This window comes from Candidatus Dormiibacterota bacterium (assembly GCA_036495095.1).
Taxonomy (GTDB): domain Bacteria; phylum Chloroflexota; class Dormibacteria; order Aeolococcales; family Aeolococcaceae; genus CF-96.
Genome location: DASXNK010000117.1, coordinates 1 through 43,717 on the forward strand (window position 1 = coordinate 1; position 43,717 = coordinate 43,717).

Annotated in this window: 37 protein-coding genes; 15 read left to right on the forward strand and 22 right to left on the reverse strand. The window is 74.8% G+C overall.

Annotated features, from left to right (window positions below; translation table 11 throughout):
• From VGL20_12670 to VGL20_12685, 4 genes are all read right to left on the reverse strand, one after another.
• On the reverse strand, positions 1–583 hold a 583-nt coding region (locus VGL20_12670), incomplete at its 3' end, for a hypothetical protein (protein HEY2704535.1).
• Complete coding sequence (locus tag VGL20_12675) at positions 580–4,302, reverse strand: ATP-binding cassette domain-containing protein (protein ID HEY2704536.1); 3,723 nt, start codon at positions 4,300–4,302, stop codon at positions 580–582. The genes VGL20_12675 and VGL20_12670, both read right to left, overlap by 4 nt.
• Positions 4,303–4,304: 2 nt before the next feature.
• The gene (locus VGL20_12680; protein ID HEY2704537.1) at positions 4,305–5,966 is read right to left on the reverse strand and encodes a hypothetical protein; all 1,662 of its coding nucleotides are present in this window, start codon (positions 5,964–5,966) and stop codon (positions 4,305–4,307) included.
• A gap of 101 nt (positions 5,967–6,067) precedes the next feature.
• Positions 6,068–6,838 (reverse strand): G1 family glutamic endopeptidase, encoded by a 771-nt coding sequence (locus tag VGL20_12685; GenBank protein HEY2704538.1) that lies wholly within the window; start codon positions 6,836–6,838, stop codon positions 6,068–6,070.
• 183 nt (positions 6,839–7,021) lie between these two features.
• On the opposite strand from VGL20_12685, the gene VGL20_12690 reads away from it, so the two are divergent.
• The gene (locus VGL20_12690; GenBank protein HEY2704539.1) at positions 7,022–8,626 is read left to right on the forward strand and encodes an AMP-binding protein; all 1,605 of its coding nucleotides are present in this window, start codon (positions 7,022–7,024) and stop codon (positions 8,624–8,626) included.
• Positions 8,627–8,680: 54 nt separating this feature from the next.
• Here the strand turns inward: VGL20_12690 and VGL20_12695 are convergent, their stop codons facing one another.
• From VGL20_12695 to VGL20_12710, 4 genes are all read right to left on the reverse strand, one after another.
• Positions 8,681–9,721 carry a hypothetical protein gene (locus tag VGL20_12695; GenBank protein ID HEY2704540.1) on the reverse strand — a complete coding sequence of 347 codons (1,041 nt, stop codon included), beginning with the start codon at positions 9,719–9,721 and terminating at the stop codon, positions 8,681–8,683.
• Positions 9,721–10,737 carry an LCP family protein gene (locus VGL20_12700; protein ID HEY2704541.1) on the reverse strand — a complete coding sequence of 339 codons (1,017 nt, stop codon included), beginning with the start codon at positions 10,735–10,737 and terminating at the stop codon, positions 9,721–9,723. Before VGL20_12700 ends, VGL20_12695 begins: the two co-directional genes overlap by 1 nt.
• Positions 10,738–10,838: 101 nt before the next feature.
• On the reverse strand, positions 10,839–11,792 hold the full coding sequence (locus VGL20_12705; GenBank protein HEY2704542.1) for a hypothetical protein: 954 nt from the start codon (positions 11,790–11,792) through the stop codon (positions 10,839–10,841).
• A 143-nt stretch (positions 11,793–11,935) separates the two neighbouring features.
• On the reverse strand, positions 11,936–12,403 hold the full coding sequence (locus tag VGL20_12710; GenBank protein HEY2704543.1) for a nitroreductase/quinone reductase family protein: 468 nt from the start codon (positions 12,401–12,403) through the stop codon (positions 11,936–11,938).
• Between the two features lie 277 nt (positions 12,404–12,680).
• On the opposite strand from VGL20_12710, the gene VGL20_12715 reads away from it, so the two are divergent.
• Entirely contained in the window at positions 12,681–13,319 is a 639-nt protein-coding gene (locus VGL20_12715; GenBank protein HEY2704544.1) for a hypothetical protein, read from the forward strand.
• 10 nt (positions 13,320–13,329) lie between these two features.
• Here VGL20_12715 and VGL20_12720 read toward each other — a convergent pair whose 3' ends face one another.
• Positions 13,330–13,920: a helix-turn-helix transcriptional regulator gene (locus VGL20_12720; protein ID HEY2704545.1), complete on the reverse strand. Its 591-nt coding sequence runs from the start codon at positions 13,918–13,920 to the stop codon at positions 13,330–13,332.
• 101 nt (positions 13,921–14,021) lie between these two features.
• On the opposite strand from VGL20_12720, the gene VGL20_12725 reads away from it, so the two are divergent.
• Positions 14,022–14,798, forward strand: a complete 777-nt coding sequence (locus tag VGL20_12725) for a hypothetical protein (GenBank protein ID HEY2704546.1) — start codon at positions 14,022–14,024, stop codon at positions 14,796–14,798.
• 14 nt (positions 14,799–14,812) lie between these two features.
• On the opposite strand, the gene VGL20_12730 is transcribed toward VGL20_12725, so the two are convergent.
• The 4 genes from VGL20_12730 to VGL20_12745 form a co-directional block, all read right to left on the reverse strand.
• Entirely contained in the window at positions 14,813–15,265 is a 453-nt protein-coding gene (locus tag VGL20_12730) for a hypothetical protein (protein ID HEY2704547.1), read from the reverse strand.
• Between the two features lie 11 nt (positions 15,266–15,276).
• Entirely contained in the window at positions 15,277–17,235 is a 1,959-nt protein-coding gene (locus VGL20_12735) for a CopD family protein (protein ID HEY2704548.1), read from the reverse strand.
• Positions 17,236–17,239: 4 nt separating this feature from the next.
• Positions 17,240–17,899, reverse strand: coding sequence for a hypothetical protein (locus VGL20_12740; protein ID HEY2704549.1), 660 nt, complete (start codon positions 17,897–17,899; stop codon positions 17,240–17,242).
• A gap of 77 nt (positions 17,900–17,976) precedes the next feature.
• On the reverse strand, positions 17,977–18,687 hold the full coding sequence (locus tag VGL20_12745) for a hypothetical protein (GenBank protein HEY2704550.1): 711 nt from the start codon (positions 18,685–18,687) through the stop codon (positions 17,977–17,979).
• Between the two features lie 99 nt (positions 18,688–18,786).
• Between VGL20_12745 and rpoD the strand changes: the two genes are divergently transcribed.
• From rpoD to VGL20_12785, 8 genes are all read left to right on the forward strand, one after another.
• Positions 18,787–19,902, forward strand: coding sequence for an RNA polymerase sigma factor RpoD (rpoD, locus tag VGL20_12750; protein ID HEY2704551.1), 1,116 nt, complete (start codon positions 18,787–18,789; stop codon positions 19,900–19,902).
• A gap of 67 nt (positions 19,903–19,969) precedes the next feature.
• Positions 19,970–20,848, forward strand: a complete 879-nt coding sequence (locus tag VGL20_12755) for a Rieske 2Fe-2S domain-containing protein (protein HEY2704552.1) — start codon at positions 19,970–19,972, stop codon at positions 20,846–20,848.
• Entirely contained in the window at positions 20,845–21,528 is a 684-nt protein-coding gene (locus VGL20_12760) for an SDR family oxidoreductase (GenBank protein HEY2704553.1), read from the forward strand. The genes VGL20_12755 and VGL20_12760 overlap by 4 nt, the downstream gene beginning before the upstream one ends.
• Positions 21,529–21,869: 341 nt before the next feature.
• Positions 21,870–23,429: a helix-turn-helix domain-containing protein gene (locus VGL20_12765; GenBank protein ID HEY2704554.1), complete on the forward strand. Its 1,560-nt coding sequence runs from the start codon at positions 21,870–21,872 to the stop codon at positions 23,427–23,429.
• A 37-nt stretch (positions 23,430–23,466) separates the two neighbouring features.
• Positions 23,467–24,594 carry a hypothetical protein gene (locus tag VGL20_12770; protein ID HEY2704555.1) on the forward strand — a complete coding sequence of 376 codons (1,128 nt, stop codon included), beginning with the start codon at positions 23,467–23,469 and terminating at the stop codon, positions 24,592–24,594.
• A gap of 281 nt (positions 24,595–24,875) precedes the next feature.
• The gene (locus tag VGL20_12775; protein ID HEY2704556.1) at positions 24,876–26,918 is read left to right on the forward strand and encodes a copper oxidase; all 2,043 of its coding nucleotides are present in this window, start codon (positions 24,876–24,878) and stop codon (positions 26,916–26,918) included.
• Between the two features lie 205 nt (positions 26,919–27,123).
• Positions 27,124–28,779, forward strand: coding sequence for a multicopper oxidase domain-containing protein (locus tag VGL20_12780; GenBank protein HEY2704557.1), 1,656 nt, complete (start codon positions 27,124–27,126; stop codon positions 28,777–28,779).
• Positions 28,780–28,879: 100 nt separating this feature from the next.
• Positions 28,880–30,298: a copper resistance protein CopC gene (locus VGL20_12785; protein ID HEY2704558.1), complete on the forward strand. Its 1,419-nt coding sequence runs from the start codon at positions 28,880–28,882 to the stop codon at positions 30,296–30,298.
• A gap of 19 nt (positions 30,299–30,317) precedes the next feature.
• Here the strand turns inward: VGL20_12785 and VGL20_12790 are convergent, their stop codons facing one another.
• Positions 30,318–31,163: a hypothetical protein gene (locus VGL20_12790; GenBank protein HEY2704559.1), complete on the reverse strand. Its 846-nt coding sequence runs from the start codon at positions 31,161–31,163 to the stop codon at positions 30,318–30,320.
• A 97-nt stretch (positions 31,164–31,260) separates the two neighbouring features.
• On the opposite strand from VGL20_12790, the gene VGL20_12795 reads away from it, so the two are divergent.
• Complete coding sequence (locus VGL20_12795) at positions 31,261–31,845, forward strand: hypothetical protein (protein HEY2704560.1); 585 nt, start codon at positions 31,261–31,263, stop codon at positions 31,843–31,845.
• Positions 31,846–31,851: 6 nt separating this feature from the next.
• Here the strand turns inward: VGL20_12795 and egtD are convergent, their stop codons facing one another.
• From egtD to VGL20_12830, 7 genes are all read right to left on the reverse strand, one after another.
• A complete protein-coding gene (gene egtD / locus VGL20_12800) occupies positions 31,852–32,829 on the reverse strand; it encodes an L-histidine N(alpha)-methyltransferase (protein HEY2704561.1) in 978 nt (325 codons plus the stop codon).
• A 2-nt stretch (positions 32,830–32,831) separates the two neighbouring features.
• The gene (gene egtB, locus VGL20_12805; GenBank protein HEY2704562.1) at positions 32,832–34,124 is read right to left on the reverse strand and encodes an ergothioneine biosynthesis protein EgtB; all 1,293 of its coding nucleotides are present in this window, start codon (positions 34,122–34,124) and stop codon (positions 32,832–32,834) included.
• Positions 34,115–35,365, reverse strand: a complete 1,251-nt coding sequence (locus VGL20_12810; GenBank protein HEY2704563.1) for a glutamate-cysteine ligase family protein — start codon at positions 35,363–35,365, stop codon at positions 34,115–34,117. The genes egtB and VGL20_12810 overlap by 10 nt, the downstream gene beginning before the upstream one ends.
• A 377-nt stretch (positions 35,366–35,742) precedes the next feature.
• Positions 35,743–36,003, reverse strand: coding sequence for a hypothetical protein (locus tag VGL20_12815; protein HEY2704564.1), 261 nt, complete (start codon positions 36,001–36,003; stop codon positions 35,743–35,745).
• Positions 36,004–36,645: 642 nt separating this feature from the next.
• Positions 36,646–38,007: a heterodisulfide reductase-related iron-sulfur binding cluster gene (locus VGL20_12820; GenBank protein ID HEY2704565.1), complete on the reverse strand. Its 1,362-nt coding sequence runs from the start codon at positions 38,005–38,007 to the stop codon at positions 36,646–36,648.
• Positions 38,004–39,248: an FAD-binding protein gene (locus tag VGL20_12825; protein HEY2704566.1), complete on the reverse strand. Its 1,245-nt coding sequence runs from the start codon at positions 39,246–39,248 to the stop codon at positions 38,004–38,006. Before VGL20_12825 ends, VGL20_12820 begins: the two co-directional genes overlap by 4 nt.
• Positions 39,245–40,693, reverse strand: coding sequence for an FAD-linked oxidase C-terminal domain-containing protein (locus VGL20_12830; protein HEY2704567.1), 1,449 nt, complete (start codon positions 40,691–40,693; stop codon positions 39,245–39,247). The genes VGL20_12825 and VGL20_12830 overlap by 4 nt, the downstream gene beginning before the upstream one ends.
• 70 nt (positions 40,694–40,763) lie before the next feature.
• On the opposite strand from VGL20_12830, the gene VGL20_12835 reads away from it, so the two are divergent.
• The 3 genes from VGL20_12835 to VGL20_12845 are packed head-to-tail and all read left to right on the forward strand — an operon-like array spanning position 40,764 to position 43,124.
• Entirely contained in the window at positions 40,764–41,813 is a 1,050-nt protein-coding gene (locus VGL20_12835) for an amidohydrolase family protein (protein HEY2704568.1), read from the forward strand.
• Positions 41,810–42,559, forward strand: a complete 750-nt coding sequence (locus VGL20_12840; protein HEY2704569.1) for a tryptophan 2,3-dioxygenase family protein — start codon at positions 41,810–41,812, stop codon at positions 42,557–42,559. The genes VGL20_12835 and VGL20_12840 overlap by 4 nt, the downstream gene beginning before the upstream one ends.
• Positions 42,560–42,572: 13 nt before the next feature.
• A complete protein-coding gene (locus VGL20_12845; GenBank protein ID HEY2704570.1) occupies positions 42,573–43,124 on the forward strand; it encodes a DUF4337 family protein in 552 nt (183 codons plus the stop codon).
• Between the two features lie 17 nt (positions 43,125–43,141).
• Here VGL20_12845 and VGL20_12850 read toward each other — a convergent pair.
• Positions 43,142–43,717: XdhC family protein (locus tag VGL20_12850; protein HEY2704571.1), on the reverse strand; the 576-nt coding region annotated here is incomplete at its 5' end.

Consider the following 43,717-nt stretch of genomic DNA (forward strand, 5'->3'; position numbering starts at 1 on the left):
GGGCCAGCGCCGCGAGGTGGTCGAAGTGGATGCCGGCGCCGTCGCCGGTGAGCATCGCGGTGTCGCTGACGGTGCAGTCGTACGGCGGCACGTCGCTGAGCGGGCCGTTCTCCACGGGGTGGAAGGGTTGGGTGGTGGGACAGGCCATCAGGCTCACCGAGGGCGGCTTCACGCCGCCGCCCAGGCCGAGGGTCAGGGTGCCCACCTGCGCTCCAACGGCGACCGGGAAGCTCAGCGCCGCCACCGCCAGCGCGCCGGGAGGCGCGCCCCCGGCCGAGACCGGCGGCGGGGGGGCCGGCGGAGGCGGCGGTGCGGGTGCGGCCGGGGGCGGCGGCAGCGGGGCGGGCAGCGGCGCGGGCGGCGCCGGGACGGCCGGCGCCCCACCCCCGGCCGCGCCCTCGACCAGCAGGTCGCCGGTCTGCACGTCCGGCGGCGGCGGCACCGCCCCGCCGGGGGCTCCGGCCACCGACCACCAGGCGGTGCTGCCCGGCGCCTCCGCCGCGGCATGGTGGACGCCTCCGGCCGACAGCGCCAGCCCGGTGGCCAGGGCGGCCACGGCGATCAGGGTGCGAGCCCCCCTCATGCCGGCACCGCCGCGGCGCCGAGGTAGGCGGTCACCACCCTCGGGTCCGAGAGCACCGCGGCCGGAGGGCCGTCGGCGATGACCCGGCCGAGGTCGAGCGCCACCAGCCGGTCGCAGACCGCCTTGATCAGCGGCATGTCGTGGGCGATCACCAGCATCGCGCACCCGGTCTCGGCGCGCACCCGGCGGAGCAGCGGGGCGAGCGCCTCGGTCTCGCGCTGGGCGATGCCCGACGACGGCTCGTCGAGGAGCACCACCGAGGGGTTGTGGGCGAGGATCATGGCGAGGTCGACCACCCGGCGCGTCCCCGTCGACAGCTCGCGGACGAAGCTGTCGCGGTGGGCGCCGAGGTTCATGAGCTCGACCAGGTCGGCGACCGTCCAGCCGACCTCGTCCTCCTGCTCCCAGACCGCGGGCAGCCCCAGCGCGGCGCTCAGGGGGTCGCGGACCTGGAGGTGGCGCTCCAGCCCCTGGGCGAGGTTCTCGGCGACCGTCAGGGAGGGGAAGATGCGCGCGTCCTGGAAGGAGCGGCCGAGCCCGGAGCGGGCGCGGCGGTCGGGCGACCAGCCGGCCACCTCGACGCCCTCGAGCTCGATGCCGCCCTCGTCGGGCTCGAGGAAGCCCGAGACCAGGTCGCAGAGGGTCGTCTTCCCCGAGCCGTTGGGGCCGATCAGGCCGAGGATCTCGCCGTCCCGCAGCCCCATGTCGACGCCGTCGACGGCGTGGATGCCGCCGAAGGAGCGGCGCAGGGCGCGCACCCGCAGCACCGTGGCGCGCTCCGCCGGCACCGGCTCCGGGGCGGCCGGTGCGACGACCGCCGGCGCGCGCTCGGCGAGGAAGACGGAGCGCACCAGGTCGTCGCGCTCGGCGAGCGAGTCGGGGGTGCCCTCGAAGCGCACCTCGCCCTTCTCCATGAAGTAGGCGCGGGAGGCGAGCGCCAGGCTGATGTCGAGCGACTGCTCGACGACCACCACCGTGGTGCCCTGGGCGTGGAACTCGCGCACCTGGTCGAGAAGCTGTGCCACCACCACCGGGGCGAGGCCGAGCGACAGCTCGTCGACGATGAGCAGCCGCGGCGAGGTCATGAACGCCATCGCGAGGGCGAGCTGCTGCTGCTCGCCGCCGCTGAGGTCGCCGGCGCGCTGGCCGAGTCGCTCACCCAGGCGGGGGAAGCGGTCGAGCACCCGGGTCCGGGCGGTGGCGGCGGCGGTGCGGTCGCCGCCGAGCAGCCACCCGGCGAGCCGGAGGTGGTCGGCGACGCTCACCGTCGGGAAGACCCCCCGCCCCCCCGGCACCAGGGCGATGCCCAGCCGGGCGGCGACCTGGGGGCCGGCGCCGGTGATGTCGCGGCCGTCGAGGAGGATGCGCCCGGCGAGCGGCTCCATGAGCCCGCAGACGGCGCGGAGCAGGGTCGACTTCCCCGCGCCGTTGGTGCCGAGCAGCGCCACCACCTCACCCTCGCGCACCTCGGCGCTCACCCCGAAGAGCACCTGCACGGAGTCGTAGGCGACCTCGAGCCCCTCGCAGACCAGCAGCGGCACGGTGCCGCCGGCGGCCGGCGCCGGGGCGTCGGCGCGGCGGTGGTGGCGGCGGCGGCGGCGCACCCGGCCCCGGCCGCCGCCGCCACCGCCGTCGCCCTCGCCCGCCAGGCTGGGCACCTCGATGCCGTGGCGCCGCGCCACCGCCCGGAGCAGCCGGTCGCGCAGCCCGTACAGCCCCGAGGCGAGCCCCCCGGGTGCGGCGAGCAGGAGCAGGAGCACGCCGACCCCGCTGGCGAGCACCTGGAGGTCGCCGAGCCCGATCGCCGGCCCGACGTAGCGGAGCCCCTCGTAATAGAGGGCGCCGAGCAGGGCCCCGGGCAGCGAGGTGAGGCCGCCGACCACCACGAACACGAAGACCTCGAGGCTGGTCAGCACGCCGAAGGTGGGACGGTCGACGGCCTGCTGCTGGTAGGCGAGCAGCGCTCCCGCCACCGCGGCGATGAACCCGGAGATCGCGAAGGCGGCGAGCCGGGCGCGGGTGGCGCTGGTGCCCACCGCCTGGGCGGCGGCGACGTTGTCGCGCACCGCGATCAGCGAGCGGCCGGCGTGGCTGGCGCGCAGCGACCGCGCGCACAGCCAGGCGAGCCCCAGCACGCCGAGGCAGACGTAGTAGAAGGCGACGTCGCCGCGGACGTCGACGGCTCGATAGATGATCGGCCGCAGCACCGGCACGTCCAGCCCGGGCAGCAGCCACGACGTGTACTGGCGGTCGAGGACCACGTTCTGCACGGTCACCGCGAAGGCGAGGGTCACCACCGCGAGGAAGAGGCCCTGCACCCGCAGCGCGGGCAGGCCGATGAGCAGTGCGGCGGCGGCGCCCGCCAGCCCGGCGGCGAGCAGGGTGACGAAGAAGTCGGCGTGGTGGTTGACGGCGAGGCCGCCGGCCACCGCCGCGCCGATCCCGCAGAAGGCGAACTGCCCCAGCGAGACCTGCCCCGCCCAGCCACTCAGGATCACCACGGAGATGCCGACGATCGCGAAGATGACCACCAGGGAGGCGAAGTTCGCGCGCACGCTGCCCACCACCAGCGGCAGGGCGACGAGCAGCGCGCAGACCGCGATGCGCAGACCGATGCGGCCCCAGCGCACCTCCGGGGTGGCGCGCAGCTCCAGGGGGATGGGGCGGAACTCGCGCAGGGTGCGGAAGGTGGAGACGCCGGTGTCGAAGGCGCGGCTCACCGTGCCCCGGCGCAGCAGCAGGGCGCCGAGGATGATCGGGAGCATGAGCGCGGCGCTGAGGTCGGGCTTCGAGGTGCCGAAGAAGGCGCTCTGGTCGATGACCCCGATGCCCATGCCCGCGAGCAGCGCCAGCGGCAGGCTCTCCATCCCCGCCACCACCGCCGCGGCGAGACCGTAGAGCAGCACCGTGGGGCTGACGCTCGCGCCGGGGGAGAGCCCGGTCACCGGCGCCCGCATGAAGACCGCGATCGCCGAGCAGACCGCGGCCACCACCCAGACCAGGGTCGAGAGCCGGCGCACCGGGATGCCGAGCAGCGCGGCGCGGTCGGCGTTCTCGGCGGCGGCGCGTACCGCGACCCCGTAGCGGCTCAGCCGCAGGAAGCCGGCGAGCCCGAGCATCAGCGCCACCGCGACCACGAGGATCGCGATGTGGTCGCCGTCGAAGATCACCCCGCCGAGCTCGAAGCGCAGCCCGCGGAAGGGGGTGGGGAACTCCGGCGGCGCCAGCGTCCGCCCCGACACCAGTGCGGGCATCGCGATCTCGAGGACGGCGAGCACCTGGGCGAGGCCGATGGTGGCGACCGTGGCCACCAGCCGCGGCGAGCGGCGGAACCGCCGCATCACCACCACCTCGACGAGCGCTCCGGTGAGCGCCGCGCCGCCCAGCATCACCCCGGCGGCGACCCAGTAGGACACGTGGCGGTCGGTGACGAGCAGCAGCGCCAGCACCGCGGGCACCGCGCCCAGCCCCACCTGGGCGAAGCTGATCAGCCGGTCGGCCCGGTAGACGAGGATCAGCCCCAGCGCCACCAGCGCGTAGAGGGTGCCGATCACCATCCCGTTGGCGAGGATGCCGAGGGGAATGCCGGTGGGCAGCGGGAGCACCCCGACGTGGGTGATCCGCCCGCGGCCGAAGAGCAGCTCGTCGGCGGCCACCAGCGCGACCGCGGCGGCGGCGATCCGCAGCCCGGTGCGCAGCCCGGGCAGGCGCACGGGCACGCTCACACCCCCGGGGGCAGGTTCGGCTCTCCGGCGGTCCACTCGCCGGTGACGTAGCGCTGGCCGCCGTTCAGCTGGACGTAGGCGCCCGGCTTGCCGTCGAACTCCGAGGTCGCGGAGGCGCTCCAGTAGATCTCGCGGGCGTCGCTGATCCAGGTGTACTTGCCCGGGGCGAAGTGGAGGTAGGGGATGTGGGGGTCGTGGGTGGTGCGCCAGCCGCCGTACGACGGGCTGGTGAGGGTGGCGCGCTCGAAGGTCAGCGGGGTGAGCGCCGGCCCCGCCAGCTGCAGCGAGTTGGCGATCACCGCGTAGCCGGTCCACCCGAAGGCGGCGAGCGGGACCGGCCCGGTGCCGCCGGTCGCCCGGTAGACCTTCGCCCCGTCGGAGTGGTCGACCGACTGGAACGCCGGCAGGTCGCCGATGCCGAAGGCGTGCTGCCACTGCTGGGTGTCGTAGGCGCGGCCGAGGATGTCGATGTCCATCAGGAAGCCGCCCTCCATGACGTTCTCGGGGAAGTACGCCTGCGAGGTGGCGGCGTGGGTCCCGAAGACCGGGAAGATCGGGTCGCCGGCCCACATGATGGTGGTGACGTTCGAGCTCTTCAGCTTCGCCATCAGGGTCGTCGACTGGGCCACCGCGGTGCTGGTGTCGAGCGAGTACAGGGCCATCTGCGCCCCGTTGCGATCGCAGCGCTGGATGCCCGCCTGGAGCTGCTCGAGCGCGGGACGGAGGATGTCGAGGTCGTCGGCGACGATCGCCACCTTGCGCGGCAGCCGCTGCAGGAGGGGATCGCCGGCGAAGCGCGCCGGCAGGTTGGCGAGCTTCTTGCACCAGTACTCGGAGGCGAGGACGGCCTGCTCGTCCTGGCCCATGAGGAGGCCGTAGAGGTAGGGCCGGTGGGCGATGCTGAAGGCGTTGCTGAGGCCCCCGAAGCTGATGATGCCCTTGCGTGCGAGCTCGTCGTAGACCTCGCCGGCAACGCCGAACCACATCGCCGCGAAGGGGTGGTAGGTGGCCGCCGCGGTGTCGACCTCGTTGCGCAGGCAGGGAATGTCGGGTGGCGCGAACTCGCACTGGCCCTGGAAGACGTCGAAATGGACCTTCCGGCCGTAGAGCTCGTAGCGGGTGTTGATGAAGGTGGCGGCCCGATCGCGGAAGTCCTGCTCCTGCTGCGGGCTGCTGCTGAGCCCCTGCGACGCGATGATGGCGTCGACGGCCGCGTTGCGCTTGGGCCGGTAGAGCACCACCTCGATGCTGGTGCGGGTCACCCCCTGCGAGGTGGCGCCACCGTTGTCGCCGCCGCCCCAGGTGGGGGCGCAGGGCGGGGCCACGAGCAGCCCTCCGAACTGCAGGCCGCCGGCGCAGTGACGGGTGTCGCCGCCGGCATGACCGGTGCCCGGCAGCGCCGCCGCCGCCCCGACGCCGGCGCCGGGGCCTCCCGCGGTCGCCGGCCGGGTGCCACCCGGGCCCGTGGCGCCGGTGCCGGTGGTCGGGTCCGCCGCGCCTCCCGAGTCCGCGCCGGGGTCGGCGCCGGGCGTGGCGAGGGCGGCCAGCGGCGGCGGCGCCGCGGCGGGCGCGGGCGCGCGCGACGGCAGCGCGATCGCCAGCACCAGCTGGGCGATGGCAAGCAGCAGCAGAGGTGAGTAGCGCCGGACTGGGATCACCCCCCAAGTCCCTCCCTTCCCCGTCTCGGGTCGTGGCGGGAGGATTGCACGGGCCCGTCGCTTGCGTCAACTTCGCCGAACGGGGGCGGACTCCGCCCCCGTCAGCGCACGCTGACGCTGAAGGAGGCGCCGTCGGCGCTGACCGGCGACGGCTGGGCCAGCACCGACCCGTTGGAGCGGACCATCGTGATCAGGTCGGCCGCCCAGGTGGGTGCCGTGATCGTCCCCGAGCCGCCGCCGGCGTCGGCGCTGCACATCGAGAAGGACACGTAGCCGAAGTTCGCGAGCGGGAGCACGTTGCAGCTGCTTCCCGAGCACGCCGACGGCGCCTCCGCGATCCACTCCGCCGACGTCAGCGGGCCCGAGGGCCCACGCCGCACCGTCGAGAAGCTGCGTCCGCTGGTGACGTCGCGCAGGGTGAGCGTGGTGCCGGCGGCGATGGAGTCGACCACCGCCTCGATGTGGTCGCCGGGCCGGATCACCAGCGCGATGCGCACCCGGGCGGCCGGATAGAGCTCGTACCAGGCGTAGTACGCCGGCTGGTTGGTCTGGCTGCAGTCGGCGCCGGTGCCGATCTGCTCGACATAGTTGGAGACATAGCCGTCGAGCCCGATCCAGAAGCTCGAGTAGGTGCCTCCGTTGGGACAGCTCACCGCCGGCTGGACCCAGGCGCCGCGCACGCCGGTGAACTGCATCCCGGTGCGGTGGACGGCGTAGCCGGCCCAGTTCGGGCTCGACATCGACGCGCTCGCCGCCGGCGCCTCGTGGATCTGCGGCGGCGCCGGTGACCCCGCGCCGACCATCGCGGCCGCCGTCGCCAGCGCCGCCGCCAGCCTCCGCGCGCGCCGACGCCGGGTCGCGACCTCGCCCACGCCGCGACCGGACTCTCCGTGCTGAAGGTCCACCCCGAAACCTCCGCGCCACCCCTGGCACCCTTCCGCCCACGCGGTCAGGATGGTACTGCTCCGCCGCGCATTTTGGGGAGACCGAAGCCGCGGAGGAAATCGTGGCAGTGGTTGTGTATCCTCGGCCCGCGCCCGAGCAGGAGGAGCACCATGCCTCTGTCCACGTCGTACTGGCCCGCGGACACCAGCGTCCCCGTGCTCGAGACCACCGTCGGCGACATCCTGCGCGCGGTCGCCGCCGAGCGGCCCGACCAGGACGCGCTGGTCGAGGGCATCCCCGACCCGGGCGCGCGGCGGCACTGGACCTACGAGCGGCTGCTCGACGACGCCGAGCGGGTGGCGCGGGCGCTGCTCGGCCGCTTCGCGGTCGGGGAGCGGATCGCGGTGTGGGGTCCGAACACCAGCGAGTGGGTGCTGCTGGAGTACGGGGCCGCGCTGGCGGGGATGGTGCTGGTCACCGTCAACCCCGCCTACCGTCCCGCCGAGCTCCGCTACGTGCTCGAGCAGTCGGGGTCGGCGGGCATCTTCCTCCTCCCGGAGTTCCGCACCAACCCGATGGAGCGGTCGCTCGCCGAGGTGCGCTCCGAGCTGCCCGGGCTCCGCGAGTCCATCCTCTTCACCGAATGGGAGGAGTTCTGCGCCACCGGCTCGCCCACCGAGCCGCTGCCGGTGGTCGCCCCCGGCGACCCCGCCCAGATCCAGTACACCTCGGGCACCACCGGCTTCCCCAAGGCGGCGCTGCTCCACCACCGCGGGATCACCAACAACGCCCTGCTGATGACCCGGCGGATGGGATGGGAGCCCGGCGACGTGGCGGTCAACCCCTTCCCCCTGTTCCACACCGCGGGCTGCGTGCTCGGCGTGCTCGGGGCGGCGCAGAGCCGGGCCACGCTGATCCCGGTGGTGGCCTTCGACCCCGCCCTCTACCTCGAGCTGCTGGAGACCCACCGCGCCACCGTCACCTGCGGCGCCCCCACCATGCTGATCGCCGCCATGGAGCACCCCGACCGGGCCCGGCGCGACCTCTCGGCGCTGCGCATCGTCACCTCCGGCGGCGCCACCGTTCCCGTCGAGCTCGTCCGCAACGTCGAGGCCACCCTGGGGGTGCGCTTCACCATCATCTTCGGGCAGACCGAGTCATCGCCCTGCATCACCGCCACCCACCTCGACGACACCGACGTCGACAAGGCGGAGACCCTGGGGCAGCCGCTGCCCCAGACCGAGGTGAGGATCGCCGACCCCGCCACCGGCGAGACCCTGCCCTGCGGCGGCGTCGGCGAGCTCTGCTGTCGCGGCTACCTGGTGATGACCGGCTACTACAACATGCCCGAGGCCACCGCCGAGGCGATCGACGCCGAGGGCTGGCTGCACACCGGCGACCTCGCCTCCATGGACGAGCGCGGCTACTGCCGGATCGAGGGCCGGCTCAAGGACATGATCATCCGAGGTGGCGAGAACATCTATCCGCGGGAGATCGAGGAGCTGCTCTTCAGCCATCCCGCGGTCGGCGACGTCGCCGTGGTCGGCACGCCCGACCCGAGGTGGGGTGAGGAGGTGGTCGCCTTCGTGCGCCCCGCCCCGGGGATGTCGCCCACCGGCGAGGAGCTCGCCGCCTTCGTGCGCGCCCGCCTCGCCGCCTACAAGACGCCGAAGCGCTGGATCCTCTGCGACACCTTTCCCACCACCCCGTCGGGCAAGGTGCAGAAGAACGTGCTCCGCGGCCGGCTCACCGGGGAGGCACTGACGGGGCGGTAGCCCACACCTCTATCCACAGGTCATCCACAGCCTGTGGGAAACGGGCGTTCCCCCTCAGGCGGCCCAGGCGGGGCGCGAGGTGGCGTCGAGCTCGGCGCCCTCGAGCACCTGGCGGGGCGCCGAGGGCGAGCTGCCGCCGGCTCCCGCCAGCCACCAGAGGGTGAAGTCGCCGGCGCCCGCCCCGGGGGCGAGGTAGGCAAGCCCGCCGCCGTCCGGCGCCCAGGTGGGGAAGGCGCAGAGCGCCCCGCCGGCGAGCGCCCGCGGGGTGCCGAGGGTGCTGCCGTCGAAGCCGGCCACCGCCAGGTGGGCGGCCTGGCCGCCCCCGGTGCAGACCATCGCGAGCATCCCGCCACCGGGGGCGAGGTCGGGCTGGCCGCAGTCGTCGCCGGCGCTGGTGAGCGCGTGACCGGCATCGCGCGGGCCGGTCTGGAGCCAGAGCTGGGAGTGGATGTGGGACTGGCCGTCGATCGCGTGGCGCACGAAGATGACCGCGCCGGAGCCGAGCGGCAGCGGCTCGACGTCGCCGCCGGTGTACCCCACCGGGGACGACCAGCGGGTCGCCACCCCCGCCGCCGGCCGGCTCCACACCGCAAGGTCGACGCGGAAGCCCGCCTTGGGGGCGTCGTAGCTGTACCAGAGCCGGCCGTCGGCGCCGCCGCGGGGATGGAAGGCCCAGTGGTCGCGCTCCAGCGACCCGTCGCCCAGCGGCGCCGCGGCGTTGTCGCTGAGGCGGCGCAGCCCATCGCCGCCGGCGCCGGCGCTGTAGAGGTCGGAGCTCTGGGCGCCGCGGCCGACCACCAGCAGCGAGCCGTCCGCCAGCACCGCGGGCTGCATCCAGCGCCGGCCCGCGTCGTGGGTGAGCACCCTGGTCACGGTGTCGCCCCGCAGCCGGAGCAGGTCCCCGGCGGAGGCGACGTACACGCTGCCGGGAAGCTGGAGCAGCGGTCGCACCTGGGAGGGGTCGACGGCGGCTCCGGCGGCCGCGGTGCGCCCGTCGTGGAGGTGGCGCAGCACCCCGAGCCCGGTGTAGACGGCGAGCCCGAAGCCCGCCATCAGGGCCACGAGCAGGATCGACAGGGCGACTCGGCTCCGCATCAGGGGAAGCTCTGCGCCACCCGGGCGTGGATGCGGTCCCAGTCGGGCTCGAGCACCGACTGGCCGTCGATGGTGGCGTCGCGGGTGAACGGGGGCAGCAGCAGCACCCGCTCGACGTTGCCGAGCTGCAGGCCGGAGGCGATCGGCAGCAGGTCGGCGACCTCGGTGAGGCTCATGTCGGTGAGGATCTCGCCGTTGAGCGCCGACGCGATGTCGGGCAGGTCGGTGAGGCTCACCGAGTGGGCCCGGGTGCGCAGCGCGAGCAGCACCTGCTGCTGGCGCTCGGAGCGGCCGAAGTCCTCGCGGAGGTCGTCGTGCCGGGAGCGCACGTACTCCATCGCGGTGAGCCCGTTCATGTGCTGCGCCCCCGGCATCACCGCCACCCGCTGGAACGCGTAGGGGTTGCCGCCGGCGAGGTCGGCGGGATAGAAGTCGTCGAGCACCGGGTTGGTGGTCACCAGGTCGACGCCGCCGAGGCGGTCGATGAGGTTGACCAGGCCGCGCAGCCCGATCCACACGTAGTGGTCGATCTGGACGTTGAAGTCTCTCTGCACGGTGTCCACCGCGGCCGACGCGCCCCCGTTGGCGTAGGCGGTGTCGATCTTCGCCGAGCCGCCGCCGGAGATCGGCGCGTAGAGGTCGCGGGGGATGGAGAGCATGGTCACGTGCCCGCTGCCGGGGTCGACCCGCACCAGGATCATCGACTGGGTCAGCAGGTGCCCGGGGACGAACTTGGCGTCGTCGTCCGACCCCAGCAGCAGCACCGTGAAGGGCTGGTGGTCGGCCGGGGACCGGTGGGTCAGCGAGGTCACCACCGACTGGCCGGTGGCGCCCAGGCCGGTGGCGAGCACCGGCAGGAAGAACGCGACGGCGCCGGCGAGGCCCGCGGCGGTGAACCCGATGACGAGCAGGAGGGCGACCAGGACGCGGCGGTGGCGCCCCCGCGCCGGACCCACCCCGGCCGTCACCGGCCGTCCCGGCCCCGAGCGCCGTGGCCGGCGCTGCTTGGTCGCCATCGTGCGGATGGTACGGGGAGGGGGATGCGGCACGGGGCGGGACCACGTTGGTCCCGCCCCGTCCGAGAGGCTCGCCCTGCTCCGGGCGCCGGTGCGCCGGGCTAGCAGTGGCTGAGCAGCGAGGTGATGCAGGAGAGGGAGGGGAGGCCGGGGAGCCCGGGGAGGCCCAGGTGCAGGCCGCCGCCCGAGGCGGAGACGCTCGGGGCGGTCGCCGAGACCGAGCCGCCGCCCAGGTTCAGCGCGCCGCCGGCGACGTTGACCGCGGGCTGGGTGACCGAGGGGACGATGCCGCCGGCCAGGCCGGTGGCGGTGCCCACCACCGAGCCGAGGGTCGAGGGGAGGCCGTTGACCAGCGACCCGGCGGTGCCCTGGACGGTGCCGGTGAGCGAGCCGGCGACGCCGGTGACCGAGCCGATCGCGGAGGGCACCGAGCCGGCCAGCGACTGCACCGGGGCGGTCAGCGAGCCGATCGCGGGCAGGCCGGGGACCGCCGGCAGCGCGCCGGTCAGCGAGGAGAGGCTGGGCAGGCCGGGGAGCAGGCCGGTGACCGAGGAGACGTCGGGCAGGAGCCCGGTCACCGAGGAGAGGCCGGGAAGGCCGGGCAGAAGGCCGGTGACCGAGGAGAGGCCGGGAAGGCCGGGCAGGAGGCCGGTGACCGAGGAGAGGCCGGGCAGGCCCGAGGCGCTGCCGCCGCCGCTGGCGCCGGCGCCGGCCCCGGAGACCGAGAGCGAGCCGGCGGCGCCGTTGCCGCCGATCCCCAGGTGGCCGCCGGTGATGGAGGAGAGGCTGGGGAGGCCGGGCAGCAGGCTGGTCACCGAGGAGAGCCCGGGCAGCGCCGGCAGGGAGGACACCAGGCCGCCGGCGCCGCCGAGGCCGCCGAGGTCGGCGGCGGCGGTCAGCGGACCTGCGCTGGCGGTCATCGAGCCGGAGTCGCCGGAGAACAGGGCCTCGGCGTGGGTGCCACCCAGGCCGAGGGCGGAGGCGACGGTGGCGGTGACCACACCGGCGGCGGCGGCGGACCCGATGGCGGCGAGGACGAGCTTGCGAGCGGTCATGTGAGCATCCTTGCGGTGGGCTGCACCCCACCTGGGTCATCGGGTGAGAGAGGAACCCGAATCACACCTGGAGACGACCGCGGCGGCGCTGCCCTTGTGGCTCTCGGCGATTCGTTACAGGAGCGATCGAACCGCCACGACCGTCACTGCGATGACGTCGTGATCGGGCCGTCGGCCTCGATGCGGAAGACCGGGTACGCGGGCGCGATCCGGATCAGCTCGGCGTCGGGCGCAGCGGGGCCGACGCCCTCGAGGGTGCTGCTGCCGTCGAGGCGCCACTGCCGCATGTAGGCGCGGAGCAGCGCCGGCCGCTCGGCGACCGGGACCTCGACGGCGAGCACCGGCTCGGTGCGCTTGCCCAGGCGCAGCTCGGCCCGGCCCGCGGTGCGCAGGTTGCGCACCCACTGGGTGGTGCCCCGCGACGAGACCAGGTAGCGGTGGCCGCGGTGGCGGAGCACGTTGACGACCACGATGCGGGTGCGGCCGCCGGTCCGGCTCCGCACCGCCAGCAGGTGGGTGCCGAGCACGCTGACACCGGCGATCGCCAGCACCGCCGGCGCCTGGCCGAGCAGCCGGCGCGCCAGCGGGGCGCGGAGGAGATAGCGCTCCATGGCCTCAGCGTACCGTGCCGGACGGCACCTCATGGTGGCGCGACCGGGAGGTTCGGTGGCACCCGGGGCGATTCGACACGTCTCGGGGGCTTGGCGCGGGGGGTTGCTTCGGATATGGTTGTGGTGCAGCCCGCACCACCGAGCGGCCGGCCGAGCAGGCCAGGCAACGGTTCCTCGACCACTCTTCAGCGTGAGTTTCTGCCAAGTCGGGTGTCAGCTCGGGGCGGGTGGTTCGGGGGTGGGCGTGGCGCCTGGGGGGAACGGAGGCGGGAGACGGATGGCCGGACGCGAGGCACCCTGCACGCTGCGCTTCGGTGAGCGGGTGGGCGAGGGCACCGCATACCTGGACACCGACGAGCTGGTCCTGCGCCAGGAGCGCCGGTTCGCCGTCCCGGTGAGCGACCTCACCGTGGTTGAGACCGCCGACGGCCGCGTCGAGGTCACGTTCCCCGGCGGCACCGCGGTGCTCCACCTCGACGCCGCCTCGCACCGCTGGGCGGAGACCCTGGGCCGCGGGCCCCGGAGCCGGCTCGACCGGCTCGGGGTCAAGCCCGGCCAGTGCGTCGCCGTGGTGGGCACGGTGGAGGAGGGCTTCCTCGGGGAGCTCCGCGGCCGCGCCGCCGTGGTGGTGACCGGCCGGTCGGTTCCTGCCGGAGCTGACATCATCTTCCTGGCCGCGACCCAGCGGGAGGAGCTGGGCCGGGTTCCGGGCCTGGCCCACTGCCTCGCCTCCGGCGGGGTGCTGTGGGTGATCCGTCCCCGCGCCGGGCGGGAGATCGGCGAGCAGGACGTGGCGGTCTCCTGCCGGGCCGCGGGGATGACCGCCGGCCGGGCGGTGCGCTTCACCGCCACCCATACCGCCGACCGGCTGCTGCCCCAGCGGGTGAGCGGGGGCTCGCGCCGCCGGACCCGCTGAGGCCGCCGGCTCAGCCGCTCGCGCGGCTCAGCGGATGGGCCGCGACCACCTCGAGGAAGCGCACCACCGCCCGCGCCGACTCCAGGCGCCAGACCAGCAGGGTGTGGTCGAACGCCTCGGCGGTGGCCAGCCGGGCCTCGAGGGCGGCGAGCAGCGGGGCGAGCCGCTCACGCTGGGCGGTGAGCAGGGGGGCGGCGTCGCCACCGGTGCGGGCGAGCAGGGCGAGCTTCAGCATCAGCTGGGAGCGCACCTCGCGGAGGTGGTCGACCGGGGTGGCCAGCCACGCGCGCAGCGCATCCTCGCCCTCCGCGGTGGCGCTGAGCAGGGTGCGGTGAGGACCCCGCTCGCCCGGCTCCTCGCCGGCGGTGGCGACCATGCCCCGGTCCTGCAGGGTGGTGAGGGCGCGGTAGACCAGCGGCTTGGGCAGCGCCCAGACCTGGCCGACCTCGCCCTCCGGGGCCATCAGCCGGGCGAGGGCGAAGCCGTGGCGGGGCCGCTCGGTGACCAGGCCGAGCACCGCCCACTCGCCGCAGGAGAGCGGGGGCGGGGACGGGGAGGCGGGCATCCCCGGACGGTAGCGCAGCGCGGGGGCGGGTTCCATGGCGAAGCTCCCATTTTCCGCGACTTCGGCGACAATGGGCTCTCGGGCCGCCCCGGGCGGCCGGGAGGGACATGTCGCCCCGCGGGGCAGGGAAGGGAGAGATGCGCGAGGTCACACCTCGTCACCGGGCCGCCACCGGGCTGCTGGTCGCGGCCGCCGCGCTGCTGGCCGGCGCCGTCGAGGCCGCGCCCGGACCGCTGACCACGCTCGCCGCGACGGTCGCGCCCCAGCAGGCGGCCGCGACCCACACGCCGAAGCCGAGCCGCACCCCGAAGCCGACGCCGACGCCGAAGCCGCCGAAGCCGACTCCGGCTCCGCCACCACCGCCACCACCGCCGCCACCGCCGCCGCCGCCGCCGCCACCGCCACCGCCGCCGACCAAGAAGCCGGCCCCGGCGCCGCTGCCGCCCCCGCCACCGTCGCCGAAGGGGGCGCCCGCGCCCGCCGCGCCGGTGGCCGCCGCACCGGCGCCGCCGGCCCCGCCGCCGCCGGCTCCCGCGGTCGCCGTGCCGGCGATCCCGGCGACGCCGCCGACCCCGCCGCCCACCCCGGCGGCCGCCGAGCCCAGCTCCTCGTCCGGGCCGGTCGCCGCGCTCCCCGCCAGCGGCATCGGCCAGGGCGGTGCACCCCCCGGCCCCGAGGGCGGCGGCGGGCCGGCGCCGGTGATCGCGCTCGCCGGCCTGCTCATGATCGGCGGCACCGGGGTGGCGTTGACCCTCCGCAACCGTCCCCGTGCCGCGGCCCCGGCCGGCGCCGCCGCCGGCCCCGCCATCGCGGTCACCGCCGCGGCGCCGTCCCACGCCTTCGAGCGCCTTCCCGACCACATCCAGCGGGACCTGGTCGAGATCAGCGACATCCTGAAGGGGATGGGCGAGTAGCGCCGGCGGAGGCCCTACTTGACGGTGAAGACGATCTGCTTGGAGTAGACCCTCGGGCTGAAGGGGAAGTGGTCGGAGGCCACGAACTCGGCCTTGATGGTGTAGACGCCGGGATGGACGGGGAAGTCCTGGGCGAGGGTGTACTGCATGTACTGCAGGTTGCCGTCGATGTAGAGGTGGACGTGGCCCTTGTCGGGGCTGATGTTCGAGCTGGTCGCCTGGACCACCTGGGCGCCCTGCAGGTCGACGGCGACGTGGACCGTGCTTCCGGTCACCGTGCTGCCGTCGGCGGGCGAGGTGATCGACAGTGTCGCCGGCGACGAGGGGCGGGTCCCCGAGGGGGTGCCCGGGGGGAGGCTCGCGGCGGCGGTCGGACTCGACGTCGCCGGGACCCCGCTGCCACCACCGCATGCCGCGCAGGAGATGGTCGGGATGGCCAGGATCGCGGCGATGCGGGCGGTTCTCATGGGTCGGATCCTCATCCTTTCACGACGATGTCGATGTGGGAGCTCAGCTGCTGGCAGCCGCTGACGGCGGCGATGTCGAAGCTGTTGGTCCCCCGCTTCACGGTGGCGTCTGCGACATAGTGTCCTGGACCGAGCTGGCGGAGGGGGAGGTCGCCGCCGGTGCCCGCCTGCTTGATCGAGCTCACGGTCGCGTCCAGGCCGTTGCCGCCGGCGTCGAAGTAGGTGGCGTGGAACTCGACCTTCCCGGCGGTCTCGGGGTCGACGTAGATCTGCAGTTTCCCCACCGGGAGCACGATGTTGTAGAGGGTGGGCAGCCCGTTGCCTCCGGGCTGCACGGTGAAGGTCTGCGGCGGCACCCGCGGGGTCACCGTCACCGGGATCTCCACCGACGCGCTGCCCCGGTTCACCAGCGCGGTGACCTGCCAGGCGGTCCCGAGCGCGAGGTTGCTGCCGGTCGCCGTCCAGGTGCCCGGGGCGGTGCGGGTCAGCGGCAGGGTGGTGGGGCCCAGGCTCTGGCAGGACGGGGCGGCGAACCCCAGCTGCACCCCGGTGGCGTCGAGCGGCCGGCCGGTGTCGTAGTCGGTGAGCACGGCGGAGAAGCGGTTGGGCCCGGTCGACCCCGGGGTGACGGTCAGCCGCATCCGCACGCTGGTGCCGTAGTCGTGGGCGTCGAGCACCAGCGACGGCGGTGCCTGGGCGGCGGCCCGGGCGACCTCCGAGGTCGGTGGTGCCTCGTTCACCAGCCCGGCGGCGACGAGCAGGGCGGCGACCGCCACCATCACCTCGACGCCGGCGACCCGCCGCAGCCCGCCCACCCCCCGCGCCGCCACCGGCACATTGCGGAAGCGGTTGACGGCGCCGAGCCCGGCGAGCAGCAGCAGCAGCCCGACCTTGACCAGCACCAGGATGCCGAAGGTGGTGCCCCACAGCCGGTCCCAGGCGCCGATCTCGATCACCGCCCGCACCGTCCCGGTGGCGGCGACGGCGAGCAGGGCCACCCCCGCCAGGGTGCTGAACCGGCGGACGGCCCGTCCCCTCGCCTCGCCGGCCAGGCCCCGGATGCCCAGGAGCAGGGCGAACAGCCCCCCCACCCAGAGGGCGCCGGCGGCGATGTGCACCCACTGCATCGCGGCGTTCACCGCCACCGCCGACCCCGCCGCCGCGTGGCTGTTGAGCACGTCGGCGAGCATCGCCAGGGCGCCGGCCGTCCCGGCCACCCCCACCGCGGTGCGGCGCCGGGTGTCGCCGCCGCGGAAGGCGAGCACCAGCGCGGCGCCCGCGATCGCCAGCGGGATCGAGCGCTCCACCACGGTGCGGCCGATCGAGGTGGAGAACACGTCGCCCAGCCCCGCCCCGGCGTTCCTCGCCTGGGAGGCGATCACCGTCGCCGTCCCCACCACCGCGAGCCCCCATGCCACCGGCAGGGTGCGCACCACCGCGCGGGCGGGCCGGGGCAGCACCATCGTCGCCACCCCGGCGCCGCCGACCAGCCCCACCAGTCCGAGGAAGAGCACGGCGCGCCCGGCGATGTCGGCGGCGCTGGGGCCGGGCGGCCCCGCCACCGACGCTGGGATCGACACCGAGCTGGGGTCCTTCCGCACCCCGAAGGCGAAGGCGCCGCCGGCGACGTGGCCGTCGACGTGCGAGAAGGTCCGCCAGCTGACCGTGTAGACCCCGGTGGGGAGGGGCTTCAGCGCGACCCGGAGCTGCAGCGGATTCCCCGGCACCGCCTGGGCGGCCCCCTGCTGGTACGGCTGGCCGCCGGTGGACAGCACCTCGATCGAGGAGAGCCGGGGGTCCGGCTCCTCGCCGAAGGTGATGATCACGTCGGCCGGCGGCTGGGGGAGGTCGGCCCCGCTGTCGGGCACGGAGCTCTGCCGCAGGGCGTGCGCGGAGGCGTGGAGCGGCAGCGCCGCCACCGCTCCGAGTGCCACCAGCAGGGCGACCAGCCCCAGGATCAGGCGCCGCACGGTGCTAGAGCCCCGAGCTCCGCCGCCGCGCGCTCAGCCCGAGGCCGATGCCTGCGCCGCCGAGGACGAGGGCGGCGAGCAGCGCCACCAGCGCGGTGGGCAGCGCGTCGGGCCTGCTCTCGACCCTGTCGACCCGGGCGCTGACCCGGTCGAGCTTGGTCGAGATGTCGGTGACGCTCGGCACCCTGGCCGGGAACTCGACGCCGGCCGGGTTGTCCACGGTGGCGAAGGTCTTGTCGCTGGCCGTCGCGGTCTCGTCGACCGGGGTGTCCTTGATCTTCCCGCTGATGTGGAAGGTGTAGTTGCCCGGGGCGGTCGGGATGAAGTGCATCTGGTACTCGCCCGGCGTGCCCAGGCCGGTGTCGGGGTCGGCGGTGGGCACCAGCGGCATCGCGTCCATCCTCTGGCCGCCCAGGCTCACCTCCACCTTGAGGTCCTTGTCGGTGATGTCGGTGACCGGGGTGGTGTCCTGCTTGACGATCACCTGGACGGCGTTGTCGAAGCCCACGTACGCGGGCTCATGGAGCCAGCCCAGCGCGATCGTGTAGGGACCGAAGGGCTTGACGATGTGGGCGAGGGCGGGATGGACGGCGCCGAGCGCCAGTGCCCCGGCGGCGAGCGCGGCGACGCCGGCGCGGGCTGTTCTGGATGTGGTGACTGTCACGGAAGGGCTCCTCTCGGGGATCGACGGTTGACGGCGCGGGATCGCGCCGGCGGGCAGGCACGCCCGGGTCGTGTCGGTCAGTCCGGGAGGAGCAGCGGGGGAGGGCGGCGCCAGAGCTCGCGGCCGAAGCGGTCGAGCGGCGAGGCGACGGTGGCGCGCGCCGACTGCGGGGCTGCGGCGGCGCGGCCGAGATGGCGGAGCAGGGCGAGGAGCAGCCGCTCGCAGGCGGCGACGACGCCGCGGCGCTCGCCCAGCCGGCGGAGCACCAGCAGCACCGCCCAGGCGAGCGCCCAGGCGACCAGCACGAGCACGGCGAGGACCGGCGCGTGGACGCCGGTCACGGCGCCCAGTCCCGGCGGCGGCCGGCCGGCGGCGAGCGCCTCGGCGTTCTCCTGGAGGAGGTAGAGGCCGGCCTGGAGCAGGCTGAGCGGCAGCCAGAGGGCGAGAAGCTGGGCGCCCTCCGAGGGTCGCCGGGGCACCGGCGCGGCGGGGCGCCAGCCCGGTTCCCGGCCCCGCCAGCCGCCGGCGAGGGCGGCGCGGGTCTGCTCGAGGCGGCGGCCCAGTCTCCACCACGCCCGCCAGCAGCGCACCCCGAGCAGGGCGGCGCCAAGGGTGAGCAGCGCTCCCACCGGCAGCATGTACGCGTGCACCGGGGCGAGCACGACCGCGGAGAGCCGGGCGGCACCGGAGACTCGCGCGTACTCGAGCGTATGGGTGAGCCAGACCCCGACGAGAGCGATGAGGATGACGCCGGGGGCGAGCATCCGCGGCCTCGCGGGAGGAAGCATGGCGGGGAGCATAGCGCGCAGATGCGCCCGAGGCTGTCAGACTACTCCGGTTCGGGGACCCGTCCTGCGCAGCGCAGTGACGCCGGGCGGGAGGAACTCATGACCACGGCCTCGAAGGGGGGCGGCGCTGCGCTGGCCTCGCCCACGGACCACCTCGTCGTCGCCGCCGAGGCGCTCATCGTCCGTGGCAAGGAGCAGGGGTACCTCACCCCGGATGACGTCCTCACCGGCTTCCCCGAGATCGAGGCCGAGCCCGATTACCTCGAGCGGATCTTCCAGGTCTTCCGCGACATGGGCATCGAGGTGTCCGACGGCGACCGCGACTTCGAGGCGGTCGACGACAGCGACGACGACAGCCTCGAGGCCAGCGCGGCCCTCGGCGCGATCGCCCTCGACGACCCGGTGCGCATGTACCTGCGGGAGATCGGTCGCGTCCCCCTGCTCCGCAAGGAGCAGGAGGTCGAGTACGCGATGGCCATCGAGCAGGGCGACGAGGAGGCGCGGCGCCACCTCACCGAGGCCAACCTCCGCCTGGTGGTGAGCATCGCCAAGAAGTACATCGGCCGGGGCATGTCCTTCCTGGATCTCATCCAGGAGGGGAACATGGGCCTGATCCGCGCCGTCGAGAAGTTCGACTACCGGCGCGGCTACAAGTTCTCCACCTATGCCACCTGGTGGATCCGCCAGGCGGTCTCGCGGGCGCTCGCCGACCAGGCGCGCACCATCCGCGTCCCCGTCCACATGGTGGAGAGCATCAACAAGCAGATCCGGGTCTCCCGGCGGCTGCTCCAGGAGCTGGGCCGCGAGCCCACCGAGGACGAGATCGCCGACGAGATGGGGATCACGCCCGAGCGCGTGCGCGAGATCATCACCATCGCGCGCGACCCGGTCTCGCTGGAGACCCCGGTGGGCGATGAGGACGACTCCCACCTCGGTGACTTCATCGAGGACAAGCTCGCCCCGGCGCCGCCCGAGGAGGCGTCGATGGCGATGCTCCGGCTCGAGGTCGAGCACGTCCTCGACACCCTCACCCCGCGCGAGCGCCGCGTCCTCCAGCTCCGTTTCGGGCTGATCGGCGGCCATCAGCGCACCCTCGAGGAGGTGGGCAAGCGCTTCGGGGTCACCCGCGAGCGCATCCGCCAGATCGAGTCGAAGGCACTGCGCAAGCTCCGGCACCCGGCGCGGAGCGCCCGCCTCTCCGACTTCATCGACTAGTCCCACACCTCCGCGGTACCGGCGTGTCATAAAGACGGCCGGTGTCCGAGTCCTGGAGGGAGTGACCGTGGCTGCGCAGTCCTTCATCGACCGGCTCATCCGCCAGCAGGGGTGGATGGACGGCGTCGCCGAGGCGGTGCAGGGCGCCGTCGGCAAGGCGTACGAGGCGCTGGGTCCGCGCGGTCGCGTCGTGAAGAACGTCCTCCACGGCACCGCCGTGCTCGGCCACCCCCTCCACCCCGCGGTCACCGACGTGCCCATCGGCGCCTGCCTGGTCGGGCTGGTCGCCGACGCCACCGGCCAGCCGCGGGCGGGCGACACCGCCCTCGCCGTGGGGGTGGGGGCGTCCGCGCTGGCGGCGCTGAGCGGGTACACCGACTTCCACGAGACCTTCGGTCACGAGCGCCGGGTGGCCCTCGCCCACGGTGCCGCGATGACCACCGCCCTCGGCCTCCAGCTCACCTCGCTGCTGCTCCGGGTGGCCGGCGGCGAGGGCGCGCGCCGCACCGCGGTGGGGCTCTCGACCGCGGGCTTCGCGGTGGTCGCGGCCAGCGCCTACCTCGGCGGCGACCTCGTCTACGGGATCGGCACCGCGGTGAACCGCAACGCGTTCCTCGAGGCCCCCGAGGACTTCGTCGACGTCGGCGCCTCGGGCGACTTCCCCGAGGGCGCCATGCGCCGGGTGCAGGCGGGGGCGGCGCCGGTGCTGCTGGTGCGGGTGAGCGGCCGGCTCCAGGGGATCAGCGCGGTCTGCTCCCACGCCGGCGGCCCCCTCGACGAGGGCGAGCTGGACGGCGAGTGCGTCACCTGCCCCTGGCACGGGTCGCGCTTCCGGGTCACCGACGGCACGGTGGTCGACGGCCCCGCGACCTTCCCGCAGCCCCCCTTCGTGGTGCGTGAGCACGACGGCCGGGTGGAGGTGAGGGTGGCGGTCCCGCTGCATTGAGCGGCGAGCGCCGCCTGGTCGTCGTCGGCGGGGGCGGCGGGTCGCTGGGCCGCGCGGTGGTGACCCGGCTGCTCGCCGACGGCTGGCCGGTGGTGGTCGCCGCCCGGCACCTCCCCGACCCGGAGATCCCCGGGGCCCTCGTCGCCGCCTGCGACCTGGGCGACCCCGCGTCGGTGGCGGCGCTGGCCGAGCGGGTGCGCGCCGAGGGCGAGTGGGCGGGGGTGGTCAACTGTTCCGGCGGCTTCGCCGGCGACCTCGGCCACCGGGTGTCCGAGGACGACCGCGCCGCCCGCCTCGACCTCAACCTGCTCGGCCCCTGGCGGCTGGCGGCGGCGGGGGCGCGGGCCATGGAGGAGCAGGGGGGCGGCGGCCGCATCGTCAACGTGCTCGGCCGCGCCGCCGTCGAGGTGGCCTCCGGGCAGGCCGTGTACCAGGTCGCGAAGGCGGCGCTGCTGCGCCTCACCGAGGTGATGGCCGCCGAGCTGCGCGAGGGCGGGATCACCGTCAACGCCGTCCTCCCCAGCGTCATGGACACCCCCGCGAATCGCGCCGGCATGCCCGACGCCGACTCCTCCCGCTGGGTGCCGGTCGACCGGGTCGCCGCCGCGGTGGCCTGGCTGCTCTCCCCGGACGCCGACCTGGTCAGCGGCGCGGCAGTGCCGGTGTACGGACGGGCCTGACCCGGGGCGGCGGTTTGACTAGGTGCGCACGGTCCATTGTGGCCTGGCGGTCAGGACTCCGTGCTGCGGGCACAAACCGAAGGTTCCAGCTGCTGTGCGCGCCATGGCGACGCCCCCGACCACGGTCGTTTGTCCCAAGTCCACGCCGGTTCACCCCCATGGGTGTCCGGTGACTCGCCTGTCCAGGCCCGATACGGTGGCGGAAATTGCGACGAAGGGGACGGATGACAACTGTGCTGCCCGCACGCGAGGACGATACCGCCACCGCCGAGGAACCGCGTGTCCTCAACCTTCGCGGCCGTCCTGCGACCGCGTCCGCTTCGCGCCGGCGCGCCGCCGCGGTGACCGTGGCCGACTGCCTGCGCCTGCCCGCGCTGCGCGGCAGCGAGGTGGTCGCCGGCGCCGCCGGGCTCGACGCCCCCGTCCATCGCGCCTCGACCGCGTCGCAGACCCATGGCTGCGTCCCCGGCGAGCTCCGGCTGCTGGGCCGGCTGCTCACCGCCGACGCCGTCCACATCGCCCACGAGCGCGGCGCCGCCGCCCTCGCGGCCGCGGTGGTGTCGGCGGAGGCGGCCGCGGCGGCCGGCCTGCTGGGGACGCCGGTGATCCGGCTCGCCCACCACGTCGACCTCGAGCTCATCGCCACCGAGCTCACCGACTTCATCGTCCGGGCGCTCGAGGAGAGCCTCGCCGAGCTCGGGCGAGTCAGCTCGCGGCTCGCCGCCGCCGGCGCCTCCGACCTGCGGATGGAGAGCCTGAGCGAGGCCCTCGCCTCGGCGCTCGGCGCCACCGTGCTGATCGAGGACGCGGAGTTCCGGGTGCTCTACGCGGCCGGTCCCGGCGCCGCCGAGCGCACCCGCATCGACGCCGCGCGGGCGCGGGGGAACGCCGCCGACGAGCACGGCTCGATGGCGCTCCGCGACTTCTACCGCACCCTGGTCAAGACCGGGCGGCCCGCCTGGCTGCACCCCGACCCGCGGCTCGGCGTGCTGGTGCCGCGGCTGGTGGCGCCGATCGTCGCCTCCTGCGAGGTGCTCGGATACTGCAGCGTGTTCTTCCCCGACAAGACCCCCGACCAGCGGGTGGTCACGGTCGCGGTGGAGCAGGCCTCGAACCTGCTCGGCCTGGCGCTGCTCCACGAGCGGGTCATCGGCATGAGCCGCCGGACCGCGTGCGCGAGCATGCTCGTCGACCTGCTCGACGGCCGCATGTCGGCCCAGCTCCTCCGCACCCGGGCGGGGCAGCTCGGTGTCGACCTCAGCGCCGGACTGACGGTGGCGCTCTTCGAGGGGCCCCCCGACCAGCGCCCCGAGGCCTGGCTGCGCCACGCGCTGACCACGCTCAACGGCCAGCGCGACTCCCTGGTGGACGTCGTCGCCGGGACGGTCGTGGCCCCGCTCGCCGGCTGCGACCGGCCCAGGGCGCTGCGCTGGCTCCGTGGCCTCTGCGTCGCCTGCGGCGGCGGCGCCGCGGTGCTCGGCCGCGCCACCGACGTCGACGGCGTGCCCACCGCCTACGCCGAGACCCGGCGGGTCCTCGACCTGGTGGGCCGCTCCGAGGCCGCGTCGCGCGGCGCCGTCGTCGACGTCGAGGACCTCGGCCTCCTCGGTGTGCTCATCGACTCCTCCGCCAGCGGAGCGCTGGAGCGCTTCTGGCAGCGGCGGCTCGCCCCCCTGCGCGAGTACGACTCCCGCGAGCGCAGCGACCTCTGCGGGTCCCTGGCCGCGTTCTTCGAGGAGGGCGGCCTGCGCCGCGCCGCCCGGCGGATGAACCTCCATCCCAACTCGTTCAACTACCGCCTGCGGCGCGCCGAGCAGATCGGCGGCTTCTCGCTCGCCGACCCCGACGCCCGCCTCGAGCTCCAGCTGGCGCTGCGCTGCCAGCGCCTTCTCGGCCGCTGACCTGAGGGCCGGTCCCCGCCTCGCCGTGGGGGCGGTGGTGGCGTTCGTCGCACTCCTCGCGACCCTGATCGTCCCCGTCGTCCAGGCCGACAGCCGGTACGAGCCGGTGGTGCTCACCGGGGTGGCCGCGGGCCTGGCGGCGGCGCTCGGGGTGCTGGGGACGCGCCGCCTGGTGGCCGTGCTCGGCGCCGCCGCGGTGGTCGCCATCCTGCTGTCGCCGCAGCTCGCCGCACCGGGGCCGCTGCTGCGCAGCGCCGACCTGGGCGCCGTCCTCGCCATCTCCGGGCTCGGCGTGGTGGTGCTCGGCGGCTGGGCGGGCCAGCCCTTCCTCGCGCCGCTCGCGGTGACCGGCCTGGGGGCGTACACCGTCACCTGGGTTGTCGCCGGCCTGGGACAGCCCGCGGTCACCGGTGTCTGCTGCGCCCTGGCGGTGAGCCTCGGTCTCGGCCTGCTGCTCTGGGCGGTGTGCACCGGGCGCGGCCAGACCGCGGTCGCGGTGGTCACCCTCGGCCTCGCCGCCGTGCTCGACGCCGCCGTGTTCCGCAGCGACCGGGCCGGCGGGGTGCGGCTCATGCCCGGCGATCCCGCGCCGGCGTCGCTGCGCCACTACGCCCTGCTCGCCGTGCTCGGCGTGTGCATCCTCGGCGTGGCGGGGATGCGCCGCGGCGGCACCCGCCTCGCCCTGGTGGCGGCCCGCTCCGAGGCCGCCGCCGCCGCGCGTGGCGTCGACGTCGCCCGGGCCCGGCGCACCGCCTGGACTTCCGCCTGCCTGCTCGCCGGGATCGCGGGATGCGCGCTCGCGCTGGTCGAGGGGGGCGCCGCCCCCGCACTCCTCCACCCCCTCGACTCGCTGCGGCTGGTGGGCCTCGTCATGGTCCTCGGCCGCACCCGGATCACCGCCGCGCTGGTCGCCGGGGCGGTCTGCGGCCTCGCCGCCGCACCCCCCCTGACCGCCGGTGCGCTGTCGGGAGGGGAACCCACCTGGCTCGACCTGGCGGTTGGGACGTCCGTGGTGGTCGGGGTGCTCGGCCGCGAGTGGTGGCGCCGCGATCACAAAACCCTGCGTGCCCTGGTTGGGCCCGCCGCCGCAGGGGCGGTCGGTGCAGTGAGTCCATCCCGGAAGCCCGGTACCTGGTTCGGAGCGATGTCCGGTGACGCTGAATGAGGCGCTCCATACGCTTCTCCTCATGGATCTGACGGAGTTCCCTGTGTCCGCGCGTGACGAGTGCAGCCCTCGTCGCGGGTGGCCGAGGTATCGCTTCCCCGGCGCGGCGGCCGTCGCCTGCCCGCCAGGCGGATGTGATGAAGGAGTAGTCAAGGAGGTGCCCATACGCCGAGCCTGAACGTGGCAATTGGGTGTGTGAGATCGATGGCGGGCACGGAGAAACCCTGCCCGCACTTAGAGGAATTCACTGTATGGCTGCAGGTACAACAAGAGGGAGACGCTTGAAGCGTCTGCTCCCGATGCTGTTGGTTCCCGCGATGCTCGGGGCCGTCGCCCTGGGCGGGACACGCATCTCCTCGAACAAGCCGGTGTCGGCGGCGGGCGAGCTGCCGCTCGTTCCGCCGATCTTCCACCTCAACGACGGACCGACGTGGTTCGACACCGGCGTCGACGTCGCCGGCTCCCACTCGCTGGCGGTGGCGCTCACCGGGACCACGGTGAAGTTCATCGTCGGTCCCCCCGACACCCTCAGCGACCACGATCCCGACAGCGTGATCTGGCCGACCGGCGCAGCCGGCATGCCCTTCCATAACGATGGTGGCTTCATCGGGGAGAAGTCGGTCACCCTGACCACCCCCGGTCTGTATGCATTCCAGTGCACCATCCATCCGTACATGCTCGGCGCCGTGCTGGTCATCGATCCCGCCTCGGCGGCCGATGGGACCCTGGTGCCCGACTTCGGCAAGATGCTGAGCGTCCGGGGCGTCGACAAGCCGATCCCCTCGGCGTCGGACTACATCTACCGGCTGGTCCGCACCTTCTTCATCATCACCAATGCTGAGAACTGGAAGCGGTACTACCCGGACAAGTCCGGCTCGTGGATGCCGCGCTACGCGCCTGCTCCGATCATCGTGCACGACGCGAGCGGAACGCCGAACCTGATCCCGAACCTCGAGGCGTTCTTCCATCAGTACTTCCATGAGCCCATCGCGATCCCCGCGATCACGGATGCAAGCCATCCGAAGGTCCCGGGGGTGGGTGAGGTGATGCAGTCCACCCAGATGGAGGAGCTGAACGAGAAGGCCTACCCGGGAACCGTGTCCTTCATCGACACCAACTCCTGGCAGGTGGTTCGCAAGTTCGGCCTCCCCTCCATCAACAACGGCGGCGGCCTCGACAACCCCCACAACCAGTGGGTCAGCCGCGACGAGAACACGGTCTACGCCGATGAGTGGTTCTCCAACAAGACCACGGCGTTCGACCGCTTCACCGGCCAGTTCCTGCGCCAGACGGTGGTGGGCCTCTCGCCCGCTCACGTCATGACCCGCAGCCAGACCGACGAGCTCGTCGTCGGCATCAACGGCGAGAACAAGCTGACCGAGGTCGCCCCTGGCGACAACGGCGTCGAGAAGAACTTCTCCGCGGTGCTCCCCGGTGAGGGCATCGCCCATCCGCACGCGCACTGGCTGAGCGCCGACGGCAACACCGCGGTCGCTCCGAACGCCAATTTCGACAGCGCGTCGCTGTTCAACCTGAACGCCAGTGATCCGAACCTCTCGATCACCAAGCGGGCGTTCGTGGGCAGCGTCCCGATCGCGACGGCAATGAGCTCCAACGCCGACCGCGCCTACTCGGCCGGTCTGATGAGCAACAACATCGTCTGCATCTCGACCGCCGGCCGCGCCTGCCACAGCGGCGGCAGCCTGGTCGACACCAAGAACATCTCGCTGACCAAGGGCTACGACTACGTGACCGGGTCGCAGGGCGGCGCCGGCACGGGTCTGCCCATCGTCTTCCCGCCGTTCAGCTCCGACGCGGGGCCCGCGGCGCCGGGCATCCTGCCCATCCAGAACGCGGTCAGCCCTGACAACAAGGTCATGGTCGTGGCCAACGCGGTCTCGGGCAACATGGACGTCATCGACATCTCCAAGGACGAGGTCGTCAAGGTCCTGCCCTGCGATCCCGGCTGCCACGGTGTGAACTGGGGCGCCAAGAAGGGCGGCGGCTACTACGCCTACGTGACCAGCAAGTTCGCCAACGTCACCTCCGTGGTCGATCCCGATCCGGCCGGCACTGGCGACATCTCCGCTGCCACGGTCGTCGGCAAGGTCCTCACCGACATCGGGCCGAGCACCAAGACCGACGTGTCCCCGAAGAAGCTCCAGGGCCTGCGCGGGCAGTACACCCTGGACGGCATGGGTGGCCAGGGCGTGCTCGCTCTGCCGCTCGTCTACAACGGCTGGGTCCAGAGGCTCCCCGCGGGGCTCCGGGCCGGCCTCACCTGCCAGCAGCTGGATCCTCTGAATCCCAGAGCCTGCGGCTGACAACCTAGAATTTTAAACACCTGATCGCCTCGGGTGCCCGTCCCCGCCGGGACGGGCACCCAGACCCGCCGGGAAGACTTCCGCACCGGCTGCCCGGACGGAAGCCTTCAGACGGCCAGTACCAGCGAGGACGGAGATGACGCGAATCCAGAGCACTGTCGACGCGACCTGCCGCAGATCACCGCGGCGCGTCGCAGTCTCCCTGATGCTGATCGCCCTCATGGCCGTGGTCGCCGCAGCGGTGCGGCTGGCGCCCAGCCGCGCTCGGGCAGCCACGGCGGCGGTCACCATCATGGGCTTCAGCTACAAGCCCCAGGAGATCAAGATCAGCAAGGGCGACACGGTCACCTGGACCAACACGGAGACCAACCGCCAGAGCCACACCGTGATCCAGGACGACGGCGCCTTCAGTTCGGACGGACGCAGGACCAACGATCCCAACGCCGAGATCAAGCCCGGCTCGTCGTTCACCCACACCTTCGACAGCGACGACACCACCTACGGGTACCACTGCCGGCTGCACACCTACATGACCGGCAAGGTGATCGTCGGCAAGGGCTCGCCCCCGGGCGCGCCGCCGCCGACCGAGGAACCCGCACCATCGCCCACGCCGGAGTCGGGGCCGCTGCCTCCGCTGCCGAAGCTGCCCCTGCCGCCGGGCTCCAGGCCTGCGAACCGCACCGCCGCGGCACCGGCGGTCGCGGTGCCGGTGGGCCGTCCGCAGCAGGCCGCCGCGCCTGCTGCGCAACCCGCCGCCTACCAGCCCACCGAGCTGCCCCAGGGCGTGTCCGGACCGGGCACGCTCGGTGACGGCACCCGCCTCGCCCCCTACACCACCGACAAGGACGGGGTGAAGGAGTTCAAGCTCCGGATGGCGCCGATCACCTGGACAACGGCGCCGGGCAACACCCAGACCGCGTACGCCTTCAACGGCACCATCCCCGGCCCGGTGATCCGGGTCAACGAGGGCGACAAGCTCCGGCTGCTGGTGACCAACCAGCTGCCGGTGGCGACCAGCGTCCACTGGCACGGGATGATCCTGCCCAACGAGATGGACGGGGTCCCCGGCATCACCCAGCCGCTGATCTCACCCGGCGCCACCTACACCTACGTCTGGACGGCGGTGGCGACGGGCTCGCACTGGTACCACACCCACACGTCGGGCAGGGACGAGGGCCTCGGCCTCTACGGCTCGCTGGAGATCGTCCCCCGGACCGGCGACTTCCCCGCCGACCACGACTACCGGGTGATGATCGGCGACACCTACCTGGGCCTGGTGCTGAACGGCAAGGGCTTCCCGTACACCTACCCGCTCAGGGCCAAGGTCGGCGAGAAGGTCCACATCCGGGTCATCGACACCGGTGACCAGATCCACCCCATCCATCTCCACGGCTTCCCCTTCCAACTGGTGGCGAGGGACGGGATACGCCTGGCCGTACCGGAATGGATGGACACCACGCTGATCGGCACCGGCCAGACCCTGGACCTCCTCTGGACACCGATGACGGCGGGCAACTGGCTGATGCACTGCCACATCTTCGCCCACGCCCACGACGACGCCGGGATGATGGGGCTGGTCACCGTGCTCGAGGTGGCTCCCTCCGACAAGCCGGTTGCGGGCGTTCCCCCGGCGCTGCCGGCGCTGCCGACTCCGAGCGCGATGCAGCCCTACGCTCCGCCCGCCGCTCCGGCTCAGCTGCCCCCCACCGGCCTGCCGCTGCTTCCCACGGGGACGCAGCTGGCGCCGCAGTCGGGCGGCATCCTCGGTGGCAACGAGACCACCGTGCTCATCGCCGTCGGGCTCCTGGTCGCCTTCCGCCTCGGCGGGCGGTATGGCCGGCCACGCCGCGGCCAGGACTGAGCGGCGGGGCCGCTCCCTTCACGTGACGCCCTCCTTCCTCGCTGTGGACGGCGCGGACCAACGGGTCCGCGCCGTCCCGAAACCCTGGCGGGTGGCGCTGGTGGCGCTCGCCCTCGCTGTGCTGGGCAGCCTCCTGACCCCGCTGCACGCCAGCGCCCACGCCTACCTGGCGGTGAGCAACCCGCGGACCGGCCAGCGGCTCGACACCGCTCCGACCGGGCTGCAGCTGCTCTTCACCCAGCCGGTGGCGCTCGCCCACAGCGGCGTGCAGGTGTTCACCGGGAGGTTCGAGCTGGTGCCCGGCGCGGTGGCGCGGGTCAGCCCCACCGGCACCAGCATCTCGGTCACCCTTCCGTCGCTGACGAACGGCGACTACGCCGCGATCTGGACGGTGATCTCCGCCGACGACGGACACCTCACCGACGGCACCATCGCCTTCTCGGTCGGCCCGGCACCCCCGCCCGGCAGCGCCGCCCCCGCGAAGGTGCTCGGCGTCGGCGGCCTGCCGACCACCGGCGGCGACGAGCAGCGGCGGGACTGGCCCGGCACCCTGGCCAGCTGGCTCCTCCTCATCGGCCTCGCGATCGCCGGGGGCGGTCTCGCCGCCGAGCGCGCCCTGGCCGGGCCCGGCGGGGGCCGTCCCAGCTTCCGCCTCTCCACCCGCCACCTCGCCATCGCCATGCTGGTCGCGCTCGCCGGGTCGGTGCTCGCCTTCGCGGCCACCGCGGGCCGCCTCCACGACGGCAGCGTGCTCGGCGGTTTCCAGCCGAGCACGTGGGGCGCCGCCTTCGCGGTGCGGGTCGGCCTCGAGAACCTCGCGAGCATGGCCCTCGTGCTCAACGCGCTGGGCGCGCTGATCCTCCTCCGCGACCGCCTCGTCTGCCTCGGGTCGGTGGTCGGCGCCATGGTCCTGGTGGGCATGCGTGCCCACCCGGCGAGCGCATCGCCCTGGGGCGAGGCGGCGATCGTCCTCCACGTGGTGGTGGCGCTGACCTGGGTGGGCGCCCTCGGCTACCTGGCGACGATGCTATGGACCCGCCGCGGGACCGCGCGCGACCCCGAGGTCGCGAGCGTGCTCAGCCGCTACGGGCGCCTCGCCCTGCTCTCGGTGCTCGCCATCGTGCTCACCGGCAGCGCCGCCGCGCTCACCCAGATCGGTTCGCCGGGACAGCTGCTCTCCACCACCTACGGGCGGCTGCTCACCCTCAAGGTGGCGCTGGTCGCGTGGACCATGCTGGTCGCAACCCTCGGTCGCTGGCACGGCCTGCGCCCCGGACGCGTCGACGCCGTCGCGGTGGGCACCGTGCTCCGCGCCGAGGTGGCCGGCGTGCTCCTGGTGCTGTTCACCACCGCGGCGCTCGCCAACGTGGCCCCGCCGCCGCCGCTGGCCGCGGCGCCGGCGGTCGCCGCCGGAGGCGTCGCGACGGTGGTGCTGCTGCTGGTCGGCGCCGCGATGGCCGCGGCGGTGGCGCTGGTGACCGTGCCGATGCTGCGCGGCCAGGCCCGCGCGGGGATCTGAGGAGGAGGCTCCTCCTCCTCTAGGTCCCGACGTTGCCGCAGAGCACCGGGTCGAGCACCGCGGGCTGTTGCGGGGTCATCCCGATGAACCACTGGTTGAGCGGGATGCCGGCGATGCCGGGGATCATCGTGGTGCTCACCGCATGCCCCCTGGCGTCGGCGGTCAGCGCCGCCAGGGGGTGCAGCACCGGACCCTCGCCCTCGCAGTTGCCCTTGCGGAGCTGTGCGTCGCGGGTGCTCCCCGGGGTGAGCCCGGTGGCGTCGAGAACCACCTTCAGCTGGTCTCCGGCGACGGTGAGGGTGGCCGCCCCCGCCGCCTGGGCGTCGGGGCCTCCGGGCGGCACCACCACGCTGAGCCCGGCGGTGATGACCCCCTGGCTGACCGGGTTGTCGAGGTCGCCGCAGAGCACCTCGACGTTCTGGTCGGCGGCGGCGGTGCCCCGGTAGACGGCCAGGTACCAGCCGGTCGCCGGGATCTCCGTCTCCCTGGCGTTGTTCACCGTGGTGGTGGTGTCGGCGATGCTGTTGGCGGCGAACACCAGCGGGTCCAGGGGGTGGACGACGGTGCCGGCGTGGGCGCAGCTCCCGCTCATCAGCCGGGCGGGACGGGTGCTGCCCGGCGCCAGTCCGGCCACCCTGATCTCGACGGTCAGCTGCTTGGCCGCGGGCTGGATGCCGATCACCGCCAGCCCCGCGGGGAAGTGGCGCAGCTTCACCGGGACCGGCCCGCCGGTGGTCGGGACCGGGGTGTTCGTGGCCGCCGCCGGGGCGGTGCCGGTCAACGGGGCGGCCCGCTGCGAGCCGTCGCTGCAACCGGTGGCGAGGCCGCTGAGGAGGGCGAGGGCGACGGGCAGGGGGAGACGCATCCGACCAGTGTCGCCACCCCGACCCGGCGGCGTCATTGTGCGGGGCGCCACAGCCGGGGCCCCGACGGGCGCGGTGCGGCGGCACTAGACTGGGGCCATGACCGTGGTCAGATGGGGGGTGGTGACGGCTGTGGCCGCGCTCACCGTGGCGCTCACCGGGTGTGGCCAGGCCGCGGCCAGCCCGCCGTCGAGCAGCGCCGTGCCCGCCGCCGTCGGCAGCGCCTCGGTGCCGGTCGCCGTGGCCCCATCCGCCACCCCGTCGCCGGCGGCGCCGACCTCGCCCGGGGCGGCGTCGCGATGCACCGCGGGGGAGGTGACCGCCGGCGCGTCGACCGACCGCTCCGCCTACCGCGCCGGCGACCCGATCACCCTCACCACCACCCTCACCAACCACTCCGCCCAGCCCTGCAGCCTCGACGTCAGTCCCCGCGACCCCCAGTTCACGGTGAGCGGCGGCGGCGGCGAGGTGTGGCGCACCTGCGGGCCCGGCCAGAGCTGCCCGCTCTACGAGCGGCTCGTCGTCCTCCCCGCCGGGGGGAGCCGCACCGAGACCACCTCGTGGAACCAGCACACCTGCGACGCCTCGAGCTGCCAGGGCCCGCCGCCGCCCGCGGGCGCGTACCACGAGACCGCCACCTGGGGCGACCTCGGCTCGGCGTCGGCCCCCTTCACCGTCGGGTAGCCGTCGTCACACCCCCGATGCCAGCGCCAGCGCGAAGCGTTCGGCGGGGTCGGTGAACCAGGCGGCCAGCCGCATCGACGACTCGCCGAGGCACGTCTCCACCACCGCGCGGGTGAACTTGGCGCTGATCTCGGTGCGCAGGGTCTCGCCGGCCTCGAAGTCGACGCGCATGGCGGCGGCGGGGATGTCCACGGTCTGGGCGCCCTCCGAGCGCAGGTGCATCTCGATGCGGTCGAGGACCGGGTCGTAGAGGGCGACGTGGGTGAATGCCTCGGGGTCGAAGTCGGCGCCGAGCTCGCGGTTGATGACGTGGAGGACGTTGCGGTTGAAGGCGGCGGTGACCCCGGCGGCGTCGTCGTAGGCGGCGATGAGCTCGGCGCGGTCCTTGACCAGGTCGAAGCCGCAGAGGAAGGTGTCGCCGGGCTCGAGCAGGGCGCGCACCTCGTCGAGGAAGCGGCGCCGGTCGTCGACCTCGAGGTTGCCGATGGTGCTGCCGAGGAAGAGCACCAGCCGGCTGCCCAGCCGGGGGATGTGCCCGAGGTGGCTGCTGAAGTCGCCGACCATGCCGTAGACGGTGAGCCCCGGGTACTCGTCGACGAGCTCCCGGGAGGTGCGCTGCACCACCGTGTCGGAGACGTCGAACGGGGTGAAGCTGCGCAGCGTGCCCAGGCGGCGGCAGGCGTCGAGGAGCAGCCGGGTCTTGCTGCAGGAGCCCGCGCCGAGCTCGACCAGCGCCTCGGGCCGGGTGAGGGCGGCGATCTCGGCGGCGCGGTCACGGAGGATCGCGCTCTCGGTGCGGGTCTGGTAGTACTCGGGCAGCTCGGTGATCAGGTCGAAGAGGCGCGAGCCCTCCTCGTCGTAGAACCAGCGCGGGGGCAGCCGGCGCGGGCGCCGGGCCAGTCCCTCGCGGACGTCGGCGATCAGCTCGTCGCGGGCGTTGCGGCCCACCGTGTGCACGGCGACGGTCAGCGGGGCGAGCACCATGGTCACGTCTCCTCGCCGCCGGCGGCGCAGCGGAAGCCGGCGAAGATCTGCCGGCGGATCGGGTGATCCCAGTTGCGGAACGCGGCGCGGCCGATGCTGGGCCGGGCCGCCCAGGACGCCCCGCGCAGCACCTTGTAGTCGCCGCCGAAGAACACCGCCGAGTACTCGGGATAGGGGAAGGCCTCGAAGTCCGGGTAGGCGAGGAAGTCGCTCGAGGTCCACTCCCAGACGTCGCCCACCATCTGCTCGCAGCCGAGCGCGCTGGCTCCGCGCGGATAGGCGCCGAGCGGGGCGCAGCCGAAGAGCCGCTGGTCGAGGTTGGCGTGCTCCGGGGTGGGCGGCGTGTCGCCCCAGGGGTACCGCCGCATCGTCCCCGTCTCCGGGTCCCAGCGCGCCGCCACCTCCCACTCGAACTCGGTGGGCAGCCGGCGTCCCGCCCAGCGTGCCCAGGCGTCGGCCTCGTGCCAGCAGACGTGCATCACCGGCACGTCCGCGTCGACGCCCACGGTGTGGCCGAACCGGTCGGTGACCCAGCCGCCGGCCTCGCGACGCCAGTGCTTGGGCGCGATCGCGCCGCTGCCGGCGAGCCACTCACGACCGCCCTCGCCCCAGAGCTCGGGGCGCCGGTAGCCGCCGTCCTCGATGAAGGCCAGGTACTGGCCACAGCTCACCGGGAAGCGGTCGATGCGGAAGCCGGCGAGGTCGACCTCGTGGACGCCGCGCTCGTTGTCGTAGGGATGGTGGCCGGGGGTGCCGACCGGGTACCGCCCCGCGGGCACGGCGACGCTGTCGAGGCTGACCGGCCGTGCCGCCGGGGGTGGCGGCAGCGCCGGCCGGTAGCCGCTCGCGACCAGCTGGAGGGTCTGCAGGATGGTCTCGGTGTGCTGGTGCTCGTGCTCGATGATCATCTCGTGCACGAAACCGTCGCGGAGCAGCGGGTCGTCGCCGTCGAGGTCGGCCTCGGCGAGCAGGTCGAGGGCGCGCCCGTCGACGGAGTCGCGGTAGGCGGCCACCTCCGCGCGCGCCATCAGCGGCAGGGTGCCGCGCACCCCGCGGGGATTCTCGAAGGCGTCGTAGCGGCGCATCAGCTCGTCGTCGGGGGGTTCGACCCCGCTGAGCCGGTGCACCAGCCACAGCTCCTCGAACACCGCGATGTGCCCGTAGTCCCAGACCAGGGGGCTCTGCAGGGGGTCGTGCTGCGCCATCACCGCGCTGTCGTCGAGGGGGGCGAGCAGCGCCTCGGTGCGCCGGCGTGCCTCGCCGAGCCGCTCGGCGATGCCCTGCTTCACGTCCATGTGCTGAGCTCCTCGGGTCGGTCGGTGTACCGCTCCAGCATCTCGTCGGCGGGGCAGCGACCGGCGGCGACGAAGCGCTCGCGGTACTCGGCCACCAGCGCGGGAGCCGAGGCGGGGAGGTAGCCGCGGTCGAGCCGGGTCATCCCCGCGAGCGCGGCGTCGAAGAGGGCGAGGGCGGTGCCCCGCAGCTCCGGGTCGGTGGTCGACTGCCGCGCCGCCCGCCACCAGTCGTCGCCGGTGGGGTCGGCCTCGAGCAGCTCGAGGGCGCGGCGGCGGGCGCCCGGCTCGCCGGTGAGGGTGGCGAGGACGCAGACCGGGACCGGCAGCCACCGGGCGGGGAGGGCGTCGAGGTAGCGCACCTCGAGGTAGCCGCGCGGCCGCACCGGCGGGAAGAGGGTGGTGAGGTGATGGTCGAGGTCGTCGCCGTCGGGACGGGCGCCGGCGACCGACAGCCAGCGCCGCATCGGAAGCCGGGCGGGGAGCCGCTCGCCCTCGGCGCGGGCCAGGGGGATGGCGTGCGCGCCCAGGGCGAGCTCGTGGTAGCCCGCGACCGGATCGCCGCCGAGGTGGCGGCCGTCGAAGCCGGTGCGGTCGGGGTCGACGCCCTGCCAGATCGCGGTGCGGGTGCTGCGCAGCCCGCTGGGGCTGCCGTCGAGCAGCGGCGAGGCGGCGAAGGCGGCGGCGAGCGCGGGCCCGGCGCGGTTGAGCAGCCGCCACCGCTCCCCGCCGTCGAGGTCGAGACAGACCTGGGTGGCGGTGGTCTGCCGCATCATCCGGCGCCCCCAGGGGCCGATCGCGTCGAAGTGCGCCTGCATGGCGCGGTACCGGGGGGCGGAGTTCTGCAGCCCGATGGTGTCGAGGTCGTGCCACGGCGAGACCGCGGCGCTGACCAGGCTGATGCCCTCCCGATCGGCGCACCGCCGCAGCCGCTCGACGAGGACGGAGGCCGCCTCCAGCGCCCCGGCGGCGCTGGCCGCGGGGGCGGGGCTGAGCTCCACCTGGCCGCCCGGCTCGAAGCTGAGGCGGGCCAGGCCGCTGAGGCCGGGATCGTGGGCGAGTGCCCGGCGCATCGCGTCGATCGAGACCGGGGTGGGGGTTCCCTCCTCGATGCGGACCGGGAGCAGCTCGATCTCGACGCCGACCCGTCCCGGCCCACCCGGTGCCCTCCCCGCGGGGAGGAAGAGGGCGTGCACCCTTCGTTCCAGGGCCGGCGCCCTGGTGACCCTCTGGGCGACGGTCACGTCGGGACCGCCGGGGCCCGGCGGCGGTGTCGCGCCATCGTCGTGGCGCGATCGCACGCGATCAGCAGGACCGGCATCGTCTCCTCCAGGCATTCGGGACCGGCCGGGTGAGAGGGCCCGGCGACGACTTCTCACGAATGATAGGCAGACGTACCTTTCCGTCCGATGAAGAAGTTGGTCTGCGGACCACGGCCGCGCCCGGCCTGCTGCTGGCGGCGGCCACCGCCGCCCGGCTCGCGCCCGGCTGATCCGCCGCTGGTGGAGACCCTCGGAGTTGCTGGGGTGATCTGACACCGACAGAACAGCCGGACGCACGGCCGCCGCCGCGACGGGCCACTGGACCCGTCGCGACGGCCGGCCGCCCCCCTCGCCCCGCGCTACTCGGCCGCGACCGGCTCCTCGGTCTCGGACTCCTCAGCCCCGGACTCGGACGCGGGGGCCTCAGCCTCGCCCTCCGCCTCGGGGGCCCCAGCCTCGCCCTCCGCCTCGGGCGCCTCAGCCTCGGACGCCGCCTCGGGGGCCTCCGCCTCGCCCTCCGCCGCGGGCGCCTCGGCCTCGGGCTCGGCAACCGCGACCGTCCCCTCCTCCGTGCCCTCCTCCTCGGACTCCTCGGCACGCGCGTCGACGTCGTCGGTCATGTTCCCACCTCCCAGTCCCCCCGTCCGTCGACGCTGCAACGCCATGCGGAGAGGGAGAGCCGCCGGGACATTATCGCCCCGTCCGGACGGCTCCGCAAGTATCTGCCGGGGTTGGCGTGAACCTGGGGTGTCCGGCGGGCCGCCGTCGAGGGAGCCCCGCTCCAGCGGTGGAGCGGGGCCCTGGACGGATGGTGGGATGCGGAGGTGAACCGGACGCGGCCGGGGTGGAGGAGGGGCGACTGCCCGATGGCTGTGGCTGAAAGTGTTGACAGGGCTGGGTTTTCCAGCGCCCGAGCAGTCGGTGCGCGGGCGCCGGTCGGCGCCCTCGTCAGCCGCACGCTGCGGGCGGTGGTGCCCGGGTCGCCCGCGGCGATGCGCCGCGACAGCGCTCGCCGGTGCGGGCCACCGTGTCCTGTCTCAGCCTGGCTCCGGCGCGCCGCCACCGGTGACGGCCTGCGCCCTGATCATCGTTCCCTTCCTCGTCTGCCCGCCATGGGCATGCCGTTGAAACGCGGGATTGCCGCAGGTATTGCACCGCCGGGGGAATCGACCTCCGGGAAGCCAACACAACCTCCAAGGCCAACGCCGCCGCACCGGCGGCGGACGCCGGCGGCGGAACAGTCGCGGCCGCACCGCGTGCACTCAGCGGCCGGCCGGGAGGCCCATCGTCGACCAGCGCTCGGCCCGAGCGCGAAGCATGGCGAGGGCGTCCTCACCGCGGATCGAGGCGTCGAGCAGCTCGACCGGGTGGAAGAGCGGCAGCGGGGTGCGGCGGGCGCCGAGGTGGCTGCCGATCTGCAGCAGGCAGCCGGGGTTGGCGGCGGCGACCGCCTCGGGCGCCGCCTCGTGCAGCCGGGCCGCGGTGCGCCGGCCCAGCTCGCCCGCGGCCTCGGGCTCGACCAGGTTGTAGATCCCGGCGCTGCCGCAGCAGGCCTCGCCGGGCGCGACCGCGACCAGCTCGAGGCCGGGGATCGCGGCGAGCAGCGCGCGGGGCTGCTCACGCACCCCCTGGGCATGGGCGAGGTGGCAGGCGTCGTGGTACGCGAGCCGCACCGGCAGCGGTGACAGCGGCGGCGGGTTCCCCAGCTCGGCGAGCAGCTCGCTGATGTCGCGGACGGAGGCGGCGAGCCGGGCCGCCCGCGCCGCCCACAGCGGGTCGTCGGCGAGCAGCTCGCCGTACTCCTTGAGCGTCGACCCGCAGCCCGCCGAGGTGACCGCGAGCCGGTCGGCGCCGGTGTGCTCGAGCCGCTCGATCAGGGTGCGCGCCCGCCGCAGCGCCGCGGCCTCCCGCCCGGAGTGCATCTCCAGCGCGCCGCAGCAGGGCTGCGCCGGCGGGGTGACCACCTCGCAACCCCAGGCGGCGAGCACCCGGGCGGCGGCGGCGTTCACCTCGGGGAAGAAGGCGTGCTGGACGCAGCCGCTGAGCATCGCCACCCGCATCCGCGGCGCTGCCCGCGCGGGCAGCCGCGCCGGAGGGTCCGCACCCAGCGCGGCGGCGTCGAGCGGCGGCGCCAGCGCCTCGATCAGGCGCAGCCGGCGGGGCAGCCGGGCGAGCACCCCGCTGCGGCGCAGCCGGTCGCGGACACCGCTGCGCTGGTACAGGAGGAGCCCGCGGGCGAGCACCCGCATCCGGCGCGGGTGGGGAAGGAACGCGAACAGCGCGTCGCGGAGCAGGCGGTCGGCGGTGGGGCGCCGCCAGCGCCGCTCCACCTGCTGCCGGGTCTGCTCGATGAGCCGGTCGTAGCGCACCCCCGACGGGCAGGCGGGCACGCAGGCCATGCAGCCGAGGCACCGGTCCCAGTGCCGCACCAGGCCGGCGGTGAGGTCGACGGTGCCGGTGAGCGCGGCGTCCATCAGCAGGATGCGTCCCCGCGGCGAGTCCGCCTCCTCGCCCCAGAGCTGGTAGGTGGGACAGGCCTGGAGGCAGAACCCGCAGTGCACGCAGTCGTCGAGCAGCGCGCGCGCCGGCGGATGGTGGGCGTCGAAGGCGCCGGTGACGGTCACGCCGTCTCCTCGTCGCCGAGGGCGCGACCCGGGGCGAGCACCCCGGCGGGGTCGAGCGAGCGCTTGAGCGCGCGCATCAGCGCCACCTCGGGGCCGTCCCCGGCAGGCAGGGCCACGCCGGCGAGCCCGGGGCCGCCGCGGTGCAGCACCAGGTGGCCGCCGAGCCGCTCGACTGCGGCGCGCAGCTGCGCCACCACCTCCGGCCGCTCGGGCAGGCGCGCCTCCGCCACCCCGAGCGGGGCCCGCACCACCATCTCCACGGCGTACGCGGAGGCGAGCTCGAGCAGCTCGGCGAGCCGGGTGCGCGGCACCGCCAGCCCCGCCACCGCGCCCTCGCCGCGCCACGGCCGCACCGCGAGCGCGGCATCGAGCGCCTCCGCCTCGGCGCCGTCGAGGACGCGCGCGCCGGTGAGCCCGGCGAGTGCCGCGGCCTGCTCGTCGACCGCCTCCTCGGTCCCGTCGACGCGCAGCCGGGCGGTGGCGTCGGGCCAGCAGACGTCGGCGGCGCTGAGCACCACCGGCGCGGTGCGCAGCAGGTCGGACAGCGCCGCCAGCCGCGCCGGCGAGGCGCGCTCGAGCAGCAGGCTGCGGCTGGCCGGTGGCAGCGGGTGGAGGCGCACGGTCACCTCGGTGATCACCGCCAGCGTGCCCAGCGACCCCACCAGCAGGCGGGTGACGTCGTAGCCGGCGACGTTCTTCACCACCCGTCCGCCGCTGTGCCCCACGGTGCCGTCGCCGAGCACGAAGCGGGCGCCGATGACCAGGTCGCGGGCGGTGCCGTAGCGCACCCGCAGGGGGCCGGCGGCGGCGGTGGCGACGAGGCCGCCGACGGTCTGGGCGCCGGGCTGCGGGGGGTCGAGCGGCAGCCACTGCCGGTGCCCGGGCGCGGCGGCGAGGACCTCGCGCAGCTCGTCCAGCGGCGTGCCCGCCCGCACCGTGCAGACCAGGTCGCCGGGGGCGTGCTCGACCACGCCGCGCAGCCGTGAGGTGTCGAGGACGGCGTCGCAGCGCCGCGGCGTCCGTCCCCAGCCCTGCCGGGTGCCGGCGCCGCGCACCACCAGGGCGAGGCCGGCGCGATGCGCCGCGGAGCAGACCGCGGCCACCGCGGCCTCGTCGACGGGGCTCACCACCGCGGCCGGGACGAGGCCGCCCACCGCGTCCGCGGCCGTCCCCTCGCGCACCGCGTCCTCGCCGGCGGCGCGCTCCAGCAGGGTCCGCGCCGGTGCCGCGGCGGTGCTCACAGCCGCTCCGCCAGGCCGGCGGTCTCGATGGGATGGGCGCGGTAGGGGCCGGGCACCTCGCCGCAGAGCCGCGGCGTGGGCAGCAGCTTGCCGGGGTTGCAGAGGCCCTCCGGGTCGAAGGCGTCGCGCACCCGGGCCATCACCGCGAGCGCATCGGCGCTGAACATCCGGGGCATGTGGCAGGCCTTGTCGAGACCGACGCCGTGCTCGCCGGTGATCGATCCGCCCTCGGCGAGGCAGAGGTCGAGGATGCGGCCGGCCAGCTCCAGCGCCCGCTCCGACTGGCCGGGCACGTTGCCGTCGTAGCAGACCAGGGGGTGGAGGTTGCCGTCGCCGGCGTGGAACACGTTGCCGACGCGCAGCCCGAACTCGAGCTCGAGCTCGCGGATGCCGCGGAGCACCGGTCCCAGCCGGGTGCGCGGGATCACGCCGTCCTGCACGTAGTAGTCGGGGCTCACCCTGCCCATCGCGGCGAAGGCGGCCCGCCGCCCCTTCCAGAGCAGGGCGCGCTCGGCGGCGGTGGTGGCCACCCGCGCCCCCGATCCTCCCGCCTCCCGGCAGATCCGGTCGACCGCGGCCAGAACCGTCCGGCACTCGGCCTCGGGACCGTCGATCTCGACCAGCAGCAGCGCCTCGCAGTCGGGATAGCCGGCGTTGACCGCGGCCTCGGCGGCCTCGATGGTGAGCCGGTCCATCATCTCCACCGCGGCCGGGAGGATGCCCTCTGCGACGATCGCCGAGACCGCGGCGCCCGCCGCCTCCATGGAGTCGAAGGCGGCGAGGGTGGTGATGCAGGCGGGCGGGCGGGGCACCAGCCGGAGGATCACCTCGGTGACGATGCCGAGCGTCCCCTCGCTGCCCACCACCACCCCGAGCAGATCGTACCCGGGCGGGTCGGCGACGGCCCCGCCGAGCCGGACCACCTCGCCGCCGGGGCAGACCATGGTCACCCCGCAGACGTGGTGGAGGGTGAAGCCGTACTTGAGGCAGTGGGCGCCGCCGCTGTTCTCGGCGACGTTGCCGCCGATGCTGCAGACCGCGCCGCTGGAGGGGTCGGGGGCGTAGAAGTAGCCGTGCCCGGCCACCGCCTCGCTCACCGCGAGGTTGGTCACCCCCGGCTGCACCGTCACCCGCTCGTTGGCGATGTCGACGGCGAGCACCGAGCGCATCCGCGCCAGGCAGATCACCACCCCGTCGGAGATCGCCACCGCGCCGCCGCTCAGGCCGGTGCCGCTGCCCCGGGCGACGTACGGGATGCCCGCCCCGTGGAGGATGCGCACCGCCGCCGCGGTCTCCTCGGTGGTGAGCGGCAGCACCACCGCGGCGGGGACGGCGCGGTGGCCGGTGAGGCCGTCGCACTCGTAGGCGCGCACCGCCGCCGGCTCGGTGAGCACCGCGCCGGCCCCCACCGCGGCCCGCAGCCGGGCGATCACATCGGGATCCATGGGACGGGATGGTAGGCATCGCCCCCGGCCGGCGCCATCGCGCGCGATCACCGCGCTACCCTCCGCCGCCATGGGTCCCGACCGCTGGCACCTCCACGCCGTGCTCCTCCCCGGGGGCGCGGATCCGGTCGACCTCTGGGTCGACGGCGGCCGGCTGACCACGGCGCCGCAGGACGGGGCCGAGACCCTGCCCGGCGGCTGGGCGCTGCCCGGGCTGGTCGACGCCCACGCCCACCTCAGCATCGACATCGCCGGAACCGGGCTGGGGCGCGGCTCGCCGGAGCTGATCGACGCCAACCTCCGCGCCCACCTCGAGGCCGGGGTGCTGCTGGTGCGCGACGTCGGCGCCGTGCCCGGGGCCACCCTGCCCGAGGGCGGCGGCCACGGTCCGCGGCTGCTCCGCGCGGGCCGCTTCCTCGCCCCTCCGGGCCGCTACATCCCCGGTCTGTACGAGGGCGTCGAGGCGGCCGGGGTGGTCGAGGCTGGGCTCGCCGAGGTGGCCGCCGGCGCCACCTGGGTCAAGGTGATCGCAGACTTCCCCGAGCGCTTTCCCGACGGCGGCCCGGCGATGCCGAACTACGACCTGGAGACGCTCACCCGGCTCGTCGAGGCGGTGCACGCCGCCGGGGCGCGGGTGGCCGCCCACGTCACCGGGCGGGCGCTCGCCGACGTGGTCGCCGCGGGCGTCGACTCGATCGAGCACGGGATCCGGATGGACGGGGACGCGCTGACCGCCCTCGGCCGCCGCGGCGGCGCCTGGACACCGACGCTCGCCACCACCGCCGAGATGCTCGGCGAGGAGCGGTTCGCACGCCTGGTCGAGCGCCTCATCCCGATGCTGGCGGGCGCCGCGGCGGCGGGGGTGACCGTGCTCGCCGGCACCGACACCCGCCCCGCGGGCTCGCTCGCCGCCGAGGTGGCGCTGCTCCGGCACTGCGGGCTGCCGCCGGTGGACGCCATCGCCGCCGCCTCCACCGCGGCGAGGCGCTACCTCGGCCTGCCCGGCCTGGAGGGCGGCGCCGCTGCCGACCTGGTGTGCTACGCGTCCGATCCGCGCGACGACCCCGAGGTGCTGGCCACGCCCTCGGCGGTGCTGGTGCGAGGACGGCGGGTCCCGTGAGCAGCACCGAGTACCACTCCTACCTGCTCATCGACGACCTGCTGAAGCTGCAGCGGCCGCTGACCGAGGGCGCACCCGACGAGCTGCTCTTCATCGTCGTCCACCAGGTCTACGAGCTCTGGTTCCGGGTGGTGGTCGACGAGCTGGTCCGCGCCCGCGACGAGCTCCTCGCCGGCCGCGCCCACACCGCGGTGAAGCCGCTGCGGCGGGTGCTCGCCGTCGAGGGCCTGCTGGTCGACCAGCTGGGCGTGCTCGAGACCATGGGCCCGGAGGACTTCCTCGCCTTCCGCGACCCCCTGGCCCCGGCGTCCGGCTTCCAGTCGGCGCAGTTCCGGGCCATCGAGAGGCTCAGCGGCGGGGTCGCCGGGGCGTCGTCGACGGCGGCGGGCGCGGGCGGCGACCCTGGCGGCCCCTCGCTCTGGGAGGCGTACTGCGGGTGCGCCCGGGCCCAGGGGCTCGACCTCCCCGAGGGCGAGGCGGCCCGCGAGCGGCGGCTCGCCGTGCTCGCCGAGCTCTACCGCGACCACGCCGGCACCGCCGACCGCAGCGCTCTGCACGGCGTCGCCGAGCTGCTCTGCGACCACGACGAGGCGGTCGCCACCTGGCGCTTCCGCCACGCGCTGATGGCGGCGCGCACCATCGGCGCCCGCCCCGGCACCGGCGGCTCCGCCGGGGTCGAGTACCTGCGCTCCACCGTCGAGCGCCGCTTCTTCCCGGAGCTCTGGGAGGTGAGGACCCGGCTGTGAGGAGGCACGGCTGATGGAGGCCAACGAGGCGATGGAGCACGCCCAGCGGACCGGGGAGCAGGCGGCCCGCGGCAATTTCGGGCGCCACGTCGCCATCCTCGTCGCGGTCCTCGCCGCGCTCCTCGCCATCGCCACGCTGCTCGGCAACCAGGCGACCGCCGACGCCATCCTCTCCCAGGAGCGCGCCACCGACACCTTCAGCGAGTACCAGGCCGACTCGGTGAAGGAGAAGGTGAGCGCCGACTCCGCCCTCATCCTCCGCCAGCTGGGCGGGGAGGCGGCGGCGAGGGCGGCGGCCGACCTGGAGCGGACCGCGGCGAGCGAGGCGGCGAAGCGGCGGCCGCTGCTGCCCCTGGCGCGCTCGCTCGAGGCCCAGCGAGACACCGCGGAGCACCGCCACCACGGCTACCAGTTCGCCGAGGCGGCGCTCCAGATCGCGATCGTGCTCGCCTCGGTCTCGATCGTCGCGCGGTCGCGTCCGCTGGTCTGTGGAAGCCTCGGCCTGGGGGTGCTCGGGGTGCTGTTCATCCTCGACGGCGCCACCCAGCTGGTCTGGCTCGGCTGAACCGTCCGGCCGCGACCTCAGGCGTCCTTCCACCCCCCGCCGCCGCCGCGCCGGGCCGCGACCAGGCCGGCGACGATCGAGAGCGCGATCTCGGGGGCGGTGCGGCCGCCGAGGTCGAGCCCCACCGGGGTGCGGATCGCGGCCACCTCCGCGTCGCCCAGGCCGCGGGCGCGCAGCGCCTCGAGGTGGTGGGAGGTGTGGCGGCGGCTGCCCATCAGCCCGAGGTAGCGGGGACGGTGGGGGAGCAGCTGGGCGCAGAGCTCGACGACGTCGGGGGCATCGTGGTCGGTGAGCACCGCGTAGATCTCGTCGCCGGCGAGCGCCGCGTCGAGGGCACCGGGCCGGTCGACCACCGCGTCGGCGTCCCAGAGGCTGCCGCGGAGCCGCTCGGCGCGGCTCTCCACCAGCACGGTGCGAAAGCCGACCGCGGTGGCCCACTCCAGCACCGCCGCCGCCACCGGGGTGGCGCCGCCGACCACCAGGGTCGGCCGGGCCGGATAGGGCTCGAGGTGGACCTCGATGGTGCCGAGGTCGTGGGTGTAGGTGCGCAGCCGCGGGGCGCCCTCGTCGAGCGCGGCGCCGGCGTCGTCGAG

Bases quoted from the DNA above. Each gene is read 5' to 3' on its own strand.
- VGL20_12830 (HEY2704567.1), bottom strand. From the start codon at position 40,693: ATGGATCCCGATGTGATCGCCCGGCTGCGGGCCGCGGTGGGGGCCGGC.
- VGL20_12815 (HEY2704564.1), bottom strand. From the start codon at position 36,003: ATGACCGACGACGTCGACGCGCGTGCCGAGGAGTCCGAGGAGGAGGGC.
- VGL20_12745 (HEY2704550.1), bottom strand. From the start codon at position 18,687: ATGCTTCCTCCCGCGAGGCCGCGGATGCTCGCCCCCGGCGTCATCCTC.
- VGL20_12835 (HEY2704568.1), top strand. From the start codon at position 40,764: ATGGGTCCCGACCGCTGGCACCTCCACGCCGTGCTCCTCCCCGGGGGC.
- VGL20_12725 (HEY2704546.1), top strand. From the start codon at position 14,022: ATGCGCGAGGTCACACCTCGTCACCGGGCCGCCACCGGGCTGCTGGTC.
- VGL20_12795 (HEY2704560.1), top strand. From the start codon at position 31,261: ATGACCGTGGTCAGATGGGGGGTGGTGACGGCTGTGGCCGCGCTCACC.
- rpoD (HEY2704551.1), top strand. From the start codon at position 18,787: ATGACCACGGCCTCGAAGGGGGGCGGCGCTGCGCTGGCCTCGCCCACG.
- VGL20_12710 (HEY2704543.1), bottom strand. From the start codon at position 12,403: ATGGAGCGCTATCTCCTCCGCGCCCCGCTGGCGCGCCGGCTGCTCGGC.
- VGL20_12730 (HEY2704547.1), bottom strand. From the start codon at position 15,265: ATGAGAACCGCCCGCATCGCCGCGATCCTGGCCATCCCGACCATCTCC.
- VGL20_12780 (HEY2704557.1), top strand. From the start codon at position 27,124: ATGCTGATCGCCCTCATGGCCGTGGTCGCCGCAGCGGTGCGGCTGGCG.
- VGL20_12705 (HEY2704542.1), bottom strand. From the start codon at position 11,792: ATGACCGCTCGCAAGCTCGTCCTCGCCGCCATCGGGTCCGCCGCCGCC.
- VGL20_12695 (HEY2704540.1), bottom strand. From the start codon at position 9,721: ATGCGGAGCCGAGTCGCCCTGTCGATCCTGCTCGTGGCCCTGATGGCG.
- VGL20_12700 (HEY2704541.1), bottom strand. From the start codon at position 10,737: ATGGCGACCAAGCAGCGCCGGCCACGGCGCTCGGGGCCGGGACGGCCG.
- VGL20_12790 (HEY2704559.1), bottom strand. From the start codon at position 31,163: ATGCGTCTCCCCCTGCCCGTCGCCCTCGCCCTCCTCAGCGGCCTCGCC.
- VGL20_12845 (HEY2704570.1), top strand. From the start codon at position 42,573: ATGGAGGCCAACGAGGCGATGGAGCACGCCCAGCGGACCGGGGAGCAG.
- VGL20_12715 (HEY2704544.1), top strand. From the start codon at position 12,681: ATGGCCGGACGCGAGGCACCCTGCACGCTGCGCTTCGGTGAGCGGGTG.
- egtD (HEY2704561.1), bottom strand. From the start codon at position 32,829: ATGGTGCTCGCCCCGCTGACCGTCGCCGTGCACACGGTGGGCCGCAAC.
- VGL20_12690 (HEY2704539.1), top strand. From the start codon at position 7,022: ATGCCTCTGTCCACGTCGTACTGGCCCGCGGACACCAGCGTCCCCGTG.
- egtB (HEY2704562.1), bottom strand. From the start codon at position 34,124: ATGGACGTGAAGCAGGGCATCGCCGAGCGGCTCGGCGAGGCACGCCGG.
- VGL20_12720 (HEY2704545.1), bottom strand. From the start codon at position 13,920: ATGGAACCCGCCCCCGCGCTGCGCTACCGTCCGGGGATGCCCGCCTCC.